The 57,671-nt window shown below is 47.6% G+C and carries 55 protein-coding genes and 1 tRNA gene (2 of these 56 cut by a window edge); 24 read left to right on the top strand and 32 right to left on the bottom strand.

Annotation, left to right across the window (positions count from 1 at the left end; translation table 11 throughout):
- The 7 genes from nqrF to KO512_RS13800 form a co-directional block, all read right to left on the bottom strand.
- Positions 1 to 1,017 carry the 5' portion of an NADH:ubiquinone reductase (Na(+)-transporting) subunit F gene (gene nqrF, locus KO512_RS13830; RefSeq protein ID WP_215952942.1) on the bottom strand. 210 nt of this gene lie to the left of the window's left edge, so only the first 1,017 of its 1,227 coding nucleotides appear in the window; the start codon lies at positions 1,015 to 1,017; the stop codon falls past the left edge of the window.
- 37 nt (positions 1,018 to 1,054) lie between these two features.
- Entirely contained in the window at positions 1,055 to 1,663 is a 609-nt protein-coding gene (nqrE, locus tag KO512_RS13825; protein ID WP_215952941.1) for an NADH:ubiquinone reductase (Na(+)-transporting) subunit E, read from the bottom strand.
- Complete coding sequence (locus KO512_RS13820) at positions 1,663 to 2,322, bottom strand: NADH:ubiquinone reductase (Na(+)-transporting) subunit D (protein WP_215952940.1); 660 nt, start codon at positions 2,320 to 2,322, stop codon at positions 1,663 to 1,665. The genes nqrE and KO512_RS13820 overlap by 1 nt, the downstream gene beginning before the upstream one ends.
- A gap of 3 nt (positions 2,323 to 2,325) precedes the next feature.
- Positions 2,326 to 3,114 carry a Na(+)-translocating NADH-quinone reductase subunit C gene (locus KO512_RS13815; RefSeq protein ID WP_215952939.1) on the bottom strand — a complete coding sequence of 263 codons (789 nt, stop codon included), beginning with the start codon at positions 3,112 to 3,114 and terminating at the stop codon, positions 2,326 to 2,328.
- Entirely contained in the window at positions 3,101 to 4,312 is a 1,212-nt protein-coding gene (locus tag KO512_RS13810; protein ID WP_215952938.1) for an NADH:ubiquinone reductase (Na(+)-transporting) subunit B, read from the bottom strand. The genes KO512_RS13815 and KO512_RS13810 overlap by 14 nt, the downstream gene beginning before the upstream one ends.
- Before the next feature lie 2 nt (positions 4,313 to 4,314).
- Positions 4,315 to 5,652 (bottom strand): Na(+)-translocating NADH-quinone reductase subunit A, encoded by a 1,338-nt coding sequence (locus KO512_RS13805; RefSeq protein ID WP_215952937.1) that lies wholly within the window; start codon positions 5,650 to 5,652, stop codon positions 4,315 to 4,317.
- A 326-nt stretch (positions 5,653 to 5,978) separates the two neighbouring features.
- A complete protein-coding gene (locus KO512_RS13800) occupies positions 5,979 to 7,415 on the bottom strand; it encodes a glyceraldehyde-3-phosphate dehydrogenase (protein ID WP_215952936.1) in 1,437 nt (478 codons plus the stop codon).
- Between the two features lie 300 nt (positions 7,416 to 7,715).
- Here KO512_RS13800 and mfd point away from each other — a divergent pair, with 300 nt between their 5' ends.
- Complete coding sequence (mfd, locus tag KO512_RS13795; protein WP_215952935.1) at positions 7,716 to 11,162, top strand: transcription-repair coupling factor; 3,447 nt, start codon at positions 7,716 to 7,718, stop codon at positions 11,160 to 11,162.
- Between the two features lie 2 nt (positions 11,163 to 11,164).
- Positions 11,165 to 11,896, top strand: coding sequence for a CsiV family protein (locus KO512_RS13790; protein WP_215952934.1), 732 nt, complete (start codon positions 11,165 to 11,167; stop codon positions 11,894 to 11,896).
- Positions 11,897 to 12,048: 152 nt separating this feature from the next.
- Here KO512_RS13790 and KO512_RS13785 read toward each other — a convergent pair whose 3' ends face one another.
- From KO512_RS13785 to sohB, 6 genes are all read right to left on the bottom strand, one after another.
- On the bottom strand, positions 12,049 to 12,453 hold the full coding sequence (locus KO512_RS13785) for a DUF2750 domain-containing protein (protein WP_215952933.1): 405 nt from the start codon (positions 12,451 to 12,453) through the stop codon (positions 12,049 to 12,051).
- Between the two features lie 55 nt (positions 12,454 to 12,508).
- Entirely contained in the window at positions 12,509 to 13,618 is a 1,110-nt protein-coding gene (locus KO512_RS13780) for a mechanosensitive ion channel family protein (protein ID WP_215952932.1), read from the bottom strand.
- A 17-nt stretch (positions 13,619 to 13,635) separates the two neighbouring features.
- Complete coding sequence (nagZ, locus tag KO512_RS13775; protein ID WP_215952931.1) at positions 13,636 to 14,655, bottom strand: beta-N-acetylhexosaminidase; 1,020 nt, start codon at positions 14,653 to 14,655, stop codon at positions 13,636 to 13,638.
- A gap of 7 nt (positions 14,656 to 14,662) precedes the next feature.
- Positions 14,663 to 15,139, bottom strand: coding sequence for a L,D-transpeptidase (locus tag KO512_RS13770; protein WP_215952930.1), 477 nt, complete (start codon positions 15,137 to 15,139; stop codon positions 14,663 to 14,665).
- A gap of 19 nt (positions 15,140 to 15,158) precedes the next feature.
- Positions 15,159 to 15,818, bottom strand: coding sequence for a TetR/AcrR family transcriptional regulator (locus KO512_RS13765; RefSeq protein ID WP_215952929.1), 660 nt, complete (start codon positions 15,816 to 15,818; stop codon positions 15,159 to 15,161).
- A gap of 128 nt (positions 15,819 to 15,946) precedes the next feature.
- Complete coding sequence (gene sohB, locus KO512_RS13760; protein WP_215952928.1) at positions 15,947 to 17,017, bottom strand: protease SohB; 1,071 nt, start codon at positions 17,015 to 17,017, stop codon at positions 15,947 to 15,949.
- Between the two features lie 124 nt (positions 17,018 to 17,141).
- Here sohB and KO512_RS13755 point away from each other — a divergent pair, with 124 nt between their 5' ends.
- Positions 17,142 to 17,477 carry an SCP2 sterol-binding domain-containing protein gene (locus KO512_RS13755; RefSeq protein WP_215952927.1) on the top strand — a complete coding sequence of 112 codons (336 nt, stop codon included), beginning with the start codon at positions 17,142 to 17,144 and terminating at the stop codon, positions 17,475 to 17,477.
- On the opposite strand, the gene nudC is transcribed toward KO512_RS13755, so the two are convergent.
- Positions 17,474 to 18,247, bottom strand: a complete 774-nt coding sequence (gene nudC / locus KO512_RS13750) for an NAD(+) diphosphatase (protein WP_215952926.1) — start codon at positions 18,245 to 18,247, stop codon at positions 17,474 to 17,476. The two genes, KO512_RS13755 and nudC, sit on opposite strands and share 4 nt — an antisense overlap.
- Before the next feature lie 246 nt (positions 18,248 to 18,493).
- On the opposite strand from nudC, the gene nhaB reads away from it, so the two are divergent.
- Positions 18,494 to 19,993 carry a sodium/proton antiporter NhaB gene (gene nhaB, locus KO512_RS13745; RefSeq protein ID WP_215952925.1) on the top strand — a complete coding sequence of 500 codons (1,500 nt, stop codon included), beginning with the start codon at positions 18,494 to 18,496 and terminating at the stop codon, positions 19,991 to 19,993.
- A 117-nt stretch (positions 19,994 to 20,110) separates the two neighbouring features.
- On the opposite strand, the gene dnaQ is transcribed toward nhaB, so the two are convergent.
- The 3 genes from dnaQ to KO512_RS13730 are packed head-to-tail and all read right to left on the bottom strand — an operon-like array spanning position 20,111 to position 22,063.
- Positions 20,111 to 20,833, bottom strand: a complete 723-nt coding sequence (dnaQ, locus tag KO512_RS13740) for a DNA polymerase III subunit epsilon (protein WP_215952924.1) — start codon at positions 20,831 to 20,833, stop codon at positions 20,111 to 20,113.
- Positions 20,834 to 20,847: 14 nt separating this feature from the next.
- Positions 20,848 to 21,294 (bottom strand): ribonuclease HI, encoded by a 447-nt coding sequence (rnhA, locus tag KO512_RS13735; protein WP_215952923.1) that lies wholly within the window; start codon positions 21,292 to 21,294, stop codon positions 20,848 to 20,850.
- Positions 21,278 to 22,063: a class I SAM-dependent methyltransferase gene (locus KO512_RS13730; protein ID WP_215952922.1), complete on the bottom strand. Its 786-nt coding sequence runs from the start codon at positions 22,061 to 22,063 to the stop codon at positions 21,278 to 21,280. Before KO512_RS13730 ends, rnhA begins: the two co-directional genes overlap by 17 nt.
- A gap of 123 nt (positions 22,064 to 22,186) precedes the next feature.
- On the opposite strand from KO512_RS13730, the gene gloB reads away from it, so the two are divergent.
- From gloB to KO512_RS13695, 7 genes are all read left to right on the top strand, one after another.
- Positions 22,187 to 22,960, top strand: a complete 774-nt coding sequence (gene gloB / locus KO512_RS13725) for a hydroxyacylglutathione hydrolase (protein ID WP_215952921.1) — start codon at positions 22,187 to 22,189, stop codon at positions 22,958 to 22,960.
- A gap of 122 nt (positions 22,961 to 23,082) precedes the next feature.
- Entirely contained in the window at positions 23,083 to 24,681 is a 1,599-nt protein-coding gene (locus tag KO512_RS13720) for a LysM peptidoglycan-binding domain-containing protein (RefSeq protein WP_215952920.1), read from the top strand.
- A 35-nt stretch (positions 24,682 to 24,716) separates the two neighbouring features.
- On the top strand, positions 24,717 to 24,965 hold the full coding sequence (locus KO512_RS13715) for a hypothetical protein (protein ID WP_215952919.1): 249 nt from the start codon (positions 24,717 to 24,719) through the stop codon (positions 24,963 to 24,965).
- Positions 24,966 to 25,044: 79 nt separating this feature from the next.
- A complete protein-coding gene (locus KO512_RS13710; protein ID WP_215952918.1) occupies positions 25,045 to 26,865 on the top strand; it encodes an extracellular solute-binding protein in 1,821 nt (606 codons plus the stop codon).
- A 5-nt stretch (positions 26,866 to 26,870) separates the two neighbouring features.
- On the top strand, positions 26,871 to 27,971 hold the full coding sequence (locus tag KO512_RS13705) for a microcin C ABC transporter permease YejB (protein WP_215952917.1): 1,101 nt from the start codon (positions 26,871 to 26,873) through the stop codon (positions 27,969 to 27,971).
- A 31-nt stretch (positions 27,972 to 28,002) separates the two neighbouring features.
- Positions 28,003 to 29,028: an ABC transporter permease gene (locus KO512_RS13700; protein ID WP_252735022.1), complete on the top strand. Its 1,026-nt coding sequence runs from the start codon at positions 28,003 to 28,005 to the stop codon at positions 29,026 to 29,028.
- Positions 29,021 to 30,619: an ABC transporter ATP-binding protein gene (locus KO512_RS13695; RefSeq protein WP_215952915.1), complete on the top strand. Its 1,599-nt coding sequence runs from the start codon at positions 29,021 to 29,023 to the stop codon at positions 30,617 to 30,619. Before KO512_RS13700 ends, KO512_RS13695 begins: the two co-directional genes overlap by 8 nt.
- Positions 30,620 to 30,747: 128 nt before the next feature.
- Here KO512_RS13695 and KO512_RS13690 read toward each other — a convergent pair whose 3' ends face one another.
- The 5 genes from KO512_RS13690 to nfuA form a co-directional block, all read right to left on the bottom strand.
- Positions 30,748 to 32,628 carry a SurA N-terminal domain-containing protein gene (locus KO512_RS13690; protein WP_215952914.1) on the bottom strand — a complete coding sequence of 627 codons (1,881 nt, stop codon included), beginning with the start codon at positions 32,626 to 32,628 and terminating at the stop codon, positions 30,748 to 30,750.
- Positions 32,629 to 32,781: 153 nt separating this feature from the next.
- Positions 32,782 to 32,858 (bottom strand) — tRNA-Asp (locus KO512_RS13685).
- A gap of 39 nt (positions 32,859 to 32,897) precedes the next feature.
- Positions 32,898 to 33,173 (bottom strand): HU family DNA-binding protein, encoded by a 276-nt coding sequence (locus tag KO512_RS13680; protein WP_126158608.1) that lies wholly within the window; start codon positions 33,171 to 33,173, stop codon positions 32,898 to 32,900.
- Between the two features lie 127 nt (positions 33,174 to 33,300).
- Positions 33,301 to 35,730: an endopeptidase La gene (gene lon, locus KO512_RS13675; RefSeq protein WP_215952913.1), complete on the bottom strand. Its 2,430-nt coding sequence runs from the start codon at positions 35,728 to 35,730 to the stop codon at positions 33,301 to 33,303.
- Positions 35,731 to 35,988: 258 nt separating this feature from the next.
- On the bottom strand, positions 35,989 to 36,582 hold the full coding sequence (nfuA, locus tag KO512_RS13670) for a Fe-S biogenesis protein NfuA (RefSeq protein WP_215952912.1): 594 nt from the start codon (positions 36,580 to 36,582) through the stop codon (positions 35,989 to 35,991).
- 547 nt (positions 36,583 to 37,129) lie between these two features.
- Here nfuA and KO512_RS13665 point away from each other — a divergent pair.
- The gene (locus tag KO512_RS13665; RefSeq protein WP_215952911.1) at positions 37,130 to 38,299 is read left to right on the top strand and encodes a cation:proton antiporter; all 1,170 of its coding nucleotides are present in this window, start codon (positions 37,130 to 37,132) and stop codon (positions 38,297 to 38,299) included.
- Positions 38,300 to 38,370: 71 nt separating this feature from the next.
- Here KO512_RS13665 and KO512_RS13660 read toward each other — a convergent pair whose 3' ends face one another.
- Positions 38,371 to 39,369: a glycosyl transferase family protein gene (locus tag KO512_RS13660; RefSeq protein ID WP_215952910.1), complete on the bottom strand. Its 999-nt coding sequence runs from the start codon at positions 39,367 to 39,369 to the stop codon at positions 38,371 to 38,373.
- 231 nt (positions 39,370 to 39,600) lie between these two features.
- On the opposite strand from KO512_RS13660, the gene rlmD reads away from it, so the two are divergent.
- Together rlmD and KO512_RS13650 are read left to right on the top strand one after the other, a co-directional pair.
- Complete coding sequence (gene rlmD / locus KO512_RS13655; RefSeq protein ID WP_215952909.1) at positions 39,601 to 40,995, top strand: 23S rRNA (uracil(1939)-C(5))-methyltransferase RlmD; 1,395 nt, start codon at positions 39,601 to 39,603, stop codon at positions 40,993 to 40,995.
- A 1-nt stretch (position 40,996) separates the two neighbouring features.
- A complete protein-coding gene (locus KO512_RS13650) occupies positions 40,997 to 41,635 on the top strand; it encodes an RluA family pseudouridine synthase (protein WP_215952908.1) in 639 nt (212 codons plus the stop codon).
- A gap of 91 nt (positions 41,636 to 41,726) precedes the next feature.
- On the opposite strand, the gene KO512_RS13645 is transcribed toward KO512_RS13650, so the two are convergent.
- The 3 genes from KO512_RS13645 to dapA all read right to left on the bottom strand — a co-directional run bounded on the left by KO512_RS13645 (position 41,727) and on the right by dapA (position 45,044).
- Positions 41,727 to 42,680, bottom strand: coding sequence for a 2-hydroxyacid dehydrogenase (locus KO512_RS13645; protein WP_215952907.1), 954 nt, complete (start codon positions 42,678 to 42,680; stop codon positions 41,727 to 41,729).
- A 114-nt stretch (positions 42,681 to 42,794) separates the two neighbouring features.
- Complete coding sequence (gene bamC, locus KO512_RS13640; RefSeq protein ID WP_215952906.1) at positions 42,795 to 44,150, bottom strand: outer membrane protein assembly factor BamC; 1,356 nt, start codon at positions 44,148 to 44,150, stop codon at positions 42,795 to 42,797.
- Positions 44,151 to 44,168: 18 nt separating this feature from the next.
- The gene (dapA, locus tag KO512_RS13635; RefSeq protein WP_215953130.1) at positions 44,169 to 45,044 is read right to left on the bottom strand and encodes a 4-hydroxy-tetrahydrodipicolinate synthase; all 876 of its coding nucleotides are present in this window, start codon (positions 45,042 to 45,044) and stop codon (positions 44,169 to 44,171) included.
- Positions 45,045 to 45,269: 225 nt separating this feature from the next.
- On the opposite strand from dapA, the gene KO512_RS13630 reads away from it, so the two are divergent.
- Entirely contained in the window at positions 45,270 to 45,737 is a 468-nt protein-coding gene (locus KO512_RS13630; RefSeq protein ID WP_215952905.1) for a peroxiredoxin, read from the top strand.
- 143 nt (positions 45,738 to 45,880) lie between these two features.
- Here the strand turns inward: KO512_RS13630 and KO512_RS13625 are convergent, their stop codons facing one another.
- The 3 genes from KO512_RS13625 to KO512_RS13615 all read right to left on the bottom strand — a co-directional run bounded on the left by KO512_RS13625 (position 45,881) and on the right by KO512_RS13615 (position 47,593).
- Positions 45,881 to 46,072, bottom strand: a complete 192-nt coding sequence (locus KO512_RS13625; RefSeq protein ID WP_215952904.1) for a hypothetical protein — start codon at positions 46,070 to 46,072, stop codon at positions 45,881 to 45,883.
- A 186-nt stretch (positions 46,073 to 46,258) separates the two neighbouring features.
- Entirely contained in the window at positions 46,259 to 47,344 is a 1,086-nt protein-coding gene (locus KO512_RS13620; protein WP_215952903.1) for an AI-2E family transporter, read from the bottom strand.
- 12 nt (positions 47,345 to 47,356) lie between these two features.
- Positions 47,357 to 47,593, bottom strand: coding sequence for a sulfurtransferase TusA family protein (locus KO512_RS13615; protein ID WP_215952902.1), 237 nt, complete (start codon positions 47,591 to 47,593; stop codon positions 47,357 to 47,359).
- A gap of 121 nt (positions 47,594 to 47,714) precedes the next feature.
- On the opposite strand from KO512_RS13615, the gene KO512_RS13610 reads away from it, so the two are divergent.
- From KO512_RS13610 to KO512_RS13595, 4 genes are all read left to right on the top strand, one after another.
- Positions 47,715 to 49,145 carry a M48 family metalloprotease gene (locus tag KO512_RS13610; RefSeq protein ID WP_215952901.1) on the top strand — a complete coding sequence of 477 codons (1,431 nt, stop codon included), beginning with the start codon at positions 47,715 to 47,717 and terminating at the stop codon, positions 49,143 to 49,145.
- A 286-nt stretch (positions 49,146 to 49,431) separates the two neighbouring features.
- The gene (locus tag KO512_RS13605) at positions 49,432 to 49,839 is read left to right on the top strand and encodes a PilZ domain-containing protein (protein WP_215952900.1); all 408 of its coding nucleotides are present in this window, start codon (positions 49,432 to 49,434) and stop codon (positions 49,837 to 49,839) included.
- Positions 49,832 to 50,149, top strand: coding sequence for a hypothetical protein (locus KO512_RS13600; RefSeq protein WP_215952899.1), 318 nt, complete (start codon positions 49,832 to 49,834; stop codon positions 50,147 to 50,149). The genes KO512_RS13605 and KO512_RS13600 overlap by 8 nt, the downstream gene beginning before the upstream one ends.
- Entirely contained in the window at positions 50,146 to 51,198 is a 1,053-nt protein-coding gene (locus KO512_RS13595) for an AAA family ATPase (RefSeq protein ID WP_215952898.1), read from the top strand. The genes KO512_RS13600 and KO512_RS13595 overlap by 4 nt, the downstream gene beginning before the upstream one ends.
- A gap of 170 nt (positions 51,199 to 51,368) precedes the next feature.
- Here the strand turns inward: KO512_RS13595 and KO512_RS13590 are convergent, their stop codons facing one another.
- Positions 51,369 to 52,565, bottom strand: coding sequence for an MFS transporter (locus KO512_RS13590; RefSeq protein WP_215952897.1), 1,197 nt, complete (start codon positions 52,563 to 52,565; stop codon positions 51,369 to 51,371).
- Between the two features lie 321 nt (positions 52,566 to 52,886).
- Between KO512_RS13590 and KO512_RS13585 the strand changes: the two genes are divergently transcribed.
- Positions 52,887 to 53,069 (top strand): hypothetical protein, encoded by a 183-nt coding sequence (locus KO512_RS13585; protein WP_215952896.1) that lies wholly within the window; start codon positions 52,887 to 52,889, stop codon positions 53,067 to 53,069.
- A gap of 158 nt (positions 53,070 to 53,227) precedes the next feature.
- On the opposite strand, the gene KO512_RS13580 is transcribed toward KO512_RS13585, so the two are convergent.
- The gene (locus KO512_RS13580; RefSeq protein ID WP_215952895.1) at positions 53,228 to 53,659 is read right to left on the bottom strand and encodes a GlcG/HbpS family heme-binding protein; all 432 of its coding nucleotides are present in this window, start codon (positions 53,657 to 53,659) and stop codon (positions 53,228 to 53,230) included.
- A 193-nt stretch (positions 53,660 to 53,852) separates the two neighbouring features.
- Between KO512_RS13580 and KO512_RS13575 the strand changes: the two genes are divergently transcribed.
- The 4 genes from KO512_RS13575 (at position 53,853) to KO512_RS13560 (ending at position 57,161) form a co-directional block, all read left to right on the top strand.
- Complete coding sequence (locus tag KO512_RS13575) at positions 53,853 to 54,197, top strand: DOPA 4,5-dioxygenase family protein (RefSeq protein WP_215952894.1); 345 nt, start codon at positions 53,853 to 53,855, stop codon at positions 54,195 to 54,197.
- A gap of 380 nt (positions 54,198 to 54,577) precedes the next feature.
- The gene (locus KO512_RS13570; protein WP_215952893.1) at positions 54,578 to 56,197 is read left to right on the top strand and encodes a tetrathionate reductase family octaheme c-type cytochrome; all 1,620 of its coding nucleotides are present in this window, start codon (positions 54,578 to 54,580) and stop codon (positions 56,195 to 56,197) included.
- Entirely contained in the window at positions 56,194 to 56,835 is a 642-nt protein-coding gene (locus KO512_RS13565; protein ID WP_252735021.1) for a cytochrome b/b6 domain-containing protein, read from the top strand. The genes KO512_RS13570 and KO512_RS13565 overlap by 4 nt, the downstream gene beginning before the upstream one ends.
- Positions 56,832 to 57,161 (top strand): NifB/NifX family molybdenum-iron cluster-binding protein, encoded by a 330-nt coding sequence (locus KO512_RS13560; protein WP_215952892.1) that lies wholly within the window; start codon positions 56,832 to 56,834, stop codon positions 57,159 to 57,161. The genes KO512_RS13565 and KO512_RS13560 overlap by 4 nt, the downstream gene beginning before the upstream one ends.
- A gap of 263 nt (positions 57,162 to 57,424) precedes the next feature.
- Here the strand turns inward: KO512_RS13560 and KO512_RS13555 are convergent, their stop codons facing one another.
- A protein-coding gene (locus tag KO512_RS13555) for a succinylglutamate desuccinylase/aspartoacylase family protein (RefSeq protein ID WP_215952891.1) crosses the window boundary here: on the bottom strand, positions 57,425 to 57,671 show its 3' end. 809 nt of this gene lie beyond the right edge of the window; the window shows 247 of its 1,056 coding nt (coding positions 810-1,056); its start codon lies off the right edge, out of view — the gene reads right to left on this strand; it ends in the stop codon at positions 57,425 to 57,427.

Below are 57,671 nucleotides of genomic sequence, written 5' to 3'. Positions count from 1 at the left end.
CAATGCTAGATGCCAGCTGAAGTTATCGTTTTCTTCTTGAAGCTTATCGTATTCTTCATTGTAGAAGCACTCACGCAGAGAGCGAGCACCATACCAGAAAGAGATCTTACGCTTAGAGTGCAAACGTTTCAGCTGATCAAAGATATGAGACCGCATCGGCGCCATACCTGCACCACCACCGATAAAGACCATTTCATTATCGGTATCTTTAGCGAAGAACTCACCAAAGGGTCCGTAAACAGTGATCTTATCGCCTGGCTTCAGGCTAAACACATAGGAAGACATTTTTCCGGGAGGAACATCAGTACCCGGTGGTGGTGAAGCAATACGAATATTAAACTTCACAACACCGCGCTCTTCAGGATAGTTAGCCATGGAGTATGCGCGAATAGTGGTCTCATCCACTTTCGAGACAAACCGCCACTGATCAAACTTATCCCAATCGCCGCGGTATTCCTCATCAATATCGAAATCCTTGTAATGGACTTCATGTGGAGGACACTCCAACTGCACATAACCACCGGCGCGGAAGTCAACGTTTTCACCTTCAGGCAAACGCAGTGTCAGCTCTTTGATGAAAGTGGCCACGTTCGGGTTAGATTCAACCGTACATTCCCACTTCTTGACCCCAAAGATCTCTTCTTCAAGTTCAATTTTCATGTCTTGCTTAACAGCGACCTGACACGATAAACGCCAGCCCTCTTTCGCTTCACGCATCGTAAAGTGAGACTCTTCAGTTGGCAGCATAGAGCCACCGCCTTCCAATACCTGACATTTACATTGCGCACAGGTACCACCGCCACCACAGGCAGACGGTACAAAGATGCCGACGCTAGACAGAGTTTGCAGCAACTTATCACCGGCAGGAACGGTAACGCTCTTTTCCGGATCATCGTTAATGGTGATAGTGACATCACCACTGCTTACCAATTTCGAACGGGCTGCCAAAATTACCGCGACGAGTGCAAGCACCACCGCAGTAAACATGACAACGCCGAGAACGATTTCTGCATTCATTAGCTTAATCCTTCTTTAGTTGATCATGCGACAGCAATTACAGCTGTACGCCGGAAAAAGACATGAAACCCAGAGACATCAAACCAACAGTAATGAAGGTAATGCCTAGGCCACGTAAACCTTCCGGCACGTCGCTGTATTTAAGCTTCTCACGGATACCTGCTAGGGTAGCAATCGCCAACGCCCAACCAACACCCGCACCCGTACCATAAACAATTGACTCACCAAAGGTGTAGTCACGTTCAACCATAAACAATGCAGCACCCATAATGGCGCAGTTTACGGTGATCAACGGTAGAAATACGCCCAATGCGTTATATAACGCAGGAACATACTTATCGAGGAACATCTCCAAGATCTGCACAATCGCTGCGATAACACCGATATAGGAGATATAACCCAAGAAGCTCAGATCAACATCAGGATAACCGGCCCATGCCAACGCACCTTCACGCAGCAATAGGTTATAGATCAGGTTATTGATCGGTGTCGTAATAGCCAACACGACGATAACCGCAATACCCAGACCCACAGCCGTTTTTACCTTTTTGGAAATCGCCAAGAAGGTACACATTCCCAAGAAGAATGCCAACGCCATGTTTTCAACAAAGATCGCCTTAACAGCAAGGCTGATATACTGTTCCATTACGCAGCCTCCTTCTGAGAGTTCTTCGCCAGCTCAAATTCTGGTGCTTCGACCTGATCTTTCTTAAAGGTACGAATCAACCAGATGAACATGCCAATAATAAAGAACGCGCTTGGTGGTAGTAGCAACAAGCCATTCGCTTGATACCAACCGCCATCAGTGATCAATGGCAAAACTTCAATACCAAACAGCTTACCAGCACCAAACAGTTCACGAATAAAACCAACAAACAGAAGCACTACACCGTAGCCCAGACCGTTACCGATACCATCCAAAAAGGAGATGCCAGGAGGGTTCTTCATCGCAAATGCTTCAGCACGACCCATCACGATACAGTTAGTAATGATCAAACCAACAAAGACTGACAGCTGCTTAGAAATTTCATAAGCGTATGCTTTCAGAATCTGGTCTACCACAATAACCAACGAGGCGATGATCGCCATCTGACAGATGATCCGAATACTACCGGGTATCTGATTACGGATAATTGAGATAAACATGTTGGAAAAGGCAGTAACAACCGTTACGGCCAGCGCCATCACACAGGCAGTTCCTAGGTTAGATGTTACCGCCAGTGCGGAACAAATACCGAGGATCTGTAGCCCGATCGGGTTATTGTTAAAAATCGGTCCAATCAGGACATCTTTAACTTGAGACATAATTTACGCCCCCCCTGCTTTCAGATTTGACAGAAATGGTGCATAACCATTTTCACCCATCCAGAAGTGAACCAGGTTAGTCACACCACGGCTGGTCAGCGTTGCACCAGAAAGCCCATCAACCTGATATTTAGCATTCGCTGACGTTTGGTCAACACTGCCTTTTATCAGCCCCAGAGCTGGTTGCATTGAACCTTCATGATAAACCTGCTTACCCGGCCACAAAGCTTTCCAGTTTGGGTTATCAACTTCACCACCCAACCCAGGCGTTTCTGCATGGGAATAAAAGCCCAGACCAACAACGGTATTCAGATCAGACTCTAATGCCAAAAAGCCATATAGCGTCGACCAAAGACCATAACCATGAACCGGCAAGATCATCTTATCGAAGCCCTGAGGCGCATCACTCTTCACCAGATAAACAGGCATCACTTTCGCCTGCACCTTGATCGAAGCAATATCATTCTCACGACTTAATTTAATCCCGGTGTCCGCTTCTTTAGCTGCTTTGCTCGCATCGTAGCGCTCAGGATCGGCAACAGTGGTGTACTTACCGGTGCGCAGATCAACAAAGCGCTTCTCGATAAGCTCATCAAACAGTGCCTGAACATCCTTGCCATCAGTCGCAATACCGGCAGCTGCCAAGATATTGGTTTGACGGTCAAGGTTCTTATTTGCAATCTGTTTTGGTTTTAACAGCACGGCGGCTGCAGAAACAACCACAGAACAGACCACGCACAACAGAACAGCTACGGTAAGTGTTCTACCGATAGAATCTTTACTCGCTGACATGTCGCATCGCCCTCCGCTTGATGTTTGCTTGCACGACAAAGTTATCGATAAGCGGAGCAAACAGATTACCGAACAGAATCGCCAGCATCATCCCTTCAGGGAATGCTGGGTTAACTACGCGGATCAGAACAACCATCACCCCGATCAGAGCACCGAAGTACCACTTACCTGTATTGGTCATAGACGCAGAGATAGGATCGGTTGCCATAAAGAACATACCGAAAGCAAAACCACCCAACACCATATGCCAATAGAACGGCAGTGAGAACATTGCGTTGGTTTCAGAGCCGATGAGGTTCAATAAGGTCGCCATAACGGTCATGCCGATAAACACCCCTGCCACGATACGCCAGGCTGCAATTTTCGCAAATAACAACACCAGACCACCCAAAGCAATCGCAAAGGTAGAGACCTCACCAACAGAACCCTGAATGTTACCGATAAAGGCATCAAACCAAGTAATGTTTTGTGCCAGAATAGCATCGACACCACCCGCAGCAGCTAGACCCAGAGGCGTAGCACCAGAGAAGCCATCAACCGCTGTCCAGATAGCATCCCCTGACATCTGCGCAGGGTAAGCGAAGAACAGGAAGGCACGACCTGTCAGTGCTGGGTTAAGGAAGTTTTTACCGGTTCCACCGAAAACTTCTTTACCAATAACAACACCAAAGCTAATGCCGAGCGCAACCTGCCACAAAGGGATGGTTGGCGGCAAAATCAAAGCAAATAGGATAGAAGTAACAAAGAAACCTTCATTAACCTCATGCCCACGCTTCATGGCGAACAGCACTTCCCAGAAACCACCGACAACAAAGGTCACTAGGTAGATAGGTAACCAGTAAGATGCTCCGTGAATAATGTTATCCCACAGGCTATCTGGATCGAAGCTAGTTAGCGCTCCTGCGATACTACCCTGCCATGTTGATGGCTCAGTAATGTTCATCGCAGCCATCGCCGTGTTGGCCTGAAAGCCGACGTTGTACAAACCAAAGAATACCGCTGGGAAAGTACACATCCAAACCAGAATCATGATCCGCTTAAGATCAACTGCATCACGTACGTGTGCCGCTGTCTTAGTCACATGACCCGGAGTATAAAAAATAGTATCGGCTGCTTCATACAGCGCATACCAGTTTTCATATTTGCCGCCTTTATGGAAATGCGGCTCCATTTTATCGAGAATATTTCGTAAGCTCATGATCAGGCCTCTTTCTCTATACGCGCCAAATTGGAGCGAAGGATCTGGCCATACTCATACTTGCCCGGACAGGCAAATGTGCACAGCGCGAGGTCTTCTTCTTCAAGCTCAAGACAACCTAATTCCATCGCGTGAACGACATCACCGGTAACCAGAGCACGCAGCAGCTGCGTAGGAAGAATATCCAATGGCATCAGCTGTTCAAACTGACCCACAGGCACCATGGCCCGCTCAGAACCGTTAGTCGTCGTGGTGAAGTTGAACTTCTTAGACCGGTTCAGCGCAGAGGCAAACATATTCAGCACAGAGAATTTATCAGCACCCGGTTTAATCCAGCCTAAAAACTCACGCTGATCACCCTCTTCAAGCACTGATATCTGATTTGCATAACGCGTCAGATAAGCCAAAGGCCCTTGTGCACGACGTCCGTTCCAGACAGAACCACTAATCACACGATTGTGAGTCCCTTCAGTACGCCCAGCCAATAGTTCATCAAGGTTTGCACCTAAACGAGTACGCAGTAGCGTAGGCTTAGTCACCTTAGGTCCACCGATCGCAATCACACGGTCAGTATAAAGCTCACCGGTGGTAAACAGCTGGCCAAAAGCAATGACATCCTGATAGCCCACCGTCCACACTGTCTTAGATGAAGACACGGGATCTAGGAAATGAATATGCGTCCCCGCATTGCCCGCTGGATGTACACCAGCAAACTCTTCAACCGTTACGCCAGTAGCCGTTGGTACATCTGCACCTGCGGCTTTACACAAAAAGACCTTACCTTCAGTTAAACGCGTCAACACGGTTAAACCGTTAACGAAGGCTTCTTTCTGTTCAGCAATAACAACCTCTGGATTTGCTGCCAGAGGATTCGTATCGATAGCCGTGACAAAAATCGACGCAGGCTGAGAGCCTGGCTGTGGAATTTTGCTAAACGGACGTGTTCGCAATGCAGTCCAGGCACCGGATTTAACCAGGTTATCCTGCACTTGCTCAGCCGTCAGTGATGACAACTGAGATGCATCATATTTCGCGAACTGCTCCGCTTCATTACCATCTATTTCAACAACAACCGATTGAAGAACACGTCTATCACCACGGTTGATCTCTTTGATCACACCCGCAGCTGGTGCTGTAAAATCAACACCTTCCGTTTTCTTATCGGAAAAGATCACTTGACCGAGTTTTACTCGATCTCCCACCTTGACCCGCATCGTAGGCTTCAAGCCTTGATAATCGAAGCCGATCACGGCGACAGACTTAACCTCAACAGCTGCCGAAACAGTCTGTTCTGGTGCGCCTGCTATAGGTAGATCCAGACCCTGTTTGATCTTGATCATCCGCCTCACCCAATCTCTATTATAATTTTCTTAGGATCCCTTCCTGCAGAGCACTATGCCTCCGACTCTGCAACACTGTCCCCTGATGTCGCAAACCAAAGCAATAACCCTACAATGGAGGGGATAACCCCAACCCAAAAACCGGTTAAGTATAAAGATCAGAAGGTAATTTTTCTACAAGAGCGACCACTAAAGGGGGCTTTTAGGCCATTATTAGCAAATCAAAGATAGAACTTTAAGTTATAAGACGAGAATCTTTTAGAATATATTTAAAAACCCAATAAAAAACCGCCTCTTAGGGCGGTTTTTATACATCGAAAGTCGTATTAGATCTTCGCTTTAGGGAACGCCGGCAAAGTACATTTAGCCATACGCTGAGCCATACGAATCACCTGGCTACTATAACCAAATTCATTGTCATACCAGACATACAGTACACAACGATTACCTTCGGCAATTGTCGCTAACGCATCAACCACACCCGCTGCACGCGAACCAACGAAATCAGAAGAAACCGCTTCAGGCGAGTTACTGTAATCGATCTGCTTTTGCAAAGGTGAGTGCAACGCCATATCACGCAGATAGTTGTTCAACTCTTCTTTGTTCGTCTCAGCATCAAGATTAAGATTGAGGATAGCCATCGAAACATTAGGCGTTGGTACCCGAATCGCATTACCAGTCAGCTTACCTTCTAACTGAGGCAGCGCCTTAGATACCGCTTTAGCCGCACCTGTTTCGGTAATCACCATGTTCAGACCCGCCGCACGACCACGACGATCACCTTTATGATAGTTATCAATCAGGTTTTGATCGTTGGTATAAGCATGCACTGTCTCAACATGACCATTGGTCACGCCATACTTAGCATCTATCGCCTTCAATACTGGCGAGATAGCGTTAGTAGTACAAGAAGCCGCTGACAGAATTCGATCACTGTCTTCGATATCACCATGGTTAACACCCATAACGATATTCTTAATACCTTTACCTGGTGCAGTCAGCGCAACCTTAGCCACACCTTTAGATTTCAGGTGCAGAGAGAGGCCAGCTTCATCACGCCAGATACCGGTATTATCCAGCACCAACGCGTTATCAATACCATACTGCGTATAATCAACCTGATCAGGTCCGTCAGAATAGATGACTTTAATCAGGTTACCATTGGCGATAATCGCCTGATTTTCTTCATCAACCTGAATAGTACCGTGGAATGAACCATGCACTGAATCACGACGCAGCAAGCTAGCCCGTTTTTCCAGGTCATTAGTCGCTTTACCTTTACGCACAACAATGGCACGTAAACGTAGCGAGTGGCCACCACCGGTACGTTCGATCAGCAACCGAGCCAACAACCGTCCGATACGACCAAAACCGTATAACACGACATCGGTAGGCTCTGATTCATCACCACCGAGAACCGGAGCCAACTCAGCTGTCAGGAACTCTTCCATGGACCTGCCATTAGCTTCATCACGGAACTTAACCGCCAGCTTGCCCACATCGACATGAGCACCTTTAACATCGATAGAATCCAATGCTTTCAGCACGGGATAAGTATCATGTACTGACAGCTCTTGATCTTCAAGCTGACGCACGAAGCGATGTGCTTTCATCACATCAACGACAGAACGCTTGTTAATAAGACGACCATATACAGACGTCTCAACATGCTTGTCACGATACAGACGTCCAACGAGTGGAATCATCTCTTCAGCTAATGCTTCGCGACCTTTCCAGTCAGCTAACACTTTATCTTGGCTCACGGCTCACTCCAAAGAAGGTAGTAGTCTAAATAGCAGTCAATTTTGCTGCGCGCATTATCCACTTTTACCCCCACATGAGCAAATCGGAAACACTACACTTTAGACCTAGATAAAATACTACCGCCTGATAATAAACACTGACAGACAAAAACAGACCCTTTAAGGACAGCTAGTTATTGCACGGAATGGGGTGTACTTTTGCCCCGTGGGCCGTAAGATATGCGGCCAGAGCAGTATTGTCAGTTTCGTCAATACAATTGTTCTATAAAGCCTATATCAGCTTAGCGGAGCTCGTCTTAAGTGTTTACAGAAGAATATCAATTACCCCAATCGCCAGGCGATATCCGAAGAATAGGTAACCTTTTAGGCAGCGGCCGTGGCTTACTAACGACCGATATTGCCCAACAACATTCGGGATTGATACTCTGCATAACCAATGACAGTGACAGCGCCACACGCCTTCAGTCCGAGATCCGCTTCTATAGCAACAACAGCCTTGAATGCATGGTTTTCTCCGACTGGGAAACACTGCCCTACGATAACTTTTCGCCACACCAAGACATAATATCTGAGCGGCTCAACACCCTATTTAAACTGCCTCAACTACAGCGCGGGGTACTGATTATCCCCGCCAGCACCTTGATGCACCGCGTTGCACCACAACAATTTCTCGACGGTAACGCGCTTATCGTGGATCAAGGCCAAGCGTTTGATCTGGATGAAATGCGCCACAAACTGACCGATGCCGGCTATCAATTGAGCGAATCCGTCTTCGAGCACGGCGAATTTGCCATTCGTGGCTCCATTATCGATATTTTCCCCATGGGCAGCGCGGTCCCTTATCGTATTGAACTTTTCGATAACGAAGTCGACACCTTACGTAGCTTTGACCCTGAATCTCAGCGCTCGATCGATAAAGTCGATAATATTCGCGTCCTACCAGCCAAAGAGTTTCCCTTTGATAAAGCCGCCATCAGCCATTTCAAACAGCGCTGGCGTGAAACCTTTGATGTGGACTATAAACGCTGCTCCGTTTATCAGGACATCAACGATGGCATGACCCCTCCGGGGATTGAATATTATCTACCGCTATTCTTTGATCAATGCGCGACGATATTCGACTATCTCCCACAAAATGTCATGATACTGGCCGAAACTGACTTAGAAAATCACTGCAAACAGTTCTGGCAAGATGTTCAAGAACGCTACGAAGAACGCCGTTACGATATCGAACGCCCTATTCTCGCCCCCGATCAATTATTTATCCCCGCGACAGAGCTTTTCAGCATTCTAAAACAGCGACAGCGCATCCAACTGCAGCAAAATAAAACCCAGGCGAAAGCGGCATCCGGTCGTTATAACTTATCCCTCATCGAGCCACCCGAATTAACGATTCACGCTCAAGCGGCTCAGCCGCTAGCCGCTCTTGACACTTTTCTAGCAAAGACTCAGGACAAAATACTCTTCTGCGCCGAATCCGCCGGCCGACGTGAAGCATTGATGGAGTTGCTAGCTCGCATCAATATCAAACCCCATCAAGTCGACAATCTGCAGCAATTTTTCGACGATGGTTATCCGATTAACATCTGTATTTTCCCGCTAGAATACGGACTCAGCGCGCCGGGTAAGTTTCATCTAATTACCGAAACACAACTATTCGGCCATCAAGTTTTTCAGCGTCGTCGCCGCTCTAAACAGCAAGAACAATCCGATCAGATCATCAAAAATCTGACCGAACTCAACATTGGCGCACCTGTGGTTCATATTGATCATGGCGTTGGCCGCTACCGAGGGCTGGTTACCCTAGAGCTAGATTCACAAACGTCGGAATTTCTTAAACTGGAATACGCCAACGACGCCAATCTCTACGTACCGGTGACCTCACTGCATCTCATCAGCCGCTATTCCGGTGCCGGTGATGAACTTGCGCCACTGCACAGACTCGGCACCGAACAATGGAGCAAAGCGCGCCGCAAAGCCGCCGAAAAAGTCCGCGATACGGCAGCCGAACTACTGGATATCTATGCCCGCCGTGCAGCACGCCGAGGTCATCAATTTAATTCACCCGATGAACACTACGCCAGCTTTAGCGCCGCCTTTCCGTTTGAAGAAACCGTCGATCAAGCCAACGCCATTCAGGCGGTTATCAACGACATGAAATCGCCGCAACCCATGGACCGTCTAGTCTGCGGTGACGTCGGCTTCGGTAAAACGGAAGTGGCGATGCGCGCAGCTTTCATGGCGATCCAGAGCAATAAACAGGTAGCGATACTGGTACCGACCACACTGCTAGCACAGCAACATTATGAGAACTTCCGTGACCGCTTTGCTGACTGGCCAGTCAATGTTGAACTAATCTCCCGCTTCCGCTCAGGCAAGCAAAGCAACGCGGTTATCGAATCACTGGAACAGGGTAAAACCGATATCGTCATCGGCACCCACAAACTGCTTCAGGGCGATATTAAGTTTAGCGACCTGGGCCTACTCATCATCGATGAAGAACACCGCTTCGGGGTACAACAGAAAGAACGCCTGAAATCACTACGCTCCGAGGTTGATATTCTCACGCTGACCGCCACACCGATCCCACGTACGCTTAATATGGCGATGTCTGGCATCCGCGATCTATCGATCATTGCGACACCACCAGCACGTCGCCTGTCGGTCAAAACCTTTGTCCGACAAACCGATAAAGCCCTTAAAAAAGAAGCTATTCTGCGGGAACTACTTCGGGGCGGACAGGTTTACTACCTACATAATGAAGTGAAAGATATCGAGCAAACCGCCGCCGAGATCAGTGAATTGATACCGGAAGCACGGGTGGGTATTGGACACGGGCAGATGCGAGAGAGAGAGCTCGAGCAGGTCATGTCCGACTTCTATCACAAACGCTTTAATGTACTCGTCTGCACCACCATCATCGAAACGGGCATCGACGTACCTAACGCCAATACCATCATCATTGATCGCGCCGATAAGTTTGGCCTTGCCCAGCTACACCAGCTACGGGGCCGAGTGGGTCGCTCACATCATCAGGCCTATGCCTATCTGATGACGCCCCACCCTAAAGCCATGACCACCGATGCAGCAAAACGCTTAGAAGCGATCACCAGCGCCGATGAGCTTGGTGCTGGCTTCACCCTCGCCACCCACGATATGGAGATCAGGGGAACGGGGGAACTGCTCGGCGAAGGCCAGAGCGGGCAGATTCAAAATATCGGTTTTTCGCTCTATATGGAGATGCTGGAACAAGCAGTCGATGCCATTCGCGAAGGAAAGACCCCCAATCTTGATGCACCACTCAAAGTTGGCGTCGAAATCAATTTACGCGTACCCGCTCTGATTCCCGATGAATACCTTCCGGATGTACACAATCGTCTCATTATGTACAAACGCATCGCCAATGGTAAAAACGAAACCGATCTAAAAGAACTACAGATCGAAATGATTGACCGCTTCGGCATCCTGCCTGAACAAACGAAAAACCTGTTCCGACAAACACTGCTCAAACTCCATGCTGAACAGCTAGGCATCTGCAAAATCGATGCGGGTGAAAAAGGCGGCCGTATCGACTTTGAGGCCGATACAGCGGTTGACCCCTTCAAACTGGTACAACTGGTACAGCAACAACCACAAAAATTTCAGTTTGGTGGCTCAAGTCAGCTGAAGTTCACCATGAAGATGGATAAAATAGAGCAACGCTTTCAAGCGGTAGAACAGCTCCTTCAGCAATTGACCGGGAATTGATAATGACCAAGCTCGCTTCAGGGATCGTAATGGCTCTGACACTGATACTGTTAAGCAGCACGACAGTACAGGCCGATACAAGCAACTATAAGGTCGAGTTGCTTATTTTTAGCCACCTAACATCCGATACACTGGACGACGAAATCTGGCCACCGATAAACGCCATACCACCCCGCCCAAGTCGTGCATTGAACTATTATCAGGCGGGCCAGCAAAATGGCTACTTCACTCGTCTACCTAAGTCATCCCTATCGCTTAACGCCAAGCAAGCCAGCCTAAGACGCAGCGCCGGCTACCACGTACTCTTTCATGAAGCATGGATACAACCGATTGGGAGCACTAAAAACAGAAACGTCATTAGAATTAATGGCGGTGAAATCCTCGATAACGGCTTATATGAACTCGACGGCTACATTTCCATCGATAAAGGCCGCTATCTGCACTTTCGCAGCGACCTATTTCACAGCCGCAGGCTAACCCCTGCCGAAAGCCAAATGCTACTAACACCGGTCACCGATAGCAGCGTAAACTCAATAGAAACGCCGACAGCCGAGACTGACCAACTAGCAACGGCTAATAACGATAGCAGCAATGGCAATCGCTATTTAACTCAAACAGCCATTCCGGACTTCCTCACGGTTGAAATGAAATCTGCCCGACGCATGCGCCGTAACGAATTACATTATCTTGATCATCCACTGTTTGGCATGCTGGTGAGAATCACCCGAATTTAACGATAAAAACGCCCTTTACAGATTGCAGACAAATAAAAACGGAGCCTAAGCTCCGTTTTTATTTAACTCAACATGACTGACAACTTTTACAAGCGCTCTCGATTGACTAAGGCACAGTGATCAGACCCTAGCTGCAAAAGGAATACTTTACATCACTTCTTGCGAGCGCGTTTAACCTCACGCGTCAGCATCATATCTAACTCTTCAGGCCACACCACTAAACCATTTTCATCCTCACCCTCGCCCGCCAACGGAAAAACAATCACCGCGAAGCCATCTTCCTCCAGCCCCGGCGTCCAACGATAGTTCCATTGCTTCAACGTAATAGGCATCGCCTCACAATCAGACCACTCACCGGTCGCCCATTGCTCTGCGAATGCTTGATCTGGCCATACCGGCACACAATCTTCATCATCGGTATTGAGCATGACACTGCCCTGCTCATCGGTCAGAATCCATAATTCATCGGTCTCTACAACCCGACTGATCAGGTAGTCGAAGCGCTGTTCCGCATCATAGGTCGCAATCTTTTCCCGTTCATTCTGCTCAGCAGTCACACATATCTCCAACGCCCTGTCGGGCAAAGATTAAAAAAGAACACTGGTTTCACGATCAAGCCTGATCCACCAACGGTTGAGAATCACCATTTTCAAGATGAATCGTCTGGGTAGGAAAGGCAAAGTCAGCACCGTGCTCATGCACAATATCGATAATTTTCCCCATCACATCCTGTTTGATTTCATGAAAACGCACCCAGTTAGTCGTTTTAGTGAACGTGTAGATAAAAAACTCCAACGAATAAGGGGCAAAGCTGTTGAGATTAACAATCAATGTTTGGCTGCTATCAATTTCAGGATGATGCACGAGCATTTTCCTTACATCATCAATAACACCGTTTACCAATGCAGAGTCTTCATAACGCAAACCAATTTTTTCATAAATACGACGATTCGTCATACGTGAAGGGTTTTCTAACGAGATGCTAGCAAAGGTTGCGTTAGGCACATAGAGAGGACGCTTATCAAACGTCCGAATACAGGTTAAACGCCAACCAATATCTTCAACCGTTCCTTCAATCTCTTTATCCGGTGAGCGCACCCAATCACCCACTTTAAAGGGGCGATCGAGATAGATCATCAACCCACCAAAAAAGTTAGCCAGTAGATCTTTCGCCGCAAAACCTACCGCCAGACCACCGATACCACCAAACGCCAAGACCCCCGAAATGCTATACCCAAAGGTTTGCAGTACAACCAGTACGGTCGTGATAATAATCGACAACCGTAACAACTTACCCAGCGCACCGACCGTGGTTTCATCCATCGGGTTTTTAACTTTATCTTCACTCACCAACACGCCTTCGGCCTGCCTGATAAAGCGAATCATAAACCAGGCGATCATCACAATCACCAAGCCTCGACGCAACGGCTCAACTAACTTAACCAATACCGAACCGGTTTCAGGATCCGTTAACTCAAAGGCCAGACTCAAGCCCAACACCCAGATTAACAACGCAATAGGCCGGCGAGCAGCATGCAATAATATGTCGTCCCAGACATTTCGTGTTTTGGCCAATTGATCTTCTAACCGACGAAACAGTCTATTTGAGATAAAGTTGATCAGCATGGTAATAAACACCACCATAAATACCTGAAAAATCCAGGCATCTTTATAGCCATCCAAACCCAACTCGGTAAAAACCTGCGTAAGCTGCTCCTGCATAGTGTCGCTCCAAAAGCTTATTTAATATCGATTAACTGATTCGCTAAATTCACAGCCTGATGCCACCGCTCACTATTGCGAACAGTCTCAATGGCATAATGCTGAGTCGCATTCATCCGCTCAATGCGTACCGACCCCGGATGATCTATTGCTTCGAGATAGTGTAAAACCTGCAAGGCAGCAGCACGATCATTACACACCAGCAACATATCGCACCCAGCCTCAAGCGCCTGGGCTGCGCGAGACTCAAAGCTGCCCGCCACACTGGCGCCTTCCATGGTCAAATCATCACTAAATACGACCCCATCAAAATGCATATCCTGACGCAGCCGTTGCCCTATCCAGTAAGGCGAAAAACCGGCTGGGCGATCATCCACCTGCTGATAGATAACATGCGCAGGCATGACCGCATCTAAGCCTTGCTCCATTAAACGGGCAAAGGGTAGCAAATCTTGTTTTTCAATCTCCGCGAGAGGACGCTCATCGACTGGAATAGCCAAGTGCGAATCAGCAACCACCCAACCATGCCCAGGAAAATGCTTACCGGTTGCAGCCATGCCCGCTTGCCGCATCCCTCGAACAAAGGCGCCTGCCAGCTCGGTCACCTCTTCCGGCTTAGCTGAAAAGGCACGATCACCGATCACTTCGCTGACACCAAAATTAAGATCCAATACCGGCGCAAAGCTGATATCAACACCATAACTGATCAGTTCTGCGGCCATTAACCAACCTAACTGACAAGCAGCCTCGCAGCCATCAGCCGGGTTCTGCCGATAGAGACCACCCAATACAGCCATAGGCGGCAATCGAGTAAACCCCTCACGAAAACGCTGCACACGCCCACCTTCCTGATCAACCGCGATCAAAATCTTCGGCGCACAGGCACGAATCTCACTAATCAAATCGGTCAGTTGTTGAGGGGACTGATAGTTACGGCTAAACAGAATAAGACCACCAACCTGAGGGTTCTGTAACAGCGTTCTATCTTCTGCTGTCAGACTTAGGCCGGCGATGTCCAGCATCAATGCTCCAGACATTAGTAATTTACTCTTCTATGAAAACTCGGGTACCAACATTCACACGCTCAAACAGATCGACAATATCGAGATTGCGCATCCGAATGCATCCATGGGACAAAGGCTGCCCCATAGGCTCACAATCCGGCGTGCCGTGAATGTATATATAGCGTTGCATTGTATCAACGCAGGAGAGGCGATTGCGACCTATTTCACAACCCGAAAGCCAGATTATACGACTAAGGATCCAGTCTCGCTGTGGATAGCGTTCGGCTAGCGCTGAGGAGTAAATTTCACCGGTCGAGCGGCGACCAATAAAGACTGAATTTATAGGCTTTCCCGCACCAATTTTAGCCCGAATTAGATGCTCACCTCGGGGCGTACAGCCACTGTTTTTTTGCTCACCGGGGCCATTTAATGCGGTTGAAACCGAATAACGCTTAAGACAGATTGAGCCCCGCCATAGCTCTAGACTTTGGCGGGCTAACGAAATCAGAATATGCATAACAAAAAGGGCTACTCCGTCAGAGACGGGTAAAAGGTGTGCGGTCGGCACGGGCGTGTAAACCCGCGACCAAGACAGGAATTAAACGATGCAATGTACGCTCCACCTCAGCGGCACGCTCAAACTCACGCATTTCAAGCGCCACCAGCGTTTGAAAATTGGACAACGTAAAAATTATCGAGCCCATGAGAAAATGCAGCCGCCAAAAGAACTCCTCATCACTCATTATCGCTGAATCTTTACGCAATAGATCGATAAAACAGGTAAACGAACCACGATATTGATTGATCATCTCATCACGTAGTTCTGACTGATTTTTCATATAGATAAGTTCGAGCAAACGCATACACACGGGCAGCGCAAACCGCTTAACCTTGCCCACCCGCAACAAGGTTCGCATCAGAATTTCTAACAACTCTTCCGCGGTGATAGTTTTATCCGCATCTAACGTTAATCTTTCGCTGAGGGCTGAGTTAAGGTTAGCGACCAGTGGTGTGAGGTATTTTTCAGCCACCGCGGTAATCAGCCCTTTCTTAGAACCAAAATGATAATTAACGGCCGCAAGATTTACCTTTGCGGCACTGGTAATTTCACGCATAGTCGTTTCTGCAAAGCCCTGCTCGGCAAACAAGACTTCTGCAGCTAACATAATTTTCTTTGCGGTTGCAGACTTTTGCATCGAAGCCCCCGTAATCGACTTATAATCCTTTATTGCTTTAGACACGATAGCACTATCATGTTTAAAACACAGAGACAAAGATTATAAGCGACAAAGCCATCATGTGGAGATTTCTCCTACCATTTTGGTTACTTAGCTAATAATCGTGAGTTTAAAATACGCCCTGCCCACTTAGTAAACAGGCTATCAGTCGTTTTAACTGACATCTCAGAAATACGATCCTGAAGGGTTTTCTTATACTCAAAACGCACCAGATAAACATCCGCCTCGTCACACGCTTTTGTCAGATATTCATCGCTCGTCGAAATTTCATCGATCAGATTAACATCCAAGGCACGACGTCCAAACCACACTTCACCGGTTGCCACTTTTTCTAAATCAACCTGCGGACGAAACTCGCCAACGAACTCTTTGAATAGGCTATGAGTGTCTTCAAGCTCTTCAATAAACTTCTGCCGACCCTTTTCGGTATTTTCACCCATCACCGTCATCGTGCGCTTATATTCACCCGCGGTTAAAATCTCATAATCAATATCATGTTTTTTCAACAGACGATGAAAGTTAGGCAGCTGCGCGACAACACCAATCGATCCGAGAATCGAAAAAGGAGCGGCAACTATTTTGTCCGCCAGACAAGCCATCATATAACCACCACTGGCAGCCACTTTGTCGACACAGACGGTCAGTGGAATCCCTTGACGCTTAATACGCTCCAGCTGCGAGGATGCCAAACCATAGCTATGCACCATGCCTCCTGGGCTCTCTAGGCGAACAACCACTTCATCCTGCTCGGTCGCCATCGTCAGCACCGCCGTAATCTCTTCACGCATCGGCTCTAGTTCTGAGGCTTTAATATCGCCATCAAAATCCAACACATAAACACGCTTACGATCCGCTTCAGGGGCAGGCTCGGCTTTTTTGAGCGCTTTCTTGCGCGCTTTAGCATCCGCTTTATCCTGCTTCTCTTCCGCTTTAAGCTGATGCTTATAAACTTCAGGATCCAACACCACCTCTTTCAGCGCGTGCTCCATATCTTCAAGTGTTTCATTCATGCTATGAACACTAAGATAACCTTCTTTATTATCTTTTTTATTCCGTGATGCCACTGCGGCTACCGCCATCAAAACGAGCAACAAAGCACCCACTACCGTCAGCGCCTTTGCCAGAAACAATCCGTAATTTGCCAGAAAATCGACCACCTAACACTCCAGATAAATACGCCCCTTTAGGGCAATTCAATATATTGATTTATAGTGGGGTAATGTAACATACAACCCTCTTAGGCAATATCACTGTTACATAAAATTGGAGAGCTGAATTCACATGTCCGATACTATTACCGTCACTCAGGTTATCGAAAAGCTTTCCAGCCGGTTTTTACCTGAAAACACGCAAGGCGTCACCGCCACCTTTCAGTTTGTGTTAAACGATGCCGATGATTTCTATTTCAGCATTGCCGAACAGCAGCTAACGGTTGAACGGGGGGAACATCATGACCCCGATATAACGCTGATCACTAACAGCACAACATTTATCAGTGTTGTAACGGGGCAGAAAGATGGCATGAGCGCCTATCTAAGCGGCAAACTCAGAGCCGAAGGCAATGTCATGCTCGCGACTCGTTTAAGTAAGTTTTTTAGCAAACAAAAGCAGCGTTAATCTGGTTTTGTCCAGCGCGCCTGAAAGGCATCGATGAGTTGCCGAGAAATCGTAAAGGGCGGCGGAATCGGCGCCTCATCGAGCTCGGTATAATGAAACCAGCGCGCATCAACGATCTCGCCGGGCTCCGGCACAATATCGCCAGAAACATAATCCGCAAAGAAACCAAACATCAACGAGTGCGGAAATGGCCAAGATTGGCTACAGAAGTAACGAATATTATTAACCTCAACCCCCACCTCTTCTCGCACTTCACGCGACAAGGCATCTTCAGCGCTCTCGCCCGCTTCGATAAACCCAGCAAGCGTACTGTAGCGCACCTCCGGAAAGCGAATCCCATGAGCCAGCAAGCAGTACTCACCACGAGTAACTAGGGTGATGATACAGGGCGATAAGCGGGGGTACTGCGTTAGACCACAACCGCTGCACTGTTTAGCAAGATCATGATCGTGATTAACTAACGGCTCACCACAACGGCAGCAAAAACGATGATCTCGGCTCCAAGTAATGACCTGAGCGGCGCGAGATAACAAGGGGAAATTAGCGTCATCGGTACGTGATAACAACTGTCTGAGATGTAAACCCGAAGCCCCATCTTGCAACTCGGACTCAGGCATGACGATCAACCTAATCGGTTGCTCAGGTAACAATGTGAGATCGTATTCTTCTAATGCAAGCGTATGATTATAATAGGGTTCATCAAACAACCAACGGCCTTGAGGGTCAGACCAGACCCGCTCTGCGGCGGCATAAATGTATTCAATTTTCATAATATTATTGGAACCTAAACAAAAACAGATCACTAAACGGTGGTTTCAGGCATACAGCTAACCTGAAGACTAGAGTATTCTTAACAGGTTAAGCAGGCTTTTGATTTAACACAACTCCTGCTAATCTACCGCGAAATTATAATAGTTTTAACTACTAAACATACGTTGGAAAGACTGTAATCACTATTATTGACATGATGTACAGTAACTTTCCATAAGCCCGAATTGGCACAGGACCCCGTATCGATGACCACTACGCAGGCTCTTATTAAGAACTTTCTTGGCAACTCTCCAATATGGTATAAGCAAGCCATTGTACTTTTTTTGATTCTAAATCCGATTCTGCTCTACACAGCAGGCCCCGTTGTCACTGGCTGGATGCTGATTTTTGAATTCATCTTTACTCTAGCCCTCGCTCTCAAATGCTATCCACTGCAACCTGGAGGCTTACTTGCACTAGAAGCAATTATCATCGGTTTGGCTAGCCCTGATACCGTTTACCATGAGGTCCAAGCAAACTTAGAGGTCATCCTGCTGCTGATGTTTATGGTAGCAGGCATCTACTTCATGAAGAATATGCTTTTATGGGTATTCACGAAATTACTGCTAAAAATTCACTCCAAAATCATCTTATCACTGATGTTTTCACTGTTTGCCGCGCTACTGTCAGCCTTTCTTGATGCATTGACCGTCACCGCGGTGTTAATCAGCGTGGGCGTCGGCTTCTATGCGGTCTACCATAAAGTGGCCTCAGGTAAACAGTTTCAACAGGAAGCCCATGATCACGGCGATGATGAGCATGTACACCAAGACCATCACGACACCCTCAATCAATTTCGTGCCTTTTTACGCAGCCTGCTCATGCATGGTGCCGTAGGCACGGCACTAGGCGGAGTATGTACACTGGTGGGTGAGCCACAAAACCTACTGATCGCGCAGAAAGCGGGCTGGGATTTCGTTCAATTTTTCGTTCTGATGGCACCGGTCACCATGCCGGTACTATTCGCTGGCCTAGCGACCTGTATGCTATTGGAAAAACTCAAATGGTTTGGCTATGGCGCAGATATCCCCGCTTCTGTTCGTGCTATTCTGGAAGACTATTCAGCAGAACAGGATAAGAAACTGACTAAAGCTGATAAGCTCGCCCTGTTCGTGCAAATACTGGTCGCGTTTTTTCTGGTACTGGCGCTGGCATTCCATCTGGCAGCCGTCGGTTTAATCGGTCTAACCGTGATTATTCTGCTGACCGCCTTTAACGGTATCGTCGAAGAGCATCAGATAGGTAAAGCATTTGAAGAAGCCCTCCCCTTTACGGCACTTCTAGTCGTCTTCTTTTCCATCGTCTCGGTTATTCATGAGCAACACCTGTTCCAACCGATTATTGCTTCCGTACTGGCGATGGATACTCACGCTCAACCAGGGATATTCTTCATTGCAAACGGCGTGTTATCCGCCATTTCCGATAACGTTTTTGTTGCCACGGTGTATATCAATGAAGTTCTCGAGGCTCTGCATGAAGGCTCAATCAGCCGCGAGCACTTTGATCTGCTAGCGATTGCCATCAACACCGGCACCAACATCCCAAGTGTTGCCACCCCTAACGGTCAAGCAGCATTTCTGTTTCTGCTGACCTCTGCACTGGCACCTCTGATCCGCTTATCCTATGGCACCATGGTATGGATGGCCCTACCCTACACGGTCGTCATGAGCTTGACGGGTTACTTTGCGGTGACACACTTTCTATAAATGACACCATTAGCATCGAAGACAGTTCGTTGACATAAAAAAAGGCTGATGTTTACCACATCAGCCTTTTTTCTTTCTCCCGTAAATGTCCCTACCTTACGAGCCCATCAACAACGATTACTCCGTCTCGCTTGGGATCACACCTATCTGGCTCCAGATACTACCCGCCTTACTATCCAGCCGACTAATATAGGCATTGTGCGCCTCAAGTTCTGCCGCACCTGCATGGCGTACAGTCAGATTTAAAGCACTGCTATTATTGAGCCGTCGAATCTGATCAACACCATCATGGCCGTCCTCCTCCCCTGCCAATAGTAGGTTCTTCTGCCCACCGGTCAGCATCAGATACACATCAGCCAGAATCTCAGAGTCGAGCAATGCGCCGTGCAACTCACGATGACTGTTATCTATCCCATAACGACGACACAAGGCATCTAGATTGTTTTTCTGCCCAGGATGTTTCTTTCTGGCGAGCGCCAAAGTATCGGTCACCTGACAAAAATCTTTGATCCGCTCAGCATGGTTATTGAGTCGCAGCTCATTATCCATAAAGCCCACATCGAAGGGCGCATTATGAATAACCAAATCCGCACCACGTATAAAATGCAGAAACTCATCCTGAATGTCAGGAAAACGAGGCTTATCCAGCAAAGACTCATTGGTGATACCGTGCACCTGCATCGCCTCCTCTTCAATCAGACGATCCGGGTTGAGATAACGATGATAGGTACGCCCCGTCAGTCGACGATTCATCATCTCAACACAACCAATCTCGATAATTCGATGACCCTCTTTCGGGTCGATACCCGTGGTTTCGGTATCCAGTATAATTTGTCTCATTAGGTATCTATCACTTACGCCTGTTGCAGGGCCTGTTCGACCCCTCGGTTAGCCAGTTGATCCGCCAGTTCATTGCCAGGATGACCGCTGTGCCCTTTCACCCACTTCCACTCGATCTGATGCCGTGCGTTTTGCTCATCGAGACGCTGCCAGAGATCGGCATTTTTAACGGGCTTCTTCGCCGCCGTTTTCCAGCCATTTCGTTTCCAGCCAGCTAGCCATTCAGTAATTCCCTTGCGCACATATTGAGAATCCGTCGTCAGAATGATGTCGCAGGGCTCCTTGAGTATCAACAAAGCCTCGATCGCCGCCATCAGCTCCATCCGATTATTGGTGGTGGTTAATTCACCGCCGAACAACTCTTTTGCATGTTCACCATATTGCAGTACTGCCCCCCAGCCACCAGGACCAGGATTCCCTTTACAAGCACCATCGGTATAGATCTTAATTTTTTTCTTCACTCACACTTCCTCGGGCACCGCGGGTTGATGGTTCAACCAACGGCAAATTAATTAGCTTACGCTGCTTTTTGACCGGTTCAATAGGGGTCATACCGCCAACATCTTTACGTGCAACCTGCAACATAAAAGCACCGCAATGGGATGAGCAGCGCCGTGTTAGCGCATCAAGCAATCGGGAACGATGACGCCAAGACTCTTTTTCAAAGGGTAAAGGATAATAATCTGACAGCTCTTTTACCACCGTCAATTCTAACAGGGCAAGCCAATCATGCATCCGCTGAGGACTAATAAAATGCCCCTGCCATGGCACCGTATTCTTATTAAATTTAAGCTTACGATAGACACCCCACCAACTGATTGGATTAAAACCCACATTGAGTAAATAACCACCAGGCCTTATGACTCGAGCGGCTTCACGCAATACCTGATGCGGACTTTGCGCATAATCAAGCGCATGATGAAGCACCACCACATCGATACTATTATTCTCAAATGGCAGCTCTTCATTTCGCGCAATCACCGCGCTATCCGGCAACCCCAACTCTGTTCGCGGGTTAACCTTAACCTGATGCCGCACCGGACTTTCATGAACGAGGTCCAAGCGATTATCGATACTGATCTGTAATAGATGATAACCAAACATAGTTGGTAACAAGCGATCAAGTAGCGCCTGCTCAGACGCCAGTAGCTGCTGTCCAAGGTCGGTGGCAAACCACTGACGCAATTCAGGTAACCATTCATCAAGAGGGGGCTGTCGTTTAAAAACCATACATTATTAGCGCTTAACGCTCCGCTTTGAATAGGTTAGTCTTGCAATAAGGCGAGAACATCCGCCTTTAGGGTTTATCCTGCACTACTATATCTGACAAATCTGATTCAGCCGAGGCCTAAAATGTTTAATGTCACCCCGATTCCTGCTTTTAATGATAACTATATTTGGGCACTGACAGTACCCAATTCTCAAGCAGTCGCAGTGGTAGACCCCGGAGACGCTGATGTCGTCAATCGCTATTTGAAAGATAACAACCTTCAGTTAACCGCGATTCTGGTTACCCATCACCACGATGACCATACCGGTGGCGTTAATCAGCTTCATCTTGAACATGCCGCCGAAGTCTATGGCCCAGCAAACTCACCGTTCGAAGGTATCAGCCATAAACTGGTCAACGACGACCAGATTGAATTAATGGGACAGTTACTGACAATCCACGCAGTGCCCGGCCATACTCTTGACCATATCAGCTACTATTTAGCGAATACCACCCCACAGCTGTTTTGTGGAGACACACTGTTTTTAGCCGGCTGCGGCAGACTATTTGAAGGCAGCCCAGAACAGATGCACGAAGCGATGGAATATTTTAAAAGCTTGCCTGATACCACTGAGGTTTACTGCACCCATGAATACTCTTTGGCCAACTTAGCCTTTGCCGCCGCCGTTGAGCCAACCAACCCTCAGATAACCGCGGCAATTGAACGCTGCACCCAACAACGCGAAGCTGGCTTACCCACCCTGCCTAGTACCATCGCGACGGAGAAGCAGATTAACCCCTTCCTTCGATACAATGAAACAACGGTCAAACAATCCGCTGAACAGTTTGCTCATAGCCCGCTATCATCCGAGATTGCTATCTTTGCCTCGCTACGCCAATGGAAAAATCAATTTTGATGGCTAATTTACTTTTAAATCAAAGACTATTGATATGACACACCCAAGGGGCATTAACGGTTGACCCATCGATAATGGCCCCATAAAATGCTGCCTTCACTTTATTATAGGCATCGCGTTCAATGCAGTTGGTCAGAAAATTAGTCGTACTCACCGCTGCCGGGCTTGTCCTTACGGGCTGTCAGAATAATCTGGTTATCCAAGAACCAGAATCTGTTCAAGCATCACAGGCACAACGTCAGGTCATTCATTCCATTGCTGAAGATAAAGTAAACGAGGCCAGCCGCCCCGAAACTCATCTGCCAGCCGAAACAACCGATGATCTGTGGCAGCTGACCCGCGAACATATGCAGCTGAGTCTCGATAGTCCATACCCTCGGCTACAAAAGCAGTTTGAGTGGTATAAAAAGCATCCAGAATATATGCAACGGGTTACTAATCGTGCCAGCCGTTATTACTACTATATTCTGAATGAAGTGATCGCGCGTGACATGCCTGCAGAGATCGCTTTACTGCCAATTGTTGAAAGCGCCTATGATCCGTTTGCCTATTCTTATGGTCGAGCCGCCGGTCCTTGGCAGTTCATACCAGGAACAGCCAAACATTTCGGCCTAAAATCCAGCTGGTGGTATGACGGGCGCCGCGACATTATCGCCTCAACCGATGCTGCGTTAACCTATCTACAGCAACTGCATCGCCGATTTGATGACTGGGAATTAGCGTTAGCGGCCTATAATTGTGGTGGCGGCACGGTTTCAAAGGCGATCCGCCATAATAAGGCAAAAGGGCTTAAGACTGATTTCTGGTCTCTCAACCTACCAAAAGAAACACGCGCCTACGTACCTAAACTCTTAGCCGTCTCTCGCCTTATCCGTGATGCAGAGCAATCTAACCTAGCACTGACACCGCTAGCGAATAAACCGGTATTCGAACAAGTTGAGCTTGATAGCCAAATTGATCTGGCACAAGCCGCTGAACTCAGTAATATTTCAACCCAAGAACTATACCAACTGAACCCAGGATTTAATCGTTGGGCAACCGATCCTGACGGCCCTCACCGGCTGCTAATCCCTGCTGCGACGGCGGAACAGTTTCGCCAGCAACTAGCAACATTACCCTCCGACCAACGGGTCAATTGGAGCCGTCATAAAATACGCCAAGGCGACACTATCAGCACGATTGCTAAACAATATAAAACCACCTCGGCAGTGATTCGTCATGCCAATAAGCTCAGCAGTAACACGATTCGTGCTGGACGTTACCTACTGATTCCCAGCGCAAAGCATGAGTCGAGCGAATATTCACTGAGCCAATCTCAGCGCTTTAACCGAAAACAAAATCAACTAGCAACAAGCAAGCGCGCCAAGATCAATTACCAAGTTAAATCGGGTGATAGCTTATGGAGCATTGCCCAAAAACATAATGTCAGTGTACGAGAACTGACCGCCTGGAATCAGATAGCCCCGGGTGATCTTTTACGAGTCGGTCATACACTCACTATATTGAAAGCCGATCAGCAAAAAGTACTGAGTCGCAGTGACGAACAGATGATCAAACGTATTGGTTATTCTGTTCGCAATGGTGACTCATTATCGACGATTGCCAGCCGCTTCAGTGTGACGGTGAGTGATATCAAACGCTGGAATAAACTAGAGCAAAGACACTATTTGCAACCTGGACAAAACCTAACACTGTATGTTGATATTACCGAAGCGCACTAAGTCGACTCTAACCACATACAGCAGGAGAGCTTAATATGGACGCACTCAGTATCGGCATTATCATCTTTGCTACCGCAACTGCGTTGCTGTTTAAGTTCGTTTTGTACCATAAGATCAGTCATTGGATGGACCAAGATCTAATCAAAGGGCTTGCTGAGGGCGATGAGCATAAGCATCGTTTTCTAACTCAACACCTGATCGAGATGAAAGCCGCCAAGGTCAAACGCAAGCTACAACACCAACGTCTGACCGATCTGGCCACAGAATTTGAACAAAACCGCTAATCCGTACTCATATAACTAGCTATAACCCAATCCCCCTGTTATAAATTAACAGATTATCACTCTGGCTGGATAATTACGGATGAATTTCAAACAGTTATCTAAGCAGATATCAACGGCTTTCCTGTTATCTGCAACTCTGATCGGCTCTCTTGCAGCACCATTACAAGCAGCCACACCACAACACGCAATCTCTATGTATGGCGACCTGAAGTACCCGCAGGGCTTTCAGCACTTTGATTACGTCAACCCTGATGCACCGAAAGGCGGCACCGTTTCACAAGATGCAATAGGCACCTTTGACAGCTTCAACCCTTTTATTATTAAAGGCGCAGCCGCTGATGGCATTGGCCTAATTTATGATTCCCTGTTAACCCGCGCTCAGGATGAAGCCTTTTCCCTCTACGGCTTACTGGCTGAATCGCTTGAAGTGGCAGACGATCGCAGCTGGATTATTTTCAACCTCAACCCCAAAGCCCGCTTCAGCGATGGTCAACCGGTGACCGCTGAAGATGTCATCTATAGCTTTAAATTACTCCGCGAACAGGGTTCACCCTTTTACCAATCCTATTACCGTGAGATCTCTGCCATTGAGGCGCTCTCTGAGCGACGAGTGAAATTCAGCTTCAGTGCCAGCGAAAACCGAGAACTACCGTTAATTGTCGGTGAAGTCAGCATCCTACCTAAACATTACTGGGAACAACGTGACTTCAGTAAGCCAAGCCTCGAAGTGCCTGTCGGCTCCGGCCCTTATGTGATTGACAGCTTTGATGCCGGCCGCACCATCATTTATAAACGCAACCCTGATTACTGGGGCGCCGACCTTCCCGTTAACCGCGGCCGTTTTAATTTTGATAACATCCGTTATGACTATTACAAAGATGGTAATGTAGCCCTTGAAGCCTTCAAAGGCGGTGAATACGATTTCCGTCAAGAAACATCATCCAAACAGTGGGCCACCGGCTATAAAGGTGCAGTGTTTGATGACGGCAAAATCATCACCCGCAATATCGTCCACGAAAACCCTACCGGCATGCAGGCGTTTATACTCAATACCCGCAAGCCCTACTTCTCGGATAGCCGCGTTCGTCAGGCACTGGCTTACGCCTTTGATTTTGAATGGACCAATAAAAATATTTTCTATAACGCCTACACCCGAACCCATAGCTTCTTTTCAAATTCGGAAATGGCAGCCACTGAACTACCCACCGCGGAAGAGCTAAAGATTCTCGAACCGATTCGCGATCAAGTACCACCTGAGGTATTCACACAGGTCTACAAAGCGCCCTCTACAAAAGGTGATGGTAAAACACGGGGACAGCTACGCTCTGCCCTGCGGTTACTAAAAAGCGCTGGTTGGGAACTAAAAGACGGCCTTCTATTGGGGCCTAACGGCAAGCAGATGACCTTTGAAATTCTACTGGTTCAGCCTGCCTTTGAACGCATTGTCGCGCCATTCAGTCGTAACCTTGAACGCATGGGAATAAAACCGACAGTACGAGTGATCGATGCGTCGCAGTACATCAACCGAGTCCGTAATTTCGATTTTGATGTGATTGTTAGCGGATTCGGTCAGTCTAGCTCGCCGGGTAATGAGCAACGGGAATACTGGCATTCTAGCACCGCCGATCAACCGGGCAGCCGCAACATGATTGGTATTAAAAACCCAGCCATTGACTACCTCATAGATCAACTGATTCAAGCGCCAAATAGACAGCAACTCGTATTGAGAACCCGCGCCCTAGATCGTGTATTGCAGTGGAATCATTATGTGATCCCGCAATACCACATCAATAGCTATCGAGTAGCTTATTGGAATAAATTTGATTTCCCCGCAATACATCCAAAATATTCACTCGGGTTCGACACTTGGTGGATCAAACCCGATAAAGTGGAGCAATAACCACTATGGCGGCTTATATCCTGCGACGTCTGTTGCTAATTATTCCGACTTTGCTAGGTATTTTGACGATCAATTTTTTGATTGTGCAAGCCGCTCCCGGCGGCCCCGTTGAGCAGACTATTGCCAACCTTCAAGGATTAAACACCAGCGCGACTGCCCGCTTTGATGGCTCAGCCCAATCAGACCTCAGTGGTGGATCACCCTCCGCTACCGAGAATAGCAGTACTTATCGGGGTGGTCGCGGCCTTGATCCACAACTGGTCAAACAGATTGAGGCGCAGTTCGGTTTTGACAAACCGGCCCACGAACGCTTTTTTCAGATGCTAAAAAACTACCTTGTCTTCGATTTTGGCGAAAGTCTGTTCAGCGGCAAAAAGGTCACGGATCTGATTATCGAAAAACTCCCTGTATCGATATCTTTAGGCCTATGGACAACGCTAATCACCTATCTGGTCGCCGTACCACTGGGGATCAAAAAAGCGGTACGTGATGGTACACCGTTTGATGTTTGGAGCAGTTCGATCATTATTATCGGTTATGCCATCCCTAACTTTCTGTTCGCCATTCTGCTGATTGTGCTGTTCGCTGGGGGGACCTATTTCAGTTGGTTTCCACTGCGGGGGCTCACGTCCCCAGACTTCGACCAGCTCAGCGCATGGGGTCAAGTTAAAGACTACTTCTGGCATATCACTCTGCCAGTATTGGTATCGGTTATTGGCAGCTTTGCGACACTTTCGATGCTGACCAAAAACTCCTTCCTCGATGAAATAAACAAACAGTATGTCATCACCGCCCGCGCCAAAGGCTTATCAGAAAACCAAGTGCTTTATGGCCATGTGTTTCGTAATGCGATGCTGCTGATCATCGCCGGTATGCCCGCCGCCCTGATCGGTATTTTCTTTACCGGCTCAATGCTGATTGAGGTGATTTTCTCACTCGATGGTATTGGCTTGCTCGGCTATGAGGCAGTTATTAAACGGGACTATCCGGTTATCTTTGGCACCTTATACATTTTCACCCTGATCGGCCTATTACTGAAACTGGTGAGTGATCTCACCTACGTTGCGGTAGATCCCCGAATAGACTTTGAAAGCAGAGAAAACTAAACACATGCTGTCACTGTTCAAACGAAATAAAATGAGCCCAATCAACCAACGCAGATTGCAAAACTTTTGCAATAATCGTCGCGGCTACTGGGCGCTATGGTTGTTTTTGGCGCTATTTATCAGCAGCCTATTTGCCGAACTCATAGCCAACGATAAACCCCTGCTAATTCGCTACGACAACAGTTTCTACTATCCGGTCATGGTGGATTATTCTGAACTGGTGTTCGACGGTGAGTTCGATACCTTTGCTGATTACAAAGATCCCTATATTCAAGAGCTAATCACCGGTCAAGGCGGCTGGATACTCTGGCCTCCTATCCGCTTCAGCTATCGCACCATCAATCAGGATCTCCCTGTACCAGCCCCCTCTCCACCGAGCAGTGACAACCTACTGGGCACCGATGACCAAGGCCGAGATGTACTCGCCCGCGTTATCTATGGCTTTCGAGTGTCGGTATTATTTGCCTTAACGCTGACAATCATCAGCTCTATTATTGGCGTTGCGGCCGGTGCAGTCCAAGGTTATTACGGCGGCAAAGTCGATCTATTTTTCCAACGATTTATTGAGATTTGGTCCGGTATGCCGGTGCTATTCTTACTGATCATTCTTGCTAGCATCGTCCAGCCTAACTTCTGGTGGCTGCTTGGTATCATGCTACTATTTTCCTGGATGCAACTGGTGGATGTGGTCAGAGCTGAATTCCTCAGAGGGCGTAATTTAGAATATGTCCGCGCGGCACGCGCACTGGGGTTAGGCAACCGCTTAATCATGTTCCGTCATATTTTACCGAATGCGATGGTGGCCACACTCACCTTTATGCCTTTTATCTTTAATGGCTCGTTAGTCACACTCACGGCATTAGACTTTCTTGGTTTCGGCTTACCACCGGGATCTGCGTCACTGGGTGAATTAGTCGCACAGGGCAAAGCCAACCTCCACGCCCCTTGGCTTGGACTAACCGCCTTTGTGTCTCTCTCTATTATGCTGACACTGTTAATTTTTATCGGCGAAGCCGTTCGTGATGCTTTTGACCCGAGGAAGACGTTCAATGACTGATGCCCTGCTATCCGTGCGCAAGCTATCGGTGCGCTTTGGCCAAAACAGCCAAGCGGTTGATGCGGTTAAACAGATTAGTTTTGATATCAAAGCGGGTAAGATTATGGCGCTGGTGGGCGAATCGGGCTCGGGTAAATCCGTTACCGCGATGTCGATCCTGAAGCTATTGCCCTACCCTAAAGCTAGCCACCCAAGCGGTGAAATTTTCTACCAAGGCAAAGACCTGTTACAAAATAGTGAAGCGCAGATGCGCGCCCTACGAGGAGATCGTATCAGTGTCATTTTTCAAGAGCCCATGACCTCACTCAACCCGCTGCATAACATCGCCCGCCAGATTGGTGAGACGCTACTGCTGCATAAAGGTCTGACGGGGCCACAAGCCCGGGAGCGAACATTAGAGCTACTCCAACTTGTCGGCATACAGGACGCTGAGAAACGCCTTAATAGCTACCCTCATGAGCTATCCGGCGGCCAGCGCCAACGGGTAATGATTGCCATGGCACTGGCCAATGATCCCGAGTTACTGATTGCCGATGAACCCACCACGGCGCTGGATGTCACCATTCAGGAACAAATCCTCGAATTACTGCAGTCATTACAGCAAAAACTCGGTATGTCGGTACTGCTAATCACCCACGATCTCAATATCGTGCGTCGCTATAGCGACGATGTCTGTGTGATGTATCAAGGATCGATCGTTGAGCACAATACAACGGCTCAGCTTTTTGCTGAACCACAGCATCCGTACACCCTCAAACTGTTAAATGCAGAACCCAGCGGTCAACCACCGGCTGTCGCCCCCAGTGGCACGCCGATACTGCAGACCCAAGATCTTAAAGTATGGTTCCCCATTAAACGGGGACTGCTAAAGAAAACCGTGGATTACATCAAAGCCGTTAACCCCTGTAACATCAAACTTTACAGCGGCCGCACACTCGGCGTGGTCGGCGAAAGTGGTTCAGGTAAAACAACCTTAGGGCTTGCCATTCTGCGACTGATTAGGTCTGAGGGCGAAATACAGTTTGCCGGCACTTCAATCAACACCCTTAATCAACGCGAGATAAAACCATTACGTCGCAGGATGCAGATTGTCTTTCAGGACCCCTATGGCAGCCTAAGTCCACGGATGTCCGTTGCCGATTCGATTAACGAAGGTTTAGAAATTCATAACATCGGCTTAGCCAATGAACGCCAGCAGATGATTATTGATGTCCTGCGAGAAGTGGGGCTTGACCCCGATGATCGTCACCGCTATCCCCATGAATTTTCCGGAGGACAACGGCAACGTATTGCGATTGCCCGAGCGGTTATCTTAAAGCCTGAATTAATTATTTTAGATGAGCCCACTTCCGCATTGGACCGAACGGTACAGGCCCAGATTATTGAACTACTGCGTGAATTACAGCACCGTTATCAACTGAGCTATATTTTTATTAGCCACGACCTAGCTGTCGTCAAGGCCCTCAGCCATGACCTACTCGTCCTACAGCATGGCGATGTAGTCGAACAAGGACCCGCAGCAGAGCTATTTAACCAGCCAACCCAAGCCTATACCCGTCGACTGCTCAATGCCGCATTCAGTGACAGCTAAGCATGCCAACAAAACACCTCTGTTAGCTTAATTAACCTCGACTTAGTACCCCTCTAAAAAAACATTAAAAAAAAGGCCGATACATAACGTATCGGCCTTTTTTATGACGCCTGACGATTAGAGAGCCATTAGAGACGCTCAATCTCAGCAGCGTTTGTACGTGCTTCAATCATCGCTTGGTAATCAAACTGACCAGAACGCTGTCCCAGCACATTACGCATCGCTTGACGCTCCTCTGCTGTTACCTCAGAGAGATCAGGCTCATTTACCGCTGTGACCGCTACAATTGCCCTAGAACCGTCTTGCAACGTAATCAAGCTATATGATGCGACCTGATCAGGCTTAGGCAACTTAAACACGGCAGACATGATCTCAGCAGGCTGAGCCCGGTTCGTACGGCTAACGTCATCCTCTACCAACCATTCAGCACCGTTGATTGAAGTACGTTCAGCCCCTTGCTCCAGCTTTTGCAACTCAGCACTCAGGGACGCTTCTAATGCCTCACCTGCTTTCTGCTGAGTAAGGATCTCAGTAATCTGCGGCTTAACCTCATCTTCGCTCAACTGACGTGGGCGTATATGTTCTTTAATACGCAGCACCAGTGTACGCCCAGAATCTAGCTCGATTGGATCACTGTTTAAGCCATCACGAATAAGCTCTTCATTGAAAGCAGCACGAATGACACGTGGATTAGTCGTAATTTCATCATCGCCACCTTGACGGCCAAAGGGCTTAACTTCGACAATATTCAGCCCCAACTCAGCAGCGGGCTCTTGCAGATCACCGGAAGAGAATGACAGATCAGTTAACTGACCAACACGCTCAACATAAAGCTGCTCGACTTTGTTTTCCATCTGCTCAGCAATCAGCTCGTCTTTCACCTCATCGAAAACAGGCGGTTTCGACTCAGACAAATCAGTTAACTTAATCAAATGATAACCAAACGCGGTACGGATCGGTTCTGACACTTCACCTTTTTTCAAGCCATAAACGGCCTGTTCAAATGGGCCATCCAGCATACCGTTTTGATAAACACCCAGATCACCACCAGAAGCCGCTGAACCAGGATCATCAGATTCAGTCTGCGCTAACGCGGCAAAATCTTCACCGGCTGCCAGTCTTTCCTGCAGCGCTTGTGCTTTAGCCAGTGCTGTCGCATCATCAACATCATCTGATACTTCTACCATGATATGCGAAACGGTACGCTGCTCTTGTGCATTGAATACCGCTTTAAGCTGATCAAACTGCGACTGCAACTCACCTTCATCAACAGTCACCTCTTTCAGCAAGTCGGCTTTATTAATCAGTAGATACTCAATGGCAACCTGCTCTTCGGTCATGAAATCCTGCAGGTGCGCATCGTAATAAGCACTCAATTCGTCAGCAGAAATCGATACATTAGCCATATAATCACTCAAGCCGACCTTAAGGTAAGCCATATCGCGGGTTTCACGATCGAGTTTTATAATATTTTCAACATCGCTATCCAGAACGAAAGCTGACAGCATATAACCTGAACGCTCGTAATCAATCAGACTCTCTTTACGCAGCAGATCTTTATACATCATCGGCGTGAGTCCAGCGTTTCGCAGCACAGCCTGATACTGATCGGAGTTAAATACCCCTTCCACTTGGAAGTCTTGAGTATTGATAATCATCTGATCCAACATATGGTCTGAAATAGCCATATCTTGGTCAACCGCAGACTGAACCAGTACTTCTCGCTGTATCAGGTTATCCAGGGTTGCCTTATTAATAAGATTATCGTCTAACAGTGTAGGGTCTGCATTTTCACCCATCTGGGCCAACAACTGTCGACGCTGAAGGTCTGCACCCTGGAGCAATTCATGCTCACTAATTTCAACACCATTAACGGTTGCCGGAGCATTTGAGCCTGAGGTCAGGCTGACCAGGGACTCCACCCCAAACAGTGCAAAGGTAACGATGATCAGACCAACGATGATCTTAGCAACTATTCCCTGGGAGTTATCTCGGATATTCTGAAGCATGATGCCTCTGGGCCTCTAAGCTAGTGTACAAATAGAAAAAAAGGCGCATCCATAACCGGATGCGCCTTTTATATGATTGGCAATACGGAACGGCTGATGCCGGTTACCGTCACCCAGAGAAACACTAACTGTTACGGCTAATGATCTCACATTTGGCGGAACGGACAGGACGCGAACCCGCGCCCTCCTGCGTGACAAGCAGGTATTCTAACCAACTGAACTACCGCTCCGGGTGCCAATGATCCTTACGGATCAGGCGCTAACTTTTATTACTTATTAACCGCGTCTTTCAGAGCCTTACCAGGCTTGAAAGTCGGCAGAGTCGCCGCAGCGATCTGAATAGGCTGACCAGTCTGAGGGTTACGACCCGTACGCGCAGCACGCTCTTTTACACCAAAGGTACCGAAGCCCACTAGAGCAACAGAATCACCCTTTTGCAGAGCGTCTGAGATAGATTCCAATGTAGCATCCAGCGCACGGCCGGCTGCTGCTTTTGGAATATCCGCAGAAGCGGCGATTGCGTCGATTAGTTCAGATTTATTCACATTGTTCCCCTTATATGAATCATTTTTATATTCTGTAGCTCAAGCCCAGTAAGTTAACGAACAACTTATACCAAGCGTACAATTCAGGTGTCAAGCGGGTTGCAGCTTGATTAGTCACTATTTTAAGTTAATGCGGTTTTATTTGCCCGCGCTCACTTTTTGCTTGCTTTTTCTTTTCAGAAAAGTTTGCTTTTTGCTCTTCAGTCAATGGTTCCGGACTGTATTTTAGAGCAATTTGCAACACCTCATCGATCCATTTTACTGGACAGATTTTAAGGTCTGCTTTTATATTCTCAGGAATTTCCTTCAGATCACGTTTGTTTTCATCTGGAATAATGACCGTTTTAATGCCACCCCTGTGCGCCGCCAGTAATTTCTCTTTCAAACCACCGATAGGCAACACCTGCCCACGCAACGTTATCTCCCCAGTCATCGCTACATCAGAGCGAACAGGGATACCGGTGAGCACAGATACTAATGCAGTACACATCCCGATGCCAGCACTTGGGCCATCTTTTGGTGTCGCACCTTCAGGAACATGGATATGAATATCATTTTCTTCGTGAAAATCAGGATTAATACCCAAGGATTCTGCACGACTTCGAACCACCGTCATCGCCGCCTGTATAGATTCCTGCATCACTTCACCCAGTGAACCGGTACGAATCTGACGCCCTTTACCCGGCACAACCGCCGACTCAATGGTGAGGATATCACCGCCAACCGATGTCCAAGCTAAGCCGGTTACCTGACCGATACGATCCTCCTCTTCGGCCACCCCGAAGCTACACTTACGTACGCCGGAATACTTCTCAAGGTTGTCGCTATTCACCACAATCGAGGCTTTCTTATCGCCGCCTAAAGCAACCTCTTTAATCACCTTACGGCAGATTTTAGCGACCTCTCGCTCAAGGCCACGAACACCCGCTTCCCGAGTATAATAACGAATCAGATCCGTCACCGCCTCGTCCTCAATCGCGAGTTCTTTATCCCTCAGGCCATTGGTTTTCATCTGCTTAGGAATCAGATACTTACGTGCGATATTTAACTTTTCATCTTCGGTATAGCCAGGAATCCGAATGATCTCCATACGGTCCAACAAAGGCCCTGGAATATTCATCGAGTTCGAGGTACAGACAAACATCACATCAGACAGATCGTAGTCAACTTCCAAGTAGTGATCATTGAAAGTACTGTTCTGTTCTGGATCAAGTACTTCCAATAATGCAGACGCCGGATCACCACGCTGATCCATGCCCATCTTATCGATCTCATCCAGCAGGAACAGTGGATTCTTCACGCCAACTTTGGACATTTTCTGAATCAACTTACCCGGCATCGAACCAATATAGGTACGACGGTGACCACGGATCTCAGCTTCATCTCGAACGCCACCCAAGGCCATACGCACATACTGACGATTGGTTGCGCGCGCAATGGATTGACCAAGTGAAGTTTTACCCACACCTGGAGGCCCCACTAAACAGAGAATTGGACCTTTTAACTTACGTACTCGGCGCTGAACCGCTAAATATTCAAGAATGCGATCTTTAACCTCTTCGAGGCCATAATGATCTTCATTTAGAATGGCTTCTGCACGCTTCATATCGTGACGCAGCTTAGAACGTTTAGACCATGGAATCTGCAACATCCAGTCGATATAGCCCCGAACCACGGTCGCTTCAGCTGACATCGGCGACATCATCTTCAACTTGTTGTATTCGTTAAGGGTTTTATCCAATGCTTCTTTCGGCATACCGGCTTCATCGATACGCTTTTTCAGCTCTTCGATGTCCGTAGTGCCATTTTCATCCAGATCGCCCAGCTCTTTCTGAATCGCCTTCATCTGCTCATTCAGATAGTACTCTCGCTGGCTTTTTTCCATCTGTTTCTTGACCCGGCCACGGATCCGTTTTTCAACTTCAACCAGATCGATCTCGGTCTCCATCAGGGCCATCAGATGCTCTAAACGAAGCTTATCATCTAGAATTTCTAGAATTTGCTGCTTTTCCTCTAGTTTAAGAGACATATGTGCAGCAATGGTATCCGCTAGGCGACCAATCTCATCGATCGAGCCTAATGACGTCAACACTTCGGCCGGAATCTTCTTGTTCACTTGCACAAAACGTTCAAACTGATCTAACGCTGTGCGCTTATAAATTTCCGCTTCGTTTGGGCTAACTTCATCAATCGGCAGAACGGTAATATCAGCGGTAAAATGATCTTCCGTGGTATGTAGTTTCTCGATGCGTGCACGGTAATCGCCTTCGACGAGCACCTTAACTGTACCATCAGGTAATTTCAGCATCTGCAGCACACTGGCAACAGTACCGATTGCAAACAGATCTTTGCCATCTGGCTCATCATCTGACGCATTTTTCTGGGCGATCAGCAGAATTTCTTTATTCTGCAGCATCGCCGCTTCTAGGGCCTGAATTGATTTTTCCCGGCCAACAAACAGCGGGATCACCATATGTGGATATATAACAACATCACGCAACGGCAAAACCGGCATCAGGGTGGTGGTGATCTCTTTATCATTCTCGAGTGGTGCCATATTGGACCTTACTCCTTTGTCGAAAGAAACTGCGGCAGATACAGCAGTTACGGGCTGTACGATATATCGCTCTTACTGATAAATGGGGCTAATACTATAAAAATCAACCACATTACAATAAAAGTTACACAAAAAAGTAACAACAACTAATAACGTTTTATCAGTAAGTTCAAAGAGTAACAACGTACCAAAATGGTGGCCATTATGTTTGCAATTAAAAAAGCCCGGAGAGCCCGGGCTTTTCCAGCGAAACGATTGTTACTTGTAATACGCATTATCAGTAACAGTATGATCCGTCACATCGCGCACACCCACTAAGCCACTCACACGCTCAACCAGGGTTTTCTCAACGCCATCCTTTAGCGTCATATCAACGGCACTACACCCCTGACATCCGCCACCAAACTGCAAGATAGCGACCTGACCGTTCGACTCTTCGATTAATTCAATCAGTTTAACTTCACCACCGTGAGAAGAGAGTCCTGGGTTAATATCCGAGTAAAGGATATAGTTTATCTGCTCTTCTATCGGGCTATCGTCTGACACATTTGGCACTTTGGCGTTCGGTGCTTTAATCGTCAGCTGTCCACCCATACGGTCGGTTGCAAAATCTACGGTTGCTTCTTCGAGATAGGGCAAACTATTCTTTTCAAAGTAAAACGTTACCTTCTCCATCGGCATAACAGCATCGTCTTCAACGATTTCGTCAGGACGACAGTAAGCCAGACAGGTTTCAGCGTAAGGCGTTCCCGGCTGGGTAACGAACATCCGCACAGCAATGCCTTCTACATTTTGCTTTTCAAGTAGCTCAGCAAGGTAGATTTCAGCTGATTCGGTTACGGTAATATTCATCAAAATTCCTGTTAAATCACTCACTCAATATGGGTTTTAGGATACACCCTTTCCAATCCCGAGTAAAATACTCAGTTATTAGCAAAAATAGCATTTCCGCCTTTTTATAAATCGCTTAGACTGCCCCACTTCAGACCTTAGAGACACGCTTTGGGTTATTCTGATCTGAAATTCAACGATCTGCAAACACTCTTTCGACAACCGAGATAAGCCGTTTGTCAGGCATCTCTCTAGATACTCCAACCAACCCTTTTAACTCAAACAATACTCGCTGCCGATACAATCCGGAACATGCTGTGAAATAGTATCAATTGGGACTGAAATGCTTCCATCTATCTAGTTCCACCAGCCCAACGCTAGGTTTTACGCCTCATTGAAACTGAACTAAGACAGATTATTCATCAAGCAGGACCCTCTGTTTTTTTATATTCATTTTTATTTATATATGCCGCAGCTGGGTTCATATCCGTCCATAGATTCGTTAAACTAAGGGGTGCTCAGCTCCTGAGTCCCTCCTGCCCTGAATCGATTGGATATCACTTTAGCTATGATGCAACAGAGCCTGGTTTTCTCTTTCTTTCTGATTTTTACCGGTGCCGCTGTGCTGGCCTCTATCGCCCTTTATACTCGACAACCCTTACTAGTTGCCTATATCGTACTGGGTGCCATTTTAGGCCCTTATGGCTACAGTTATATTCAGGATACAGCTTTACTCTCTGATATTTCACACGTCGGCATTATCTTCCTACTCTTTCTGTTAGGGCTCGATATGCAGCCAAGCCATCTAGTGCATATGCTAAAAAAGGCGACTTTAGTCGCTGTTTTTAGCGCGATTATCTTTATGGCAATCGGCTATGGCGTCGGGATCGCCTTCGGATTCACCCGCACCGAAGCTATTATTATTGGTGTCGCCCTGATGTTTTCCAGCACCATTATCGGCATCAAACTGCTCCCCACAACCGTTCTACACCACAAATACACCGGCGAATTGGTGGTCGGTCTGCTGCTACTTCAAGACGTCATCGCTATTCTGGTATTATTATTACTCAACAGTGGCGATGGCGAGGCCAGCCAATTCTTCACCTTCCTAAAAACGATCATTGCCTTACCCTTGATCATTGGTGGCGCCTTAGCTTTTGTCCGCTATATTTTGCTGCCATTGATTCAGAAATTTGACCGTTTCCACGAATACATCTTCTTATTAGCGATCGGCTGGTGCCTCGGTCTAGCGGAGCTCGCCCACGCGGTCGGCTTGTCTGCTGAGATCGGTGCTTTTATTGCCGGCGTTAGCTTAGCAACCAGCCCTATCGCTCAATATATCGCGACCAGCCTTAAACCTTTGCGCGACTTCTTCCTAATTCTGTTTTTCTTTTCTATCGGTGCAAGCTTCAATCTAGGACTGCTAGGACAGATTATTGTACCGTCAATCATCTTAGCGCTGCTGGTACTGGTGATTAAGCCGATCGTGTTTCGCTTTCTACTGCACAATATCAGCGATAGCAAAACACTCGCGTGGGAAGTCGGTTTTCGCTTAGGCCAAATCAGTGAGTTTTCCCTACTGATAGCTTATATGGCCACCAGTGCATCGATGATCGGCCAAGAAGCTTCCCATGTGATACAGGCAACCGCCATTCTAACGTTCTTGTTATCGACCTATATTGTTATCTTTAACTACCCCAATCCTATTGCTGTTTCAGACAAGCTGAGAAGAGATTAGGGCCAATGTCCGATAAGAGCATCCTCCTATCGGACAAACCATCGAACACCCAGCTTATGATGCTATGTCGGTTAATATTGAGTTTTATTTCTATCCTGCCACATCTGCTCTGCTAGCCTAATGCAGCTATCATGATCTTTCGCCTTATTGAGCAGCTTAAGTATCAGCGCAAGGGTGGAGATCACCGCACCCACACCGTACTCATGCTCAATTTCTCCACGCCACAATTTCACTAAGTCGGCACTATCAAGCTCCTGCTTGACTAAACGCCTTGGATAATAGCGCGGCCAGATACTGGTCGAATAATCACCCCCACGAGTCCATTGCAGATCACATTCAGCATCCGGCTTGACTTCCGCTTCACCGCCATCCCCTTTAATCGTTAATCCATTTTTAACGCCCAGCAACTGTGCCGCTTTCTGATGCATCGGACCATAAGCTGGATGAAACACACCATCAACGGTATGGCTAGCGTGCAGCGGATTGATAAGCCGACAAAGCGTATGGACTGGAGAGCGAAGCCCTAACACTGGCCGTAGATTGATAATTCGACTCATTCGTGGACTCAATGCCTCAATCGACATAAAAGCGAACTGGGTTGAATCTAACGATTGTGCAACCTGATTCCAATCAACACAGGCTTTAATACCAAACAACGATAGACAATCTTCTGTATAGATCCGCTCAGGCGTATGACCTCTAGCCCCATGCATAAACACTCGAATACCATTGGCAGATAATAATAATGCCGCCAGAATAAACCATGGCAGCTGGCGCTTTTTACCCGCATAAGTTGACCAATCTAGATCAACCTCGAGCGATGCCGGCGCACCACATCGACCACGCACCGCTTCAATAAAACCAGCCAACTCTTCAGGCGATTCCTCTTTAACCCGCAGCAGCATCAAAAAAGCCCCCAATTGCTCAGGCTCTACTCGATCATCTAAAATCATTTGCATCGCTTCACGAGCTTCAACCTGACTCAGGGAACGAGACCCTAGCTTTCCTTTACCAAGAATTCGTACAAAGGGGGCAAAAGGATGCTCCACTGATGGCTGCTTCTGTAACATAGATTTTCTCTGGCCCGTTAATTAAAGTTATGCTGATTTTATACCCTCGATGCTATCCGCATGAAGCCTTTACACCGATAAAACAGCCTTAAAGTTAAAGCTTTACGCCGATAGTCATCAACCATCCATAAAAAGCTGACCGATACACCCTAATCTGACGGCCATTCAAGCCTCTGCGGATGCTTTAATCAGCGGTCACTGGTAGAATCCGCCCTTCGTCAGGAGAAGCACATGAAACCGAACCGTTCCCGTCCAAAAAATCAGCGCCCGGCTCGCAAGCCAGCCCACCCTTTACCGACCGAACCGGTAGAATTAAATATCGAATCCCTGAGCCATGATGGTAGAGGAATCGGACGCTACCAGGGCAAAGCAGCATTTATCGCTAACGCCCTTCCCGGTGAACAGGTGACGGCCCGTCTGACCGAGGAAAAAGCCAACCTCTATCTTGGCCATACTGACACGATATTAACGTCGTCTAGCCACCGGATCGAACCCGCCTGCCCTCACTATCAACACTGCGGCGGATGTGACCTACAACATCTGGACAACGCCGAGCAGCTCAGCTTAAAACAGTCGCTAGTGATTGAACAACTGGAACGGATCGGCCATACCAAACCCACAAAAATAGAAGCGCCGCTGACTGCTACTGATTGGCACTATCGACGCAGCGCTCGGATCGGTATTAATCAGCTATCCGATGGCGAGCCCATTGTCGGTTTTCGCCGGCGAGGTAGTCACCTACTCAGCCAGATCGATAGCTGCATCGTATTAGACAAACGTGTCAGCGACATCTTCAGCCGAGTAAGAGAAGCCTTACGTGATAGCGGTGATATCAAATATATCACCCAACTGGATATCGACTTGGGAGATCAGGGCGGCTATCTATCATTGCGGCTAAAGAAACCGCTTAACGAACAACACCTAGCCATCTTTACCTCTCTTGCTGCACATTATGACCTAAACCTGCAGCAACAGATAATTGGCACCGAACCCGACAATAGTGATGTTGAGCCGGTTAGCTATTCACTAAACCAATTAACACTGCAGTTTCGCCCAGGTGATTTCATTCAGGTTAACGCTGAGATTAACCAACAGATGGTCTCTAAGGCTTGTCAATTACTGGATCTTAAAGCCGATGATAAAGTCCTTGACCTGTTTTGCGGTTTAGGTAATTTCTCCCTGCCAGTCGCTCATTCAGGGGCATCGGTCACCGGTATCGAAGGCAGCGTGACCATGGTGGAACAGGCTGAACAAAACGCCCGTTTAAACCAACTCGATAATTGTCGCTTCTTCTGCGGCAATCTAGCCGATGACTTAACTGGCCTGCAATGGTTTCGAGATGCTTACAATAAGGTTATTCTTGATCCACCTCGTAGTGGTGCCGCAGCGTTGATACCACAAATTTGCCAGCAGCGGCCCGAGTTGATTCTGTATATCTCCTGCAACCCAGGCGCCCTCGCCCGCGATAGCGAATTACTGGCCAGCGAAGGTTATCAACTACGGCAGTTCCTCGTCATGGATATGTTTCCACAAACTCACCATATTGAATCGATGGCGCTGTTTGTACGTGGCAAAAAGAAACAACAGAAAAAGAAACTGTTTGCCGGCAAAGGCATCAATCGCTGAGATGATGACAGCGATTGATGAGCAGAAGATTCTCTACGCCGATAACCATATCCTGGTCGTCCATAAAGACCCTGATCTACTCTCCGTGCCTGGCCGCGGAGAGGATAAGCAGGATTGCCTCTGGCGTCGGGTTCAGCAACGCTTCCCAACCGCCCTCATCGTTCACCGGCTCGATTATCCGACCTCTGGCATCATGGTGCTAGGGCTGAGCAGAGAGAGCCACCGCCATCTGAGCATTCAGTTTCAAGAGCGTCTAACAGAGAAGCGCTATCAAGCGATTGTGGACGGTAGACTACCGCGAGCCAGCGGCACGGTTGATCAACCACTGCGTTGCGATTGGGACAATCGCCCCTTACAGATTATCGACCATGAACAAGGTAAACCGGCACAGACCCACTGGCAGGTCCTCGAATATCTAACTAATGCTACCCGAGTCGAACTCACGCCAATAACGGGACGTTCGCATCAATTGCGAGTGCATATGCAATACCTAGGGCATCCGATTCTCGGCGACCGCTTTTATGCCAACCCCGATCAACGGACACGCTCGGAACGCTTGCTCCTGCATGCCGAATCGCTCAGCTTCAACCATCCAGCCACTCAGGAGCGGTTGTCCTTTAGCGCTTCCTGTCCGTTCTAAGCAGCCTCATCAACACAAGATAAAGCCTTCGTTTATCCCTAGCTGATCAATAAGCTAAACGATTAAATCTGCTATTACTTTAATTATCAGCTTAGCTCACCACTCTGATGTGCTCTCCTCGCTTTAAGCCAACAACCGTTTCAGTGATCTGCTCCACTATACGCTGCCGCGCCTGTACACTCCCCCAAGCACTGTGCGGGGTAATAATAAGATTGGGAATATCATCCGCCAACAAAGGATTACCATTGACCGGTGGCTCTTCACTCAAGACATCGGTTGCCGCCCCAGCCAATTGACCGCTGCGCAACGCCTCTGCCAAATCCGTTTCATTAACAATACCGCCGCGGGCAGCATTGATAATAAAAGCGCCAGTTTTCATCTGCCCAATGGCCTCAGCATTGATTAAATCACGGGTTTGCGCCGTCAACGGACAATGCAAACTTAAAACATCAACCTGCGGCAGTAACTCGTCCAACGCCACACGACCGGCCATGGTATCGCCGCCAATACGCTGCGCAATCAGCACCCGCATACCAAAGGCCTCGGCCAACCGAGCCACGCCCGCACCAAGATTACCATAACCCACAATACCTAATGTTTTACCATTAAGTTCCTGAATCGGGTAATCCAACAAACAAAACTGCTTCGCTTGGGCCCACTGCCCATTTCGCGCCGCTTGGTTATAGGCAATCAGGTTGGTATGCAAAGCTAACATCAGCGTCATCACATGCTGAGCCACCGATGCAGTACCGTACGCCTGACAGTTAGACACGGTAATACCTCTTTCAACAGCCGCCTGAATATCAACATTATTAGTGCCGGTGGCAGCTATGCACACATGCTTCAACTGCGTTGCCACCGCTAGTGCTGCACTATCAAGTACAACCTTATTTACAATCACCACCTCAGCCTCTGCAACCCGCTCTGCCACCTGTGATGGCGTCGTCGAGGCGTAGCCTGTAAAACAGCTGAATTCAGCTTTTAGCTTGCTAAGATCAAGGTCATCACAATCTAAGCTATCAAGGTCAAGAAAAACTGCTTTCATCGTTACTTACCCTCACCCGTTATATAAAAAAGGGGCCCCTTTGAGGGCCCCTTAATATTTATGATTTGCTCAGCTTACTGATTTAAACACCAGCAGCCCCGATCTAATAATCGATCAAATCTTCTCTTTAATCTGCCAGAGTATCTCATCAGCAACCACCGCTGGCGCTGAATAACCGTCCGGTGTTTTAACCGTCAGAAATACACCGTTTGCAGTACGATTCATATGTAGCTGATACTGACCGACATGCTCATACTTACCAGACTCATCATTGTATACAGCATCCTGATCATCCTCGAAGATATAGAGCACTTTGCCGCCTAACCAAATTTTAAAGCCTTTTCGGTTAGCAAGGTCATCGCTCTCATCGATAGCTTCCTTACCACCTTCAACCTTCCGAGCGCTATAAGACGGTGCATTGTCGTCGTCTTCATCATCAAAACCCAACGCCCGACCTAAACCGCTATCAAAGGTTATCTCGTCACGATCGGAATGCAACCACTCGAAGAAGCCCATTTTTTCAGTATCTTCAACCGGTGTCGACGTGGTGTAAGTCATATAAATAATACCCGCCTGTTGATCACGCGTACCCACATCAAGATCTGTTTTATCGATAGCCTGAGTAATTTGAGCCCATGCCTGGTCAACCGGCACCGTAATTTTCAACGCAGGGAAACCTTTAGAATCGCGTCCCATCTGTGGCAGGTTATTTTGCTGGCGACGCAGCTCCAGCATACTCATGCTCTCGCTATTACTGCTCGACTTACTCAGATAGCGCAGCATTTCAAACATCATATCGGTTTTATAACCAACATCCGTCGCATCATCAGTCCAGCTAACCGGCTGATCCTTCTGATCCTGAGCTACCCGCACATGCTGCATCGAAATACTGGTACGATTAAAGTCATCAGCAACCGGTCGAACCGATACCCGCAACTTATCACTCGTAGGCCCTTCAATATCTTGGAAGGTCAATCGCTTAATCATGCTATCGACAAAGCTTAGCTCTTTAGCATCGACATCGATCCAATCGGTTTCAATCACCCCTTCTTGCGGTGCTGATTTAGCCAAGCCAATATTATTGAAGCGCCAGAAGTCCTGTAACTGTACCCAGACATCGCCAATGGGTTCGTCCACCACGAGGACTTTCTCACCATCTTCACGCTTCAGGTTAACCGAACCACTACCGGCATCCGCATAAAAGAACTCCGGACGTGGAACAGAAAAGCTACCACTACGCTGCGAGGCCGTCTGACCAGCACTCGGAACATCCAACGCGTCCTGCATTGATTTCGAACGAGCCTTAATAGAAGGCGGTAGTTCGAGCCGTTTAGTTGCCTGCGCCTCTTCGTAGTTTTGGCTGCGGTCGTTGATAATGCCATTCTCACCATAAATCGGATTAGAATAGGAACCACATCCGGCAATACTTAACACAGCTGCTGCCAGAGGCAACAAGGCAATTATTCTCATTATGCTTGTCCGTTAGTTTCAGATAATTTCGCAGGCTTTCAGCGCTTCACGCACCTGATTATGGTACTGCTCAGACAATACGGTCAGCGGTAAACGAATACCCTGCCCGATCAAGCCCATTTCAGCAACGGCCCATTTCACCGGAATAGGGTTAGCTTCAACAAACATCGCCGTATGCAGCTGCATCAGTGAAGTCTGTATAGCACGTGCAGCTTCCGCTTCACCTGCAATCGCTAAACGACAAAGCTCACCCATCTGTGACGGCGCCACATTAGCCGTTACGGAAATATTGCCATCACCGCCGAGCAACATGAGTTCAACAGCTGTACCGTCATCACCCGAATAGATAGCAAACTCTTTCGGCGCGGCATCAATTAGCGTTTTCGCCCGCTCTAAATCACCCGTAGCTTCTTTAATGCCGATAATGTTAGATATCTCAGCTAGACGTAATACCGTTTCAGGCAACATGTCACAAGCGGTACGACCCGGCACATTATAAAGAATCTGTGGGATATCAACCGCTTCGGCAATGGCTTTAAAATGTAAAAACAGACCTTCTTGGGTCGGCTTGTTGTAATAAGGCGTCACCAACAAACAGGCATCAACACCGACGCTCTTTGCCGCTTCAGTTAGCTCAATCGCTTCTCTGGTAGAATTTGCACCTGTTCCGGCAATCACAGGGATGGCACCGCTAACACGATCAACCACCCGCTTAATAACCTGACAATGCTCATCACAACTCAGTGTTGCCGATTCGCCACTTGTACCTACAGCAACGATTGAGTCGGTGCCCTTTTCCAGATGAAAATCAACTAGCTTATCCAGTGCGTCCCAATCGACCTCACCGTTTGAATTCATCGGGGTAACAAGAGCAACAATGCTGCCAGTAATCATCATGGTCTCCATCAAGAGGTATACAGTATGGTCTATGGTACTTGCCTGCGTTTTGCGGCTCAACCCATTTCAGCTCAATAAGTTAGCGTAATCTGAATATTCAAAAAACGATGTTTATAGGGGCTGCCAAAACTGTGAAATCTGTTATCGTATAAAAAGCGTATCATTCTAACTGATCTCAATCAGATAAGCGTAGTTTTTAAGCCAGATTTTTAAGGAAAATGCATGAGCCAGCCAACAATTGATCAGCCAGTAACCGACTTCACCGCCGCTGCCACTAGCGATACCACTGTGACGCTATCCGAACTCAAAGGTTCCAACGTGGTCATCTATTTTTATCCGAAAGACAGCACGCCTGGCTGCACCACGGAAGGACAGGATTTTCGTGACATGTACGACCAGTTTCAGGCAGCTAATACACAAATCTTTGGTGTATCACGGGATGGTATGCGCGCCCATGAGAATTTCAAAGCGAAGCAATCCTTTCCCTTCGAATTGATTAGCGACCCAGATGAAACCTTATGCAAACTATTTGATGTCATTAAATTGAAAAAACTCTATGGCAAAGAACATATGGGTATCGAACGCAGCACCTTTCTAATTGATGCCGAAGGCGTATTACGAAAAGAGTGGCGTAAGGTAAAAGTCAAAGAGCATGTTGCCGACGTACTTGAAGCGGTAAAAGCGTTGTAAAGTGAAACGGCGTTGATCGAAACTAACACGCCTTCGTGATAGCCCTGCCCGCTGGGCAGGGTATTGAATACCCTTTTTATAAAGACAAATACCTTTTTCGCTTCAGCCGAGCATAGGGAAATCAACCAATACGAGCACAGCGCTCAGTCAGTGATCTTTTTTCTCGCGGTGAAAGCCACACGATCCTTGTCCTCATACATCGCATGATCCACCCGCTGAAACAGCTCAACCATGGTTTCATTTTGCTGGTACTCAACCGCACCAAAACTGCATTCAAGATGAATATTATTAACGAAGGTTGTTGCAGCAATCACCGATTGAAACTTTAAAACCACGTTGGATAGCCCAGCATACGGTACCAACCAGGACTACACAGAACTACGCACAACGTTGCCGGTTTCGCCATGCCAATCCCAAATACCTTCGACGATAAGATCAAGTATCGAATTAAGCGTCAGGTCGGCAGAATCTAATGACTCGTGCGTATATGTCTTAGGCGGCATATTTTGGGTTCGCTTTTATTATTTAGTCTCAGCATGCCCATCATCTTGAATAAATGCGTGGCTTTTCGGCCAAGCATTCAAAATAGCCTTGATGAGCGTTGCCAGCGGGATGGCAAAAAACACGCCCCAGAACCCCCAAACGCTGCCAAACACTAATACCGCAATAATGATGGACACCGGATGCAAGTTAACCGCTTCCGAAAACAGCAGCGGCACCAACACATTGCCATCAAGCGCTTGAATAATGCCGTACGCCAACATCAGGTACCAGAATTCATTCGTCCAACCCCATTGAAAGAAGCCGATCAAGGCAACTGGCAGCGTCACCAATGCAGCACCAATGTAAGGTATCAGGACTGATAACCCCACCATAATGGCTAACAATGCCGCATAATTGATCCCCAGCAGAGTGAAGGCTGCATAGGTAACCGAGCCGACAATCACAATCTCAATGACTTTACCTCGAACATAATTAGCGATCTGCTGATCCATCTCAGTCCAAACTTGGGTTAGCATCGCTTTCTTTTGTGGTAGAAAAGAGACCCACCAACGCACCAGATTGCTGCCATCTTTCAAAAAGAAAAACACCAAAATAGGCACTAGTACCACATAGATAAGTAGCGCAACCAATCCGGTAATAGAACTCAAAGAGTAAGTCACGACCATCTGCCCTAACTTTCTTAGCTCCGTCGTGGTCAAATCGATAATTTGGGTAATCTGCTGTTCGGAGAAAACATCGGGATATTGCTGCGGCAGTAACAATAACACCTCTTTCGCTTGGGTCACCATGCCGGGCAGCTCATTAAACAGATTCACCGACTGTTTCCATGCCAACGGCATAATAAATAGCAACAACGACAGTAGTGCGCCAATAAACAGTGCAAACACCAATAACACGGCTGCCAGGTGCGGCACCTTGTGCTCTTTTAACCAGACAATCATTCCCTGCATGAGAAACGCGAGAACAATACTGATAAAAACAGGTGTTAGCGCCTGGCCTAAATATAGAATAACGCCCAATGCACCGGCCAGAAGCACCAGTAACAGGATGACTTCCTCGTTAGAAAAATAGTTATCGATCCATTTATTGAAAATTTTTCTCACACTGTGCTCCCGTTAACCGCGCTGGATAAAATAAGTATACCGATCATCTTCGCTGAACGATTCCAGCATCTGATGGTCAGACTGATCGACAAAGGCTTTAAAATCCCGCTGTGATCCAGCATCTGTTGCCACCACTTTGAGAATTTTACCCGACTCCAGTTTATGTAACGCCTGCTTTGCTTTCAATAAAGGTAATGGACAATTAAGGCCGCAGGTATCGAGTTGTTCATCCCAGTGGGTCTCAGTCATAGAAAAATGTCCAGATACAGTTAAGAGGACAGCAATATATACCAAAAAACGAGGTATTATAAACCACAATTACACTTAACTTTTTCTGGCGCCACAGAAACACAGTATAAGGATCAATAATTTGCGAACTGGACTTACACGATATCTGTTAGCGGGCATCCTTTCGCTGAGCACCATCTCGCCGACTCAGGCCAATGAACTGCCCCTGATAGCCAACAGCTCCGGCACTATTTCACTTGAGCAGGAATATCAGCTAGGCCGAACTTGGGCTCGAATGTTACGCGGCAGCGCAGCAGAATATGGCGATCCGCTGCTGGTTAACTATATTGATGGCCTACTCTGGAAAATTGCGGCAAACAGCCAACTTCAGGATCATCGGCTCGATCTAATCGTACTCGACACCCCTGTGTTGAATGCTTTTGCGGTACCCGGTGGTGTCGTTGGCATCAATGCAGGCCTACTACTCAGCGCTCAGGATGAACAGGAATTCGCATCGGTTATCGCTCACGAACTCGCTCACTTGTCGCAACGCCACTACGCTCAGCAACTAGAAGAGAGCCGTCGTAATACGCCATTACTGCTTGCAGGTGTGCTAGCCAGTATTTTAATTGCTTCTGCCGATTCACAGGCGGGTATGGCTGGGATCACATCCTCAATGGCCGCTGGCCAGCAAGCCAGTATCAACTTTACCCGACGAAATGAGCAGGAAGCAGACCGTATCGGTATGCTGAATATGGTGAACTCGGGTTTTGATCCTTACGCTATGCCACGGATGTTCTCCAGACTGCAACGCTCAAGTCGTTTTCTTGGCCAAAAACCACCCGAATTTTTGTTGACCCACCCCGTCACTGAATCAAGGATAGCAGACGCGGAAAACCGCGCGAGCCAACTACCTAAGCCCTCATATAAACCCCAAGACTACGATTATCAACTACTCAAAAAGCGAGTAGAAGTCTATTACACTAGCGACCTTAACCAGCTCATTAAGGGCTATAAAATAAGCGCTGCTGATGATCAACTGAGTAACTACGGTTTAGCCTTAGCGCTGATGAAAAAAGGGGATTACAGTCAAGCCCAATCAGCCTTGAAGAGCCTACCCTCCCATCTGCAACAACACCTCTATATACGTCTCACCTATGCAGAACTCGCGCTCGCAGCCAATGAGCCAGAAGATGCGCTGCAACAGATGGAACAACTGAATAAGCTTTATCCTGACAGCTATCCCGTGAGACAGCGCTATGCTAAAGCGCTTAGCGCCAATCGTCAGTATAAAAAAGCGACCCGTGTGCTAAGCGAGTTGAGCCAACGCTTTCCTGATAACAGTTATATCTGGTATGAGCTAGCAGAAACCCAAGGATTGGCCGGCAATACCCTTGGCGTGCATGAAGCACGAACAGAGTACTTTTTATTGATCGGTGCAACCGATAAAGCGCTGCAACAGATTGACTACGCGCTACGCGAAAAAGGGTTAAGTAGTAGTGATATTGCTAGGCTTGAAGAGCGTAAACGGGAAGCCGAACAGGTCAGAGAACAAATTAAGACCTCTCTTTAAACAGCCATCCTCGTCTCGCGATATGCATTGGCAAACGCTTAATCCCCATGCCAATGCAACCGCCCCGCCCCTGTTATTTCCTCACTCATACCCATTTTAAGAGGTGGAGACCTTGTGATACCTCATAATTGCTGCTTTTATAACCTTATTAAATAGTGATGATTACCGCTAGCTGATGCTTTCAGCCTGAGTGATCAGTGCTTACACCCTACCTGACAGGCTACCGCCATCATAACGCCTGTCGCCTAGTATGACGGAATAGACGGATGCTCAAAGAGGTTATGCGATGAAACTGATACATGATGACACATTGGAATTTGAAGAAATTTCCAGTGATTCTGAATCAATACAGGTCTCCCGAAAATCATATCGCATCCCTGTAAAAGATAGGGAAACTTCGCTACTGATCATGAACGGCTCGACATATCCTCTAGTCGATATTAGTGTTGAGGGGGTCTGCATTGGCATTGATGCCACAGCACCTCTTACTTCTGCGGATATAACCCCTGACTGCAAAATCATTCTAGGGGAACAACATTTTGAAGGGTTAGTCGGTGAGGTCATGCATTCATCGCTAGATGGGGATGGTAACTGGATCTGTGGCATTCAATGGCAACAGATGGATGAAGCAACGTTCACCGCCTTAGATCAGGCCCTACTCCGCCTTCGTAAAGAGATATTTGCAGATGCCTGAGCAGAAAAACCGAGATATTATGGACTCGCTGTTAAGCGAGGACGTCGATGACAGTATTGATGAGCTTCAACAACTCAACAATATTATCTTTTGTGATGCCGAAGATACCCCTGTCAACGAAGCCCCTAAAGATCAGGGTGAGCTCATCTGGGAAACCGAAAATGAGCAGTTTGCCATTCATGCCTGGAAACTAAAGGGTAAGATCAGTCTTAAATTTATCACTAAATCGAAGACTAACGTCTCGGTAGAAAGGCTTGCTAAGATTGCATTGAATGCCATCCTTGATGACCTTAAGAAGGCTAACCCATGACTATTATTGTTTGCCCTAACTGTTCGCGTAAACATCATGCCGATACCAGCCGCTTCGCTGAAAAAAAGCGTTTTGTGGTACGCTGTAAAGCTTGCGAGCATAAATTTGTCATTAATCTTGATCACAACGGCCTTGTTCAGCCTACTCAAACACAACCAACACCCACTGAACAAGTTCAAGCACCTAAGCCAGCCATTCCTACTCCCCAACCCGCTGCCGTTATTGAAAAACCTCAGGCACCGAAGACTCCACGAAAAATATGTGTTTCGCTGAGTAAAGGTGGGGTAGGAAAAACAACCACCGCGGTCAATCTCAGCGCGGGGTTAGCGATGGCAGGCTACAAAGTATTATTGATCGATACCGATACCCAAGGTCAGTCATCTTTCATGCTGGGTAAAAAACCACCCGCAGGCTTGACTGAGTTACTCACCGGCGAACTCACACCCCAAGAGACGATTATCGAAGCTAGACCTAACCTCTGGCTACTCAGTGGCGGGCGGTCGCTAGCTGGCGTTAAACGTATTATCGATAAAAAAAGTTTTGGTTCTGAATGGACCCTATCCGAAGCGATGGAAGAGCTAGATAAAGCCTACGACTTCGTCATTATCGATACCTCACCGGGCTGGGATCAACTCACTGTCAACGTGCTGTTCTACGCCACCGAAGTACTGACACCCGTCTCGCTAGAAGTGATGTCATTGCATGGATTAGCAGAGTTCACTAAAAATCTTCACGCCATCAAAAAATACAAAGATATCGAACTCAACTATATCCTACCGACTTTTCTCGATACTCGGGTGGAACAACCAAAAAACATCTATCGCAAGCTACAGAGTCTTTATGACGACAAGGTATGCACTCCAATAAGGTACGATGAGCAACTAAGCCGCTCCCCCTCCCACGGCGAAACCATCTTTGAGTTTTTACCCGATGGCGATGGTGCTGCGGATTATGCGGCACTGGTACGCACCATTACAAAAGACAAAACAATTTTACTCGGTGGCGTTAAACACGATGGAAAAGATGAAACAGTCATTCCATCGTTATGATCGATTGAGACTTTAAAGGCCTCTTATCGACTCAAACATGCATCGCTATTCAACCATTCAGCCCGCTTCTCTAATAGCCCTGCCAAAGCGGGGTTTTGTTTACCCCCTTGATCAGCCTTGCTGAAAACTAATCCGAGCTATTGAGATAAATATTCAAAAAAGCACGCTGACTAACCTTTCACATCAGCTCGAGAGGTGTCGTTCTTACGGTGAGTTTCACTCATCGCCTTTACCACAAAGGCGCCACCCATAAGCCCAAGCAGACCAACACTGCAACTTGCCATCGCCAGTCCCGACAGCTTCACCGTCAGACCAATAATCAGCGGACCCGTAGTTGATCCCACATCCGACAAAAGGCGCCAGATGCCAATAAAACCACCCCGATTCAATCGTGGCGCCAAATCAGATCCGACTGTCATAATCACCCCAGCTGAAATCCCATTACCAAGGCCCATCAATGATGCGATCAGGATTAAACTCCACATCCCTTCGGCCAAAGGTAACAAACTAATACTCAACCCCAGCAAGGTCAGGCTGGCTATAAACATCGGTTTACGGCCAATTCTATCCATCATAGTGCCCGCAGGATAAAATAGCAGAGTATCAATCACCGCGCCGATGGAGATGACCATACCTATACTGGTTTCATCTAACATTAACGCAGCACCTGTGAGTGGTAATAGTAACGCTCTGGACGCCCGCACTAGCATCAACGCCAAAGATGCCACCCCCGCCGTTAGCAAAACCTGACGGTTATCAACCAACGCATCTCTCAAGGCAATAACACTGTGGCTGTCCTCGCCATGGGGTTGCGTATAACGAACCCACAACGCGACAAATAACACCACTAGCAAAGAGCTGATCGCAAAAACCCCAAGCGTGACCTGATATCCCAGAGAAGCGATCATTAACCCTGCTAGCAATGGACCGATCACATTACCAAGCCTTATGGTACCCGCCGACAGAGACATTACCCGACCACGTTCGCCCGGCGCCGCGGCATCTGTGACATAGGAGATTCGCCCCACCAGCCAGCTACCATGGGCAAAACCCAGCAATAATGCTGCCGCCGTCAACACTCCGAGGGTGGGAAACAAGGCCATTAAAGCCAAAGATAGAGAAGAGATTACCGCTGCGCCCAGCATTAAACGTTTATCACCAAACCGCGCCAGTAATAAGCCAGCCGGCAGGTCACCCAACATCATACCAATACCTTTAAAGCCGATAATCATCGCGGATTCAGCCAGAGTTCCACCAATCGATAACACATACAAAGGTAAAACCACCAGCAATGCCTGTTGAATGGTAGATACAATAGCCGAAGGACAAATCACTGGCAGAAAAAACTTACGTACTATCTGAGACACTCGACAAAACCTATATAACAGAAGAAAAAATTAGACTAGAAAGTAAAAGTTTGCGCTGAATTATTTACAGGGTCCTAGAAAGTCTATGATTCGATAACTAAAACGCCATGAGTGCTCCCCCTTCCTGTGTAACATTACAACCCTGTCTATGCGGTTCTTCCTTACGGGCGGAGCTCGGACATAGATTGAATCCAGCGGATTAGGTGAACATCGCAGCAATGATGAATTTTTTTAACCTTTCCTGTAAGAATTACTCGTTTGTTTCATTTTAGACTAAGGTCTAAGATTGCTTCTATCTTATACATTCAAGGGAATATAACCATGATCGAATATAACTTCGACGCTGAATTCAGCGACACAGACCTAAACGCCATTGTTGCAGAAGCCAACGAAGCACGCACAGCTTACCTTAAAGAAATACTGTCTAATGGGGCTAAAAAACTCATCAATCTATTTTCGACTGAACTACCTACCTTCACTTCAGGTCCACTGGCTCACCGTTAAGCGAGCCAGTCGGTTCTCAGCTAGTTACTGATTACATATCGATCTGTATACAACAAAACCCTCGATCACTAATCACTATTGCCCGAGCCCATTAAAACCAACTCGTTAAAATCTCTTGGCATAAATATCTAAATCCATTTAATGCGCCACACTCTGATTTAATTTACAGCGTTGAGCGCCTCAATAGCCGCTTCAGCACAAACAATATCCTCAGCTACTTTCCCGCCAGATACACCAATAGCACCAACCACGACACCCTCAATCAGCACCGGTAAACCACCACCGAAAAGCGCCATTTTTTCATGTTGCGCCAAACCATTCGCCAGTACCGCACGGCCTTCAAGTGCTGCGGCCCACTTATCGGTCGGCTGTTTAAAGTGTACTGCGGTATACGCCTTTTTCTCAGCATAATCCATCGATGGCATGGGTGCTCCGGGCTCCCGCAAAGACACCAACCGATTACCCGCCGTATCTACGACCACAGCATTTATTTTAATGCCCAGCTCATCGCCTTTGTGCATGGCGGCCTTAGCCAACACCAGAGCAGCCTCCAACGTGAGCGATACCTGCACATGGGTTTTATTCATCATATTTTCCTATTTCTCTCACCGTCCGAGACGAGTTTTAATCGATTGTACGCTAGACCTGAGCTGGATAATCTCAAATAACAGCGTTTAAGACCTGTCTATTTTACCCAACGACAAACCCATTTTACGATAATAATTGCTTCTAGAAATCGCTTTAATCTATGATCTATCACCGTCGTTAAGCACAGGAAATATTATGACACCAGCTTCCTTAGAAATTCGAGCCTATCACGCGCATGTTTACTTTGATGCGGATAGCCTTAATCAAGCGACAGAGCTCTGCGAGCAAGCCCGTGATCACTTAGGCGTTGCCATGGGACGGATTTATCAGAAACGGGTTGGGCCTCATCCTGAGTGGAGCTGTCAACTGTCATTTAGTGCTGAACAGATTGGTGACGTGCTCCCTTGGTTGATCCTCAACCGCGATGGCCTGACTATTTTTATCCACCCAGTCACTGGCAATGATCTTGATGATCACACCAAATACATTATGTGGCTTTGTGATAGTCAGCCACTCGATACTACCTTATTCCTCTCGTAATCCATGCTTGCATCCTTGCGATAGAGACGAGCCTCCTATCAACACGATCACCCGCTTTATCGCGAACGCTAGGCTAACAAACTCGCCGTGAGCGGCAACCACGTCGAGTTACTTAATCACAACAATACCCCATCACATTAGCCCTAAAAACATACAATCTTGCTCTAATCTCTACTGAAGCTCCCTACTCTAGCGATCATTTACCTCCTCATCTCTACTGAGTTGCCCCTTAACGTCCTTATTAACCCTAATGACTGGGTTAATAATATTTTATTGACGCACATCTAACACACACCAATACATAATGGCTTGTTAATTTAGTTACTGCTAATGTGAAAATCACACGCTTAATCCTCGGCGCTAATAGAAAGGAGTCAGAGATGGATCTTTTTTGCAAAGCTCAATTATCTCTGTGGTTGGTTATTCTCGCATGTCTGAGTACGGATGCTTATGCTGTCATCGCCAGTGAAAAGCTGAACCAGAACGTCACGACAGCCAATCATTCAGAGTTTAAAACGCTACAGAAACAATTTCACAGTGGCCCCGAAGTTACTAAAGCCTGCCTAGAATGCCACACCGAAGCTGCCAAACAGGTTCAACAAAGCCTCCACTGGACATGGGAATATGTGCAACCCAAAACCTTTCAGACATTGGGCAAACGTCACGTCATTAACAGTTTCTGTGGTTCGGTCACCTCTAACGAGCCGCGCTGTACGAGCTGCCACGCCGGTTACGGCTGGACCGACATGCAACAACCCCCACCCACCGATGAAACCAGCGTTGATTGCCTCGTCTGCCACGATACCACCGGCGAGTACGTGAAACTGCCCGCTGGCGCTGGTCACCCTGCCTATAAGCCGATGGAGTCTCCTGCGGGTAGTGGCCATATGCAAGCACCGCCTGACCTGACGTCTATCGCTCAGAATGTCGGCCATAGCCAACCCGCCAACTGCGGCTCCTGCCATTTTTATGGTGGTGGAGGTGATGGTGTTAAACATGGTGATCTCGATTCATCATTGGTCAACCCGCCTAAATCACTGGATGTTCACCTATCACACGACGGCGCCAACTTAACCTGTTCGGATTGTCATACCACCTCAGGCCACATCACCGCCGGTAGCCGTTACCAAGGAAATGCGCACGACACCTTGGGTATTGATGTCCCAGGCCATACCGATATGAGTCGCGCCTCCTGTGAGTCCTGTCATGGTCCTGCGCCACACGACAAGGCCAAACTCAATGAACATGTTGACCGTGTTGCCTGTCAAAGTTGTCATATTCCTGCCTTTGCTCGCGGAGGCGTGGCCACGAAAACCTGGTGGGATTGGTCGACAGCCGGCCGACTGGATGAAAACAACAAACCGATAACCCTTTATGATGAAAACGGTCACCTCAGTTATCTGAGTATCAAAGGCGACTTTCATTATGCCGAAAATGTTACCCCAGACTATCGCTGGTTTAACGGCACCGTTCACTACACCTTGCAAACCGACACGATCGATACTGATAACCCGCCGGTGCAAGTTAACTGGATAGAGGGTAGTGCTAAGGATCCGGATTCACGGATCTGGCCATTCAAAATCATGCACGGTAAACAGCCGTTCGATACGGTCAACAAAACATTACTCGTCAATCACGTTTACAGCCCGACCGATGATAGTGCCCTATGGAGCAATTTTGACTGGGCCAAAGCACTACAAGCCGGCACCACTATTGCTGGGCAGCCCTACAGCGGTCAGTTCGATTTCATCCAAACCGAGATGTACTGGCCTATCAGCCATATGGTTGGGCCCGCCGACAGTGCCGTTAAATGCAGCAGCTGTCATGCTAGTAATAGTCGATTAAACGGCATACCCGATATCTATATTCCGGCACGGGATCACAGTTCACTGCTCGATAAGATCGGCTGGGGTACTGCCCTGCTGATGCTCATAGGTAGTGCAGCCCATGCGGGTGGACGTGGTATTGCCGCCGTACGCAGAAGGAGGAAAAAGTCATGAGCAACGTAATGGTATTCAAACGTTTTGAACGATTTTGGCATTGGTCTCAAGCCGCGTTGATCTTTTTCCTGCTATTCACCGGTTTTGAAGTACATGGCACCTACAGCGTGCTGGGTTTTGGCCAAGCGGTACAGCTGCATACAACGGCGGCTTGGGCGCTGATTACCCTGTGGGTGTTTGCCATCTTTTGGCACTTCACCACCGGCGAATGGCGTCAATATATACCGGTTAAGGATAAACTCGGTGCAGTTATCTATTACTATGCTGTGGGTACCTTTACGGGCGCCTCTCACCCTTTCAAGAAAACCAGTCTGGCAAAACACAATCCATTACAGCGGCTGGCTTACCTGTGGCTCAAGCTGATGATCTCACCCCTCATCTGGGTTTCTGGCTTACTCTATCTATTTTATAACCAGTTGGATCAAATCGGCCTTGGCAACCTACCACTCGAATGGATCGCCCTGACACACACCGCCGCCGCCTTTCTAATGCTGATCTTTATCATTGCGCATGTGTATATGGCGACGATGGGCAAAACACCACTCAGCCTGATAAAACCGATGATTACCGGTTACGAGCCTGAACAGGAAGACGCCGCTGCAGCGCCTCAACAACACAACGAGGAGACACCCTCATGAAAATCGCCGTCACCAGTCAAAACCGTAAAACCGTGACGCCTCACGCGGGCGTCTGCCGAAACTTCTGGATTTACACCGTAGAGTCTCAGCAGATTACCGATAAACAGTTACTTGAACTCAGTAAAGATCAGTCCTTTCATAACAGCAAAACAGCGGGGCCTCTTGTGGAGATGGTTGATGTACTACTGACAGCAGGTATGGGCAATGGGTTGCCGCAACGATTAGCACGCTACGGCGTTGAAGCTTTGGTTACCCATGAGACCGACCCCACTGCAGCGGTCACACATTACCTTGAGTCCAGCAAGCAGACCCAAGCGAGCGCTTAAGCCCCTAAGCCTCCCAGCGATATCAAATTAAAAATCAGCATACGGCAACGATAAAAAAGCCTGCGTGAAGGCAGGCTTTTTACAGGATGATAAGAATTTAGCTAAGTGGTGATGGCCGAGCTCTGTAATTGAACTCTATAATTGAACTCTGTAATTGAACTATGTAATCGAACTCTGTGATTAACCTATGCGATTGGCCTATCCGTCAGGATAAGCCCGTAGCGCTAGCCTATAAAATCAGTCAATTAAGTTAGTCTATTATGTTAGCCCAGCTCGTTATCAAGATCCTCAGGCATCGGGTGAGCATCAATCTGCTCAGTAATCCGCTCAACTTGTTTTTCCGCCGCTAAGCTACTCTCTTCAAAACGCGCGAGGTGATACAGAGCGTCACCCTCATTCACTACAGGAATATTATTTTGGCCAATAATAATGCCCGAATTAGGTGCCACCACCTCCTCTTCTTGGGTACCGAAAGGTGATGCGACTATGCCCATCGACTGCCCCTTACTC

It is taken from the genome of Amphritea atlantica (genome assembly GCF_018860855.1).
GTDB lineage: Bacteria > Pseudomonadota > Gammaproteobacteria > Pseudomonadales > Balneatricaceae > Amphritea > Amphritea atlantica_A.
The sequence above is the reverse complement of the archived record's forward strand: the minus strand, read 5'-3'. Positions and strand labels throughout refer to the sequence as shown.

Coding starts and splice junctions, on each gene's coding strand:
- KO512_RS13585 (WP_215952896.1), top strand. CDS start 52,887: ATGATCGAATATAACTTCGACGCTGAATTCAGCGACACAGACCTAAAC.
- KO512_RS13790 (WP_215952934.1), top strand. CDS start 11,165: ATGACCAAGCTCGCTTCAGGGATCGTAATGGCTCTGACACTGATACTG.
- KO512_RS13715 (WP_215952919.1), top strand. CDS start 24,717: ATGGACGCACTCAGTATCGGCATTATCATCTTTGCTACCGCAACTGCG.
- KO512_RS13695 (WP_215952915.1), top strand. CDS start 29,021: ATGACTGATGCCCTGCTATCCGTGCGCAAGCTATCGGTGCGCTTTGGC.
- KO512_RS13765 (WP_215952929.1), bottom strand. CDS start 15,818: ATGCAAAAGTCTGCAACCGCAAAGAAAATTATGTTAGCTGCAGAAGTC.
- KO512_RS13755 (WP_215952927.1), top strand. CDS start 17,142: ATGTCCGATACTATTACCGTCACTCAGGTTATCGAAAAGCTTTCCAGC.
- gloB (WP_215952921.1), top strand. CDS start 22,187: ATGTTTAATGTCACCCCGATTCCTGCTTTTAATGATAACTATATTTGG.
- KO512_RS13575 (WP_215952894.1), top strand. CDS start 53,853: ATGACACCAGCTTCCTTAGAAATTCGAGCCTATCACGCGCATGTTTAC.
- KO512_RS13615 (WP_215952902.1), bottom strand. CDS start 47,593: ATGACTGAGACCCACTGGGATGAACAACTCGATACCTGCGGCCTTAAT.
- KO512_RS13660 (WP_215952910.1), bottom strand. CDS start 39,369: ATGTTACAGAAGCAGCCATCAGTGGAGCATCCTTTTGCCCCCTTTGTA.
- KO512_RS13700 (WP_252735022.1), top strand. CDS start 28,003: ATGAGCCCAATCAACCAACGCAGATTGCAAAACTTTTGCAATAATCGT.
- KO512_RS13730 (WP_215952922.1), bottom strand. CDS start 22,063: ATGGTTTTTAAACGACAGCCCCCTCTTGATGAATGGTTACCTGAATTG.
- KO512_RS13810 (WP_215952938.1), bottom strand. CDS start 4,312: ATGAGCTTACGAAATATTCTCGATAAAATGGAGCCGCATTTCCATAAA.
- KO512_RS13690 (WP_215952914.1), bottom strand. CDS start 32,628: ATGCTTCAGAATATCCGAGATAACTCCCAGGGAATAGTTGCTAAGATC.
- nagZ (WP_215952931.1), bottom strand. CDS start 14,655: ATGTCTGGAGCATTGATGCTGGACATCGCCGGCCTAAGTCTGACAGCA.
- KO512_RS13815 (WP_215952939.1), bottom strand. CDS start 3,114: ATGTCAGCGAGTAAAGATTCTATCGGTAGAACACTTACCGTAGCTGTT.
- nfuA (WP_215952912.1), bottom strand. CDS start 36,582: ATGAATATTACCGTAACCGAATCAGCTGAAATCTACCTTGCTGAGCTA.
- KO512_RS13705 (WP_215952917.1), top strand. CDS start 26,871: ATGGCGGCTTATATCCTGCGACGTCTGTTGCTAATTATTCCGACTTTG.
- nhaB (WP_215952925.1), top strand. CDS start 18,494: ATGACCACTACGCAGGCTCTTATTAAGAACTTTCTTGGCAACTCTCCA.
- KO512_RS13650 (WP_215952908.1), top strand. CDS start 40,997: ATGATGACAGCGATTGATGAGCAGAAGATTCTCTACGCCGATAACCAT.
- lon (WP_215952913.1), bottom strand. CDS start 35,730: ATGGCACCACTCGAGAATGATAAAGAGATCACCACCACCCTGATGCCG.
- nqrE (WP_215952941.1), bottom strand. CDS start 1,663: ATGGAACAGTATATCAGCCTTGCTGTTAAGGCGATCTTTGTTGAAAAC.
- KO512_RS13560 (WP_215952892.1), top strand. CDS start 56,832: ATGAAAATCGCCGTCACCAGTCAAAACCGTAAAACCGTGACGCCTCAC.
- KO512_RS13780 (WP_215952932.1), bottom strand. CDS start 13,618: ATGCAGGAGCAGCTTACGCAGGTTTTTACCGAGTTGGGTTTGGATGGC.
- KO512_RS13630 (WP_215952905.1), top strand. CDS start 45,270: ATGAGCCAGCCAACAATTGATCAGCCAGTAACCGACTTCACCGCCGCT.
- KO512_RS13580 (WP_215952895.1), bottom strand. CDS start 53,659: ATGATGAATAAAACCCATGTGCAGGTATCGCTCACGTTGGAGGCTGCT.
- KO512_RS13770 (WP_215952930.1), bottom strand. CDS start 15,139: ATGCATATTCTGATTTCGTTAGCCCGCCAAAGTCTAGAGCTATGGCGG.
- KO512_RS13665 (WP_215952911.1), top strand. CDS start 37,130: ATGATGCAACAGAGCCTGGTTTTCTCTTTCTTTCTGATTTTTACCGGT.
- KO512_RS13595 (WP_215952898.1), top strand. CDS start 50,146: ATGACTATTATTGTTTGCCCTAACTGTTCGCGTAAACATCATGCCGAT.
- KO512_RS13570 (WP_215952893.1), top strand. CDS start 54,578: ATGGATCTTTTTTGCAAAGCTCAATTATCTCTGTGGTTGGTTATTCTC.
- KO512_RS13710 (WP_215952918.1), top strand. CDS start 25,045: ATGAATTTCAAACAGTTATCTAAGCAGATATCAACGGCTTTCCTGTTA.
- bamC (WP_215952906.1), bottom strand. CDS start 44,150: ATGAGAATAATTGCCTTGTTGCCTCTGGCAGCAGCTGTGTTAAGTATT.
- dapA (WP_215953130.1), bottom strand. CDS start 45,044: ATGATTACTGGCAGCATTGTTGCTCTTGTTACCCCGATGAATTCAAAC.
- KO512_RS13645 (WP_215952907.1), bottom strand. CDS start 42,680: ATGAAAGCAGTTTTTCTTGACCTTGATAGCTTAGATTGTGATGACCTT.
- dnaQ (WP_215952924.1), bottom strand. CDS start 20,833: ATGAGACAAATTATACTGGATACCGAAACCACGGGTATCGACCCGAAA.
- KO512_RS13605 (WP_215952900.1), top strand. CDS start 49,432: ATGAAACTGATACATGATGACACATTGGAATTTGAAGAAATTTCCAGT.
- KO512_RS13820 (WP_215952940.1), bottom strand. CDS start 2,322: ATGTCTCAAGTTAAAGATGTCCTGATTGGACCGATTTTTAACAATAAC.
- KO512_RS13565 (WP_252735021.1), top strand. CDS start 56,194: ATGAGCAACGTAATGGTATTCAAACGTTTTGAACGATTTTGGCATTGG.
- KO512_RS13805 (WP_215952937.1), bottom strand. CDS start 5,652: ATGATCAAGATCAAACAGGGTCTGGATCTACCTATAGCAGGCGCACCA.
- nudC (WP_215952926.1), bottom strand. CDS start 18,247: ATGAAAATTGAATACATTTATGCCGCCGCAGAGCGGGTCTGGTCTGAC.
- rlmD (WP_215952909.1), top strand. CDS start 39,601: ATGAAACCGAACCGTTCCCGTCCAAAAAATCAGCGCCCGGCTCGCAAG.
- KO512_RS13720 (WP_215952920.1), top strand. CDS start 23,083: ATGCAGTTGGTCAGAAAATTAGTCGTACTCACCGCTGCCGGGCTTGTC.
- KO512_RS13600 (WP_215952899.1), top strand. CDS start 49,832: ATGCCTGAGCAGAAAAACCGAGATATTATGGACTCGCTGTTAAGCGAG.